Genomic DNA, 57,671 nt, shown 5'->3' with positions numbered 1-57,671 from the left:
GAGGCTGGGGTTTTCCTCCCATTTCACCATCTATGATACCGACGACAGCCGCCGCATGATGAAAACCGTTATGGCCGACCTGGGCATTTCGGAAAAGGCCCTTTCCCACAAGGCGATCCTTCATGAGATCTCCCGGGCCAAGGACAGCCTGATCTCCCCCCGGGAATATGAGGAAACCGCGGGAAACGATTTCCGCCTGAAGCAGGTGGCCAGGGCTTACGCGGTCTATCAGCGGCGTATGGAGGATTCCGACGCCATGGATTTTGACGACCTGATCGTGAACACGGTGCGGCTGTTTCAGAAATGCCCCGATGTGCTGGAATATTATCAGGATCGTTTCCGGTATATTATGGTGGACGAGTACCAGGATACCAACCACGCTCAGTATGAGTTTATCAATTTGCTGGCGCAGAAAAGCCAAAATCTCTGCGTCGTGGGCGACGACGACCAGAGCATCTACAAATTCCGGGGGGCCACCATTGAAAACATTATGAATTTCGAGCAGGATTTTTCCGGCGCCAAGGTGATCCGCCTGGAGCAGAACTATCGCTCCACCCAGAATATTCTGGACGCCGCCAACGCCGTGATCTCCAACAATACCGAACGAAAGGGGAAAACCCTGTGGACAGCGGCGGGAGAGGGGAAGCTCCTTTCGCTTCACACGGCGGAAAATGAGATCGACGAGGCCGACCGGGTGGCGAAGGTTATTCTGGAAGGAGTGGCCCAGGGCAGAAGCTTTTCCGACTATGCCGTGCTGTACCGCATGAATTCCCAGTCCGTCACCTTTGAAAGAATGTTTGCCAAGCAGGGGATTCCCCACAGGATCATCGGCGGCACCCGGTTCTTTGACCGGAAAGAGGTGCGGGATATGATCTCCTATCTCAGCGTGGTCAACAATCCCGGCGACGAAATACGGCTGCGCAGGATCCTCAACGTGCCCCGGCGGGGCATCGGCGAAAAAACCGTGGATACCGCCGTGCAGATCGGCCAGCAGGTGGGGGAAAGCCTGTTTGAGGTGATCTCCCGGGCGGAGGAATACCCCGCCATTTCCAGGGCCGCCAAAAAGCTCAAGGAATTTTCCGCCATGATGCAGGGCTTCATCGAGAAAAACCAGGAGGAAGAGCTTTCCCCCAGCGAGCTATATAGTGAGCTGCTGGAGGCTACCGGATATCTGGATTTTCTGCGCATAGACGAGCCGGAGAAAGCGGAGGAGCGGGCGGAAAACGTGCAGGAATTATCCAGTATGCTTCGCCGGTATGAGGAGGAAGCGGGAGAAGAGGCCAGCCTTTCCGGGTTTTTGGAGGAGGTCTCCCTGTTTACCGATATCGATAATTACGACAGCGGCACAGATTCCGTGGTGCTGATGACGATCCATTCCGCCAAGGGCCTGGAATTCCCGGTGGTGTTCCTGCCCGGTTGGGAGGAAGGGGTGTTTCCCGGCAGCGCGGTCATTTACGATCCCTCACAGGTAGAAGAGGAACGCAGGCTTGCCTATGTGGCCATCACCCGGGCCAGGGAGGAGCTGTACCTCTTAAACGCCGATTCCCGCATGATCTTCGGCTCCACCAACCGAAACAGGATCTCCCGGTTTGCGGAGGAAATTCCGGAGGAGCTTTTAGAGCGCACCCGTTCCCGGGAATACGGCTATCGCTTCACACAGCTTTTGCCTTCCTTCGGCGGCTCCGGCGAACACGCTCCATCGGCGGGCCGGACGGGAAATGCCGCCGTAGGGGGCTATCAGCCCAACAGGGTAAAGCCCGCCCCCGTGGGAACCTACCAGGCCGGAGACAGCGTGAAGCACAAAACCTTCGGCGTTGGGCTGATCCTTACCGCCACCCCCATGGCAAACGATACCCTGCTGGAGATCGCCTTTGAAAAGGTAGGCACGAAAAAGTTGTTCGCCAATTTTGCCCGGCTGGAAAAGGTCAGTTGTTAGTCGTTAGCTGTTAGTTGTTAGAAAGGGCGTTCTGGATTCTGGACGGTAGTGATGCCGCATAGTGGCGTATGGAAAAAAGACAGGGAAGAGCAAAAAATTACGGTTTAGCACGCACCCCTTGGCTCCCCTGAAAGGGGAGCAGTCACGGCTTTGCCGTGACTGAGGGGTTCTACTCGGGAAGCCGATAAAACGTAGGTTTTACACGGATTTCAACTGAGCTGGAACCCCTCCGACGGCCTATGGCCGCCACCTCCCCTTTCAGGGGAGGCAAGGGTTTTCTACTATTCGCTAGTTTGCTAAATTACGATTTGTTGTACTAACTTACCCTCTTTGTCATCCTGAGCAAAAAGCGAAGTAAACTCCGCTTTCCCGGCGAAGAATCTCGTCCTTAATTCCAGAAAAGGGCAAAGGACGAGATTCTTCACCGAGAAAGTAAGGGCTCCTTGCTTTCTGTTCAGTAATGACAGGCGGAGAGCGAGTGAGCAACCGCCAATTCCTTATCAAACCAGTCTCTTATCCATAATTGCTCATTAAGACAGTCGTAATACATGCCTGATCTCTGAAAGGGAAGCGCTATGAAAAAGTATTTTTTATTTGACCTGGACGGCACCATTACGGACACGGGCAAGGGCATTATGAAAAGCGCCCAGTATGCCCTGGACGAGTTTGGGTTTTTCCATGAGCCGAAGGAAAAGCTGCGGCGGTTTGTAGGGCCGCCGCTGGATCAGTCCTTTCGGGAGTTTTACGGCCTTTCTCAGGAGCAGGCCCTTGCGGCGGTGGAGAAATACCGGGAGCGCTATCGGGAGAAGGGCGTATTTGAAAGCCCGCTGTACCCCGGCATGAAGGAGCTTTTGGAAGAGCTTTCCGACAAGGCCGCCCTTTGCCTTGCCACCTCAAAGCCCCTGTATTTTGCCCGGCAGATTTTGGAAATGCGGGGAATTACTTCTTACTTTACCCTGACGGCAGGGGCCAATTTGGACGGCACCATGACAGACAAAGCTCAGGTGGTCGGTGAGGCGCTGCGGCAGTTGGGGAATCCGCCCCGGGAAGAGGCCGTAATGATCGGCGACCGCCGCCAGGATATTGTGGGCGCGAAGGCCCAGGGCCTGGAAACTATCGGGGTACGGTACGGATATTCCGAAGCGGGCGAACTGGAAAGCGCGGGTGCTTCCCGCATTGTTCCCACGGTGGAAGCTCTGCGGGAACTGTGCCTGATGCTGTGCGGATAAAAGAAACGGATTTGATGGAAAAAAGACAAGCTGAAGCGCTTCAGCTTGTCTTTTTTTCTTTGGGGACGATTTGAAAAGCGCCGTTTTGGCAGGCGGTCATAATAAAGACCTCGGAAAGGGAGAGGCCTGCCGCCGCCACCTTTTCCCGCACCCAGCCGATGTCCCTGCCGCAAAGCTTCAGGGAGCTTTCAGAAATTTCCCCGTCGCTTACCACCACCAGCTCCAGATACTCCTTTTTCACCTTGATACCGGCCTGCCAGGGGGTGAGGGGGTCGTCCTTTGCGTGGCGGGACACGCTCATCATGCCGTTGGTCTCGATAACGGCGTAGGCCACCTCCTCCAGAGAAAACACGCCGTTTTGCCGGAGCTGCTCAAAAAGGTCCTCGGTGCTCATGCGGAGCTTTCGCATCTGCTCCTGCAGGATCCTTCCGTTTTCAATGACGAGAATGGGCTTGCCACAGATCAGCTTTCGGAATTTTCCGATCTTCAGCATCAAAAGGGACACCACGATCTCACAGAAGATCAGGGCCAGCATGGGCACGATCCCGTTCCACAGGGGTTCGTCGTGCTCCTGAATGGGCATTACGGCAAGCTCTGAGATCAGCAGCGTTACCACCAGCTCCGAGGTTTGCAGCTGGCTGATCTGCCTTTTTCCCATAATGCGCACGCCCAGAAGAATGATCCCGTACATGATCAGAGTGCGAAACAGTGAAACGACCATAGCGATCTCCTTTCCCACAGCATTCCATTGGCTTTAGTATAATACGTTCCCGCCTTTTTATCCCGGCGGATATTTTGAAGCTCATGGGAAAAAATAGTTCGGAAGTAAAAAAGCTTGCGCGGCGCAGCGTTGGTTACAACGCTTGTGCCGCGGCCGCTCGTGTCCCTACTTGGTGCAGGAGAACAATTTCTGACCCGACCGGGGGTAACTGGTAATTATAGTTTGCAAGCGGGAAAGGAAAGGGCCGTACTCTATGGAAAAGGAAGCGGAGTTGACAAAGGTTTCTTCTTATGTTGGAGTCAATCAAAAGTTTTTCCAGGAAAAATTCAAAAACGCCATGGATTTTATGGCAAGAGAAATGGAGCTTTCCGGCGTGAAGGCTGTGCTGTTCGCTCTGGACGGCCTGGTGAGCAAGCAGGTGATCACCCTGAGTATTCTGAACCCCCTGATGGAAAGCGAGCTGCCGAAGCACGCGGAGGACCGCTTAGGTCTCATTGAAAAGACGGTGCTGGGCACCATGGAGCAGAAACGGGAGTCTGATCTGGAGACTCTTTTGGTGCTTTTGATGAGCGGCTTTGCCGTGCTGTGTGTGGACGGCTGCCAGGAGGCCATTGTATTCGGTGTGCAGGGCTTTGACAGCCGGGGGCCGGAGGAGCCCCAAAACGAGGTGATGCAGCGGGGCGCCAAGGACGGCTTTACGGAAAGCTACCAGAACAATATCGCCATGATCCGCCGCAGAATGAAAACGCCCGCCTTGAAATTTGAAAAGGCGGAGGTAGGCGCCCAAAGCCATACCCCGGTGGCCCTCTGTTATCTGGAAGGGATCGCGTCGGAAAAAATTCTGGCGCAGGTACGGAAAAAGCTGCAAAGCTGCGACCTGCAAACCGCACTGGGAGCCGGGTATCTCACCAGCTTTCTGGAGCGGGGCGGATTGTTCAGCGGCGTGGGGCTTACGGAACGGCCCGATGTGGTCTGCGGAAAAATCGAGGAAGGGCGGGTGGCCATTTTGGTGGAGGGCACCCCCAGCGTGCTGCTGATCCCATTCCTGTTTATAGAGAACTTTCAAACCCTGGACGATTATTTGACCAGGCCCTTTTACGCGGCCTTTGTCCGGTGGCTGAAATATATCGCCTTTTTTGTCAGCGCCTTGCTTTCCGGGCTGTATGTGGCCATCGCCGCCCATCACCCGGAGCTTTTGCCCGAAAGCCTGATGCTGAAGATCGCCCAGGCCGAAGCGGAAACGCCCTTCCCGGTGCTGGCGGAAACGCTGCTGTTGTATTTCCTTTATGAAATGCTGCGGGAAGCGGGCCTGCGGGCGCCCCGCTCCTTAAGCGCCACAGTAAGCATCGTGGGCGGCCTGGTGATCGGAGACACGGCGGTTTCCGCTGGGCTTGTCAGCGCCCCCTCCCTGATGGTGGTGGCCCTTACCGCCATTGCGGGCTATGCCATTCCCAGGCTCTATGAACCCCTGTCCCTGCTGCGGCTGGGGTTTCTGCTGGCGGGGGGCTTTTTCGGCGTGTGGGGCGTGATGATCGGTTTTGTCCTGCTGCTGATGGACCTGTGCGGTTCCGCGAGCTTCGGGGTGCCGCTGCTTACCCCCATCTCTCCCTTCAGAAGTCTGCTGGTGCACCGGGACGTGGCGGGGAGAAAGAGCTGGAGAAAGCTGGCCCGATGGGACGCAAAGGTGCAGGATATGCCCGGCAGCCGGGAAAAAGGCCAATAAATTCCGGGGAAACCGGGCAAAGTGTTTTGCCGGGCGGAAAAAGAAAGCAGGAGAGCTATGGAAACAGTAAAGCACAGGATCAGCGCAGGTCAGTTCTTTCTCATGATGTTTGTATCCCGGGTGGTGGTCACCATTGCCCTGAGCGCCCGGTATCTGGGCGGGGAAAATATGCTGGAGGCCATTTTTTCCTATGGCCTTGCCATGGCGCTGGGGCTTCTGCTGGCCCTGCCCGTGTGGGGGCTTGCCCGGCTGTACCCGGAGCTCAGTATCGGCGACGCGGCCCAGGCCGCCTGGGGAAAATCAGGGAAAGCGGTGCCTTTTTTCTATCTGCTCTATTTTATTTTGGTAAACGGCTCTTCCCTGGGGCTGTTTCAGATCTTTTTGCTGGACACGGTGAACCCGGAGTTTTCCGCCGCCCTCACCATAGCGGCGCTTTTGGGGGTAGCGCTGTACGGGGCTTTCCGGGGGATCGAAACGGTGGCCCGCTGCGCGGTGTGCGTGTTCGCCGTGCTGCTGGTGGGCGCAGGGCTGGTATTTGCCATTGTGGCATTCCGCTTTGACCCGGAAAACCTGGAGCCCCTGTTTTACCACGGTTTTTCCCAAACCCTTCAGGGCACGGAGCTTTTTCTGGCGCGCACCTCTGTCTTTGCGGATATGGCGGTGCTGCTGCCCATGGTAAATGGCAAAAGAAAAGCAGGCTTTTTCGGCTGGGCGGGGGGCACCTTCCTGTTTACCGGCATTCTGCTTCTGTTGTTGGCAGGATGCCTCGGCCCCTATGCCGCCACCCAGAATTTTCCGGTCTATTCTCTTTCCTCCATTACGGAGATCCGCTCCATGCAGCGGCTGGACGCGGTATTCGTGGGGGTGTGGATGACGGGAATGATCGTAAAGCTGGCCTGCGACCTGTATGCCTGCCGGGTGTGCTTTGCTTCTCTGGCAGGGAAGAAATGCCCGAAAACAGCCCTGCTTCTTTCCGGAGCCGCGATCCTGATTCTGGCCTATGCCGCTGCGGGAAGTATCGCCGCGCAGAGAGTACTGCTGAATACCCGGCTTCTGCTTTTCTGCACCGTGGGGGTAGGCAGCGTACTGCCCTTTCTGGTGTGGGGGATCGGCTGGCTGAAACGGAGGAAAGAAAGATGAAGGCGAGAGAAAACAGAGGGAAAAAACTTCTGCTCCGGGTGTTGAGCTTGCTGCTGTGTACGGCGCTGATCACGGGCCTGTGGGGCTGCGGGGGAAGAGAGCTTTATGAACGGCTTTTGATCCATGGCATCGGCGTGGACACGGAAGGAGAGGACTTTATCGTTACGGTGCGTTCCTCCACCTCCTCCGAGGACGAAGGAGAGGAATATTTCAAGTGCCGGGGCAGCTCTGTGCTGGAAGCCCTGAACAGCCTGTCCCTTTCCACGGGCCGCAAGCCCTTTTACGCCCACAATTACCTGGTGGTGTTCGGCAAAAGCTGTGGGGAGCAGGGGCTGGATCACTGCCTGGATTTTTTTGTGCGGTATTATAACACCCGCCCGGCAGTACAGATCTATCTGGCGGAGGAAAAGGCAGAGGATATTTTAAGCTTCCAGAAGGACGGTAAATACCTGAAAATGGGAGAGCTCCAGCAGCTGGGAGACAGCAGCCGGGACACCGGGCGCACGGTGGGAGTGGAGCTGCTGGACTTTGTAAACGGTGTAAAGCGGCAGGGCTCTTCCCCGGTGCTTCCGGTACTGCGGGCGGAGGAGGACGGCGTGAAGATCGTTTCCACCGCTTATTTTGACGGCTACAGGCTTCAGGGCTTTCTATCGCTGGACGAAACCAGAGGATACCTTGCCGTGAAGGAGCGGCTGGAAAACGGAGAAGTGGTCCTGCGGGAAGAGGAGCTGGGAACGGTCACCCTGTCTCTCACCGGAGGAACGGGAGAAATTTCCTGGGAAATAGGGAAAGACGCACCCAAATTCCTCTTGCGGGTGCGGGCCCGGGGTGACGTCAGCGCCATTTCCGGCGGAAGAAACCGGCTGGAGCCGGAGGATTATAGCACGTTGGAGCGCTGCTTCGCGGAAAAACTGCGGGAAGAGATCGAAGAAGCGGTCAAGAAAGCGGTGCTGGAGGATCACTGCGATATTTTCGGCTTCGGCGCACTGCTTTACCGGGAAGCGCCGGAGCGCTGGCGAGATCTTTCCGAACGCTGGAAGGAAGAAATGGCCCGCTGCAAGTACAGGGTAGAGGTCAGCGCCAAGGTGAGCCGATTGGAAGACTAGGGCTTTTCAAAAGCGCCGCGGACCTGTATAATAAAAGTAGTTAGTTGTGAGTGGTTAGTTGTTAGAGAAGGGCATTCTGGATGCTGGATTCTAGACGGTGGTAGCGCCTTCGGCGCAATAAAGGAAGGACAAGAGCCCAGCTTGATGAATTGGAATTTAGTGCCCTTAGCCTCCCTTTGCTTGCAAGGGGAGGTGGCATGCGTAAGCATGACGGAAGGGATCGGGCTTGCGGGGGAAGCCGCATAAAATCGCCAGCTTTCAATCCCCTCAGTCAGCCTTCGGCTGACAGCGTTCTCCGCTTCGCTCCGGTCAGTGCTGGACGTGCCCCGCCGGGGCACAGCACCCCTTGCAAGCAAGGGGTGCCTAAGGGCATCAAACTATCATTTACCACTTTTGTATTCTGAAAAACTTCTTGGAACGGGGCACCAAACCGGGGGAAGCTCCGTCTAATGGACGATAGGGAAAAGGGAGAAAGGCGCATGGGAAAGGAAGCTCTGGTGCGAAGGGCGCAAAATGGCGAAAAAGACGCCTTTATCCGGCTGATGCGGGAGCATGAGCTGGTGATGTACCGAACGGCGAAGGCGGTGCTGAAAACGGAGGCGGACGTGGAGGACGCGGTGCAGGAGACCATCTGCAAGGCCTTTTCCCGGCTGGCGGATCTCCGGCAGCCCAGGTATTTCAAAACGTGGCTGACCAGGATCCTCTTAAACTGCTGCTATGATCTGCTCCGGCAGAAAAAAGGGGAGGTTCCTCTGGAACTGCTGCCGGAAGCCTTTCCCGCCGGGGGCTGGAGCGGCGGCGAAAGCGACCGTGCCTTAGATGTGCAGGCGGCCCTTGACGCTATGGACCCGGAGGACAGGCTGCTGCTGACGCTCTATTACTTAAACGACCTTCCCATCAGGGAGATCTCCCATATCCTGTCTCTCAATGAAAACATCATCAAAAAACGCCTGGCGCGGGGACGAAAACGCTTTCAGGCAGTCTACCGGGAAAACGAAGCCGAGGAGGAAGCTGTGTATGAAAACTGAAAAAGCTCCACAGAAAAAAGAAAAGCTCCCTCAGAAGGAGCTGCGGCGGGACCCCGCCTTTCGCAGGGAGCTTTCCAGGGCCTGGGGCGTGGAAGAGCCCCCGGAAGCATACCGCAAGGCGCTGGAGGAAACCTATACCCGGCTGCCGGACGGCCCCATTGCCCGAAGCCGCCCGCTGCATACGGTGCTTCGGGGGCTTTGTACGGCCGCGGCGGCCTGCATTGCGCTGGGCATTATTTTGATCGGCTTAAACGCCACAGAGCCGCAGCTGACGGAGGGTCTGCCGGGGCTGGGCACGCTTTTCCAGCAGGTCAATGAAGGCTGGCGGCAGAGAAACGGCGGAGAAATTGACCTTTTTCACGATGTGGAACAAGAAACGGAGCTTTTCCAGCTGCCCGTGGAGGATAACGGCACGGTCCTGAAGGAGATCAAGCTGCTGGACGGTAATATCGTACAGATCACGGCCCAGGTGCCTTACATGGGAAGGAAAAGCTATATCCCCATGTACTATGAGGACCTGACTCCCTTTGGCGCATATGCGGAGCTTCAGGGAAAAACCGCCTCCTCATTTACAGCGGAGGAGCTTCAGGCGGAGGGTGCTTTGACTCTGAAAATGACAGAATCCTCTCCGCTTCCCGCGGACCGTACCGATATTCAGGGCCAGCCGAACCAAACGTTTCGCTCCTCCTCCGCCACCACCACCATAAAGCTTTCCGACAGCCCCTTTACCGTTACCTGGACCTTTTCCGGTGTGCAGGAGCTGGGGCAAAGCTGCATTCTCACCCTGTATGATTGGGACGGGAAGCTTGCGGAAGGGGAAACTGTGGAAAAGCACGTGACCGCCGAATTCACCTTAAATCTTCAAAGCGCCGCTGCCGCGCCTTCGGAAAGCTATTTGAGCCGCGGCTTGCGAAAGATCACACCGGAGGAATGCCTGGAAACGGACAGAGCGCCGGAAAAGCTCTCCCAAGGCTGGTGCGTGGGAAAGATCGAAAGTGTCTCCGTAAAAATGAGCGACAGGGTCTCGGGAAATTCCTTTTATCGGATCGACCTGTTCGGCGAGCCTGGTCAAACTGCCCCTGGAGTTCAGGAACTGGCGCTGGAATATTGGCTGAACGGTTCCTTGCTGGGAACGCGGTCTCTGCAAAAAAGCGATACGTATGAGATAAGCGAGAAAGAGCGCACGCTTCTGAGAAAAGCCATCGGAAACCTTGACTGGTACGTTTCGGGGCTCGGCATTTACGCCGCGGAGGAGATCACAGAGGCTTCCCGTACAGGCCGGGCACGCCGCCATTTGATCGTGATATTCCCGATTTCGGAGGCCGACCTGGAATCCGGCGTGTTTCTGAAAAACGGAGTCCTCCGTTTTTCCCTGCGGGACAGCGCCGCCGACAAGCTGCTAATCGAGGATCTGGCAGAGGATCTGCGGCAGAATTACGAAACGCTGAAGGATGCTTATTCCGAAAATTAAATGCGTTCTGGTATAAGATGGGGAATGCAAAAAATCTGCTTGTAAACACGGAAAGCGTTTTATTCTCCCGTGTTGCGATTCTGCTGCAAAATAGGATATTTTTATGGGCCTATTCATGATTTTTTCTAACTTCCTAAAAATCGGCCTTGGCATTTAATGAAAAGTGAAGAATCAAACTCCTAGAAGGGGGAAATACTGACTTCACCCTTAAAGGGGCATGGAAGGTTTGACATTGCATTACGAGCAGGGGCCGCTGAAGCGGCCCCTGCTTATGCCTTGTCATTCTTGCGACCCGTAAATGGGTCGATATACTCCTTGAGTGTTATTTGATCTTTGGTATAATCTTCCTCCAACTGACTTTTGATGTATTCCCGAATCGCCTTTTCGTTCTTTCTCACCGTGTCTGCGTAGTACCCTCTACACCAGAAGCTCCGGCTTCCATACTTGTACTTTAGGTTTTTGCGTGCCTGTCAAATATCATTAGCGCACTCGGTGCGTCATGGATGCCAAGCGCACCAATGGGCAGATTTCCTTCAATGAGATCCTCAAGTTCCAAAAGAGCCTGTGAGCACTCAAGACCTGCGCCGCTAAAAGCAATGAAAAAGCCAAAAAGTTTCAATAGCTATTTGCGGCAAGGTGTGGTGATAGGGGACTGCTCGCCCTGCCAAACGGAGAAACAAAAATCAAACCGCAACCCGCTCTGAGGTGACAGTTGTTCCGGATCCGGTAATTGAATTGATCGTGACACCGCCCCCGGAGATCAAAAGTGCAAGTACAGAAATAAAAGAACCTGTTGTCGAGGTGGTGAAACCAACACCTGCCCCGGAGGCAGCACCCACGCCTGTACCAACCCCAGCATCGCTGCCAACACCTGTGCAGACGCCGATACCCGCACCGATTCCCGCTCCTACCACAGTTCCGGTGTCAGCACCCGCCACTCTGCAGCTCGTGCAAGCCGGTGACATGGTGTATGTTCCCGGCTTTGGCAGGCTGGAGAGCCAGGGGGAAGGCACTGCGATCCACGATGATAGGATATACGAAAACGGCAACAAGGTCGGCATTACGGACTGAGGAGGGAGAAACGCATGGCAAAACGCAGACCCTCCGGGGACGGCATAGTGCGAAAGCGGGAGGACGGCCGCCGGGAAGGCCGAGAATTGAAAAAATCAACCCTGTTGATTTGACAGACTTCTTAGCTTCGACTGCGGGATTGCATAATACGGTAGCTTTCCCCGAAGGTTATCCGTCTGCAGGAAAATGGTATATTGTAGTGACCCCAGTTTGGGGCCTTGCTTTCGAAAAAGACTTCGGAATCGGGAATGTACTGTTTTGTACGGCGTCCAGCGAAGAAATTATGCGTATTTGTGAATTTAGCCCCCAATTATCTGAATATGGTTCTTTTGCTCTCGTAAATGTAAATAGCGATACACTATATCATGCATTTGTCCAGGCAAAAAAACAAATTGAGCAAGCGGTAGATTTATTGGTTAACATTTTAAAAGATGACAGCTTATACAGCATTCACTCCATGGGTCAGCACCTGTTGAGCCGCAATAATGCAGTATTCGAACAAAAGGTTTCTATTCCTTCTTGAGATGTATTGTATAAAGGGTGGTTTCACCAGACCACTACATTACATTGACTGCGGTTCATTTGTGGCAAAATGGCACAGGCTGAAGGGGCGGTGATCGACCAGCAGAAGGGAACCGAAGCGGGAGCGTCCGGGGATGACCTGGGCGCTCCGTTCTCTTTGTCGGCCCTCTGCTAAAAGCGCACTTGCTCACCACTAGCCGATGGCTTGTGGTGGTACTGCCTACGGCAGCCGTGCGCCCTCCGGGGGCGGCTCCACTGGTGCAGTTTTTCCCTGCCCAGTATATACCAGCAGACGCCAACGGCGGCTTGTGCATCGGACGCAACTGCGTCGATGGGATGGGGGCTTGGGGGCCATCGGCCACCAACAAGCTGTGCCAGGTATATACCGGTGCATTGCTTGCCACTACTATCAGCGACTATAGGTGGGGTTGAATGTCATTCCCATTGGTGGTATACTTGGCTCGTGACAAATCGACAAATCCGTATTTGCAGAGGTGAAACTATGCGGGAAGATATTTTTGAGAATTTGCAGCATGAAATATATGATAGATGCCAAAAACCAACGAATAAGTTTGGATTGGGCTGCTATTATCACATTATTGCAGTCGTTAAAAATGCAGAAATTCTGGCAGAAAAATATGGGGCAGATAAGGAAATTGTCGTGATTGCGGCTTGGTTGCATGATATTGCTTCGATTACAGATTATAGTCTCTATGAACTTCACCATATCCATGGGGCAGAAATAGCGTATCGTATTCTAAAAGAATATGGTTATGATGACAGAAAGATTTCATTGGTACAAAAATGTATCAGAAATCACAGAGGCAGTGTCAGTTCGGAAAAAATCAGCCTTGAAGAATTATGTATTGCCGACGCCGATGCAATCTCACACTTTGACAGTGTGCCGAGTCTTTTATATTTAGCATACGTTCAAAAAGGTATGGGAATTGAAGAGGGCAAGACATTCGTAAAAGACAAGTTGACGAGAAGTTTTCAAAAACTATCTGCTGAAAGCAAAAAACGCTATCAGGATAAATTTAAAAAAGTGATGGAAGTTTTAGGTTGACAACTTCCAGTTTATCGGGGGCTTTCATCTTTTGGGTGAAAGCCTCCTTGACAAATGTTCTCTTGGGTATATATAGAAGAACCTTTTACTGGCGGAAAGCTTGTTTGTGATTATACAGAAATCGTTAAGCAGGAAAGATTACTTGTTCCGGAATCGTTTAGGAAAATTCAACATGAACTGAACAAAACAGAGTTGCTTTTGCTAAAAGCAAATGGAACAAATGATAAAGAATTAACCCCTTTGTTTAATTCACTGAAATGGATTAGGAGGGCATGGGATGCGGAGGATTTTGATGACAAGGTAATCTATTCAATTATTGCTTTGGAGTTTATTGTTTCAAAAGAACCAAACTCTCCCATGATGGAAAAAGCAATACGAAAAAAATGTAAAGGCGAGATTAGAAAAATTATTGGTGCAATGAAAAATCCTCCTATGGACAAAATTTTATATTCACAAAAGGTGTGCGACAAATTTGATCGGACATATACAGAAACGCCCTTTATGGAAAAACTCCGGAATCTGATTAATAGATTAGGAATTCCTGTGTCATTCGCTGAGATGGAATTGATTGCAAAGTGCAGAAAGCAGCGTAATGAAATTGTACATGGAGAAAATGATTCCAAACTTCCGACTGATGATATTTATAGGCTTTGTGAATGTATTGGGAGAATTGCCTTTTATAAACTGGTATCTTTGGGGGATCAATTATGAGTATCTTAGAAAAGAGTGAGCGAATAGGTCAAGAACTAAAAAATACTGTAGAGGGTCAACGCGCACTTGAACTTCATAAAGCCATTTTGCAATATCCTCAAGAAACCACTTTTGAGTTTTTTCGGTTAATTAATCGATATTATATTCAAGGACATTTTTTCTCCGCACAACACTCACTGGATATACTTAAGGGCAATGTAGACAACGAAGTGTTAGGTGCTCTCGTGAAGAATATTCTATCTATTAGCGAGATACACGATTTTGCTGTGGCGAATATCCCGATTGGGAAATTTGTCGAGGAAATAAGCAAGGTTGCTTTTGGTAACGAAGTTAAATATGAACTACCGAAGGATGTTTCTTTTACCCCAGAACTTATGAGGTTATCTAATTCTTTAACCGTTGAGTGTTTGAGAACAAATATCTTGCAGCGTTTTTTGACAGAGTATCACACTAAACCGGAGTTTATTGCAGCAATTCGAAGATTTGATGAGTTGAGAGGCGCGAAGCCGATAGTGCCTTACAGCAAAGAAGATAGGAAAATCCTCTGTGTTTTGAGAAAAGAATTTTGCGGAAAATGTGAGGTTGACCTCTTATATTCATTGGTTTCTATGATGTCGTATATCAAGGGTATGATTTTCGATGCTTTCTATGATAACATATTTGAAATACACGAAGAAACCGATATTATATCTCGGAAACATAAAGCTTTGACGAATTGTGTTTATAATAGACTTATTTTACACCCAGGCAAACGAACTATTGGCCCAAAGACAGGATGGATTCTGAAACTGCATAATTTAGACGGTAGTGTTACATACGGTCAAATATTTAAGAAAACCATGCATTGGACGAAAGAAGAATGTGCGGTGACAGTTTGCTCATTAACATACAACATACTATGAGACGAGATCGCAAATTCTGCGCCGCAATAAACAAAGAAAAAGCCCTCTGAAATCGTTGATTTCAGAGGGCTTTTGGTCCGAGTGACAGGATTTGAACCTGCGGCATCCTGCTCCCAAAGCAGGCGCGCTACCAGCTGCGCTACACCCGGATATTGAATTTTTCTGTTCTGCTGACTGTGGTCATTCCTGTGGTCAAAGTGATTTTCCTGTTCGGCTTCACTGTGGGAAGAGACTCCGCAAACATCGCCGTATCAAGGACTTCCGGGCTTCACCTGCGCCCCTCGTGGATAGCTCTACCCACGCTCCCAAATGTCGCGTGCTACCAGCTGCGCAACACCCGGATATTTTTTGCTTCAAAAAAGCGATTTGGCAGCGGGCAGGTTTTTGCCGCTTCGGCTTTTCTGAATATTCCTTGGGTATTATAGCGCACTTTCCCGCCGGGTGTCAACGGTAAAGTACGGGGGAATTCCTCTTCCCGCAAGCCAAAGCAAAACCCTCAACCGCTTTCCGGCGGCTGGGGGATTCTCCGCTCAACTTATCACTGCGCTTTATTTACAACAGATTACTTCTATTTCGCACAGCGCGTTTTTGGGCAGCTGTTTTACCGCCACACAGCTTCTGGCGGGCTTTCCGGTAAAATATTTCTCGTACACCGCGTTGAAAGCGGCAAAATCCGCCATGTCGCTGAGAAAGCAAAGGGTTTTGACCGCGTCGGTAAACTGATATCCGGCCTCCGCCAAAACTGCCCCCACGTTTTTGATGGACTGCTCCGCCTGGGCCGTAATGGACTCTCCCGCAAGCTCTCCTGTGGCGGGGTCTACCGGCAGTTGCCCGGAGGTGTAGAGAAAATTCCCCGCCTGAATCGCCTGGGAATAGGGGCCGATGGCCGCAGGCGCTTGCTCTGTTTGGATCACCTTGTTCATATTGATCTCTCCTTGTTTTGAAATTTTTCCAGCCTGGAGCGTGCCGCCTAAAATTCCTGTTTGGCGGCGTTTCATTGTTTTATAGCTTTATGATACACCGGAAAGAGGCCCTCCGTCAAGATTTCCATAGCTAGACGGCGCCTGGGATCACTTCAGCGTCTTCGTTTTCGGCACGAAGCTTTTCACATTGCCATAGCCCAGCTTACCGTAAAAATGCTCGTGCTGCTCATCGTTTACCGCGTCCAGCGAGATCATCGCCCCGCCCAACTCTCTGACCCGGCGCTCCAGCTCCCGCATCAGTTCTGTTCCCAGGCCCATGCCCTGCCTGCCATGGGCAATGACGATCTCCTCCAGATGATACAGCTTCAAATCGTCAAACTGCTTGAAATATCCCATGAGAAAACCCGCGACCGTCCCGTTCTCCTCCGCCAGAAGGCAGTAGGAACCCTCTATGGCCCATATCTGATGAATGCGCCGGTATGCGGTTTCCTCGGTCCAGCAGCCATCGTCATACACATTGTATTGCTCCAGATACATCGGAATAATTTTTCCGATATCCTCCTCTGTCATAACTTGATACAGCATACTATGATTTGCCTCCTTATGCTCTTCTGTTCGGAAGAAAAATTACTCCAGCTTTTCCAGCTCGTACCCTTCGGCGACCATGGAAAAATCCTCCCACAGCCCCTTCGTCACATACACCTGCCGGTCTGTCACAAAAATCGCCTCCGCCTGAAACTCCGCCAGCACCGGCAGGCTTTTTTTCAGGCCCAGCACAAAGCAGGCGGTGGAAAGCCCATCGCTCAGAACGCCCTCAGCGCTTTTCACCGTTACGCTGACAAGGCCGCTTTCGGCGGGATAGCCCGTGGCCGGGTCCAGCAGGTGGTGATAGGTTTTTCCCTGCTCCGTAAAGCATTTTTCATAGCTGCCGGAGGTGGAAACAAAGCCCTGCTGAAGCTTCAGCGTTCCCAAAGAGCCTCCGGCAGGATCCCGCACGGCAATGACCCAATCGGCGCCGAAGGGCTTTTCCCCGTATACGCCCACACTGCCCCCTACCGCCACAACGGCCCTGTCTACGCCGCTTTCCCGGTAGGCCTCCACCGCAGCGTCACAGGCCGCACCCTTTCCCACCGCGCCCAGATCCAGCGCCATTTCGTGATACCGCAGGGCTGCCATGCCGTCTCCCGGCAGAGCCACTCCGGAAAAGTCCACCTTGTCCCGAAATTTTTCGATCAGTGTGCTGTCCGGCAAATGGGGATTTTCATCGAAATCCCACAGGCGGCTGACCGGCGCGATGGTGATATCAAAGGCCCCGCCGCTTGCCCCACACACGGCAAGGGCAGAGGAAAGCACCTGCTCTGTACGGGGGTCTATTTTGATCAATTCCCTGCCCGCTTCCTCGTTCAGCCGGGCCGTATCGCTGTTCCCCACCCGCCAGGAGATCAGATTTTCCAGCTCTGCCACAGCGCTGGCGGCGGCTCGCGCCCCCTCTTCCCGATTCCCGCCATATACAGTCTGCTGTACATAGGAGCCCATGGAAAAGGTGGTCACAGTGTACCCCGAGTCCCCGGTCAGCACAAAAATTACGATCCCCGCCACAAGCGCAAGCGCCCCTGCCGCCAGCAGGCACCAAAACAGCCGCCTGCTCACCCGGTCAGAAATTCCCTTAAAAAAACTCATTGCGCTCTCCCGTCCTGTAAATGTTGGTATCATATGCGGGACAAATATAATTCTATAATATCATGCGCTCGTCTGAGCAGGACAATTTAATTTGTATAATATCCGCACGCTCTTTGCGGATATTATACCATAAGCACCGAAGGTGCGTTGGTATAATGTGTCCATCGCTCGTTTGAGCGAAGCGAAGAACTGAGCGGGACAATTTAATTTGTATAATATCCGCACGCTCTTTGCGGATATTATACCACAGAACATTTTGCATGTAAATGTCTGCGGTAAAATGGTTAGCCATATCATCGAATGCGCAAAAATGTATTTTTCTTGATTTTGCGAATTAGGCTGTTAAAGCCTGATTGACCGTTATGAGCAGGAATTAGATTCTGCAAACCTGCTGTGCGTATAGCTATCGCCAGAACCTTATTTTTCTTTGCGAATCTGCGAAATGAAAAAGTGCATCGTCTCAGAAAACCAAGGCAGTGCATCTTCTTTTGGCGTCAGAGCGGGAATTTCACGGAGAAGCCGCCTCTGAAAAAATGGTGTTCGTTCAATGCATGGTTATAAGAGGCACGTAAAAAATATTTTTGGTATTTTAGCGAATGGATTCGAACCTTTGACCTTCAGATTGCGAACCTGGCGCTCTACCAAGTGGTCCGTTAAGCATCTCCTTTGCCGGAGATATGAACCATCTGCGGTTAAGTTTCCGTCTCCTCCTGCGCAGCGGCGATCAGCTTATCAAAATCACTCTGATCGCCTTTTGGGTCAGCCAAACATTGTTGTCCTGCACACGGACTTCGATTCCTTCCTCACGGGCATCTTTCGTAAAGACGAGGAAATCCACCGTCTGTTACGGATCTGCAGCTTGTTTTCCAGCATTACGTGTCACCTTCTTTTTTCGTTATAGCATAGCGGGTGTTGAAATGGAATACTTTCTCCTGGTTGATATAAAAACGCCGTGAAATCAACGATTTCACGGCGTTTTGGGTGCTGAACCTGAAGGAGATCGACTAAAGACCGCGCTGTCAAGCGTTTTCGCCCTTGCCGGGCGCCAGCCCCGCCTGCGGATTACAGCCTTTACTCTGAAACGTTATCCGAGGAATCCATATCTTCATCGGAACCGGAAGTAAACATTTCCTCCGTGGTCTGCTGCGCCAGCTTCAGCTTTTCGGTAATTTCAGACAACGCATTGGTGGTCGCTTCCAGCGCATCGATCGCAGTTGCCATGCGCCCTGCCAAGTGATAATACATAGCTTTGTAATCTGGCATACAGATCCCTCCTAAGCAAATTTTTAATGATCGGCACTGTTCCATAAAACAGTGCCGATCATTGTTTGGTGGACCCGAAGGGGATCGAACCCTCGACCTCCAGATTGCGAACCTGGCGCTCTCCCAGTTGAGCTACGGGCCCATATGAAATTGAAAAACGAGCACGAACCCGAAAAGCTAACTAACTTCCCCGGAAAGCGCTTGCGCTCATTCCAGTTGAGTTAAGGGCCTATAGGTGCTGTCTTCTTTTGAAACAGCACCGTTATTTTATCACAAACCGGACAGGTTGTAAAGCCTTTTTATGAGTTTTTTGGTTCCGGTTTTTTAGAGGTTCTGAAAAGGTCGATATTCAGCCAGCGGCCGCGGTAGAGACGGACCATGAAAACAAGACCCCGGGCAGAAAGCTCGGCGGCCATTGCCAGCCACACGCCGGCAAGGCCCAGGGGGCCCACCAGCAGCAGGGAAAGGGCCACGCGTACGCCCCACATGGTGCCCAAGCTCAGAAGGAAGGGCACCTTGGAATCCCCAGCGCCCCGCAGTGCACCGGAGGCCACAATGGAAGCGCCGAATAGGGGCTCGGCAAAGGCCACGATACGAAGCACCTGGGTGCCAAGGGCAATGACCTCTGGATCAGAGGTAAATATGGTGATAAGCTGAGGGGCGAACACAAACAGCACCAGCCCGCCGATGGTCATAAGGCCCACACCCAGCCAGGAAATGAGCCTGGCAAACCGTTTTGCCAGTTCTTTTCGCCCGGCGCCCACGGACTGTCCCACCAAGGTGGTGGCCGCTGTGGCGATACCGTAAGCGGGCATATAGCTCAGGGATTCAGCAGTGACAGCCAAATGGTTTGCCGCCACCGCCACAGTGTTGATACCGGCGATCAGGGAAGTGATGATCACTTGGGCAAGGCTTGTCAGCGTGCGCTCCAGCGCCACAGGCAGGCCCAGCCGCCAAACAGTCAAAAGGCAGGACTTTTCAAAGGAATACCGGCGCTTCATGGTGATGCGCACCGGGGAGTTTTTCAAAAAAATCGTCAGCGTAAAGAGAATGCACACCGTCACATTGGAACAGGCGGAGGCAAAGGCCGCGCCGCCCACGCCCCAGCCCGCGCCCCACATGGGAAAGGAAGCGCCCAACAGGGAAACTGTTCTGGCGGGGTAGATGAACAGCGTGTTCAGGATCACATTCAACACATTGGTGAGAAGGTTCAGAAGCATGGGAGTTTTGGTATCTCCCGCACAGCGAAGAATGGAGCTGAACATGTTGGAGCCAAAGGTAAAGGGCATGGCGCAGGCCATAATGCGGAAATACAAAGAGGCGTCTCCCCGAATTTCCTTCTGGGCCCGGAGCATGGCGGGCAGGGGAAAGGAAAGCGCCACACCGATAGCGCCGATGAGCAGGCCGAAAAGGACCACAAACCGCAGCGCCTGCCAGGTGACGCTTTTGGCGTCCTCCTCCCGGCCGGCGCCTAAATGCTGAGCCACCTGCACGGAAAAGCCCACTGCCGCCGCGCCGAACAGACCGCCAAACAGCCAGGTGGTGCTGGCGGTAAGACCCACGGCGGCGGTGGCGGCGGAGCCTAAGGAGCCCACCATGGCCGTATCTACATATTGCACCAGCGTGATCATGATCTGCTCTAAAATAGCGGGCCAGGATAAGATCAGGATCGCGGCCAGTGTGTCCCTTGTACGGGGCATTCCATCAGAGGTCAGCAGTGAAGAAATTCTGTCGTTCATAGCTCGATATCAACGCAGGCCCGGCCGCCCGGCTCCCGCAGCTCCTTTACAAAGGCCCCGAACGCCACGTGAAGCGGGTGCTTTTGGTAAGCCTCCAGCTCCTCAAGAGAGCGGAAGGTGGAATCCAGAATATAATCATAATTGGAAGGAACGGAGCCGGAAGCTCCGAAGGAAACCGTCATTTCCAAAATCTCAGGGATCTTTCCCCGCATGGCCAGCATGCGTTCCTTTGCTTCCCGCAGGTTTTCCTCTTTCGTTTTTCCGTTGGCTGTTTCCTTAAATTTGAACAACACGATATGGCGTATCATTTTTCTTTCCTCCTCAAAAGGCACTGGCTCGACTATACTACTTTTCCCGCTTTTTTGCAAGTCGCGATCAAGATTTCACATTTCTCCAGGAAATGAGCTTTCCGGGAATTTCTTTGTCTTTATCAGTTTTCCGAGGCGCTTCTTCCTTCAAAAAACGCTTTATTGTAGAGATAGGCCGGGCTGGTGGGTTTATATTTCCCCGCCCTTCGGTTGTATTCCTCCGCCCCCGCAAAATCGCCCAACTGATACAGGCATAGACAGAGCTGCAAACAGGGCAGGTACCCATAGCAATCGGGAATGACAAAACCTCCGGCAGTATCGTTACGGGTGCAGTTCAGCGCCTGTTTGTACCAATAGGCGGCTGTGGAAAAATCGGAGCGCTCACAGAAAAACGCGCCCAGGTCACAGCAGACCTCCGCCCGGGGCGGGCCAAACCGCAGACTGCGAAGCAGGGCGGAAAAAGATTTTTCCGGCTGCCCTAACCGGCTGAAGCAGGCGGAAAGATCCCGGCAGGCCTCGATCTCGTTTTCCACCCAGCCTTTTCCGGAATCCAGAAACTCTTTGAGTACTACCGCCGCCTCGGGATCTCTGCCGTGGGCGGCCAGTTCTCTGGCATAATAAAACTGATCTCTGGGCCCGAGCACCCCCTTTTCCCGAAGCAGGCGCTCAAAAATGCGCAGGTTTCTGTCCGGATCGCCGGGGCCGGTTTTCCGGTGGGACACCGCTGTTTCATTGTAGATCACCTTTCCCGCCGGAACAATGGCCTCGTGGATCGCGCCCTGCCAGGCAAAGCCCGTTTCTCTCCGGATCAGCCTCTCCCGATAGTAAGTGAAGCTGGGGCTGCCGGTTTCATCAAAGGCAGTGTGATACCGCAGCATCACGATGTCCGTATCGGGGGAAAGGCTTTCCTTCAGGCGGCGGAACTTTTCCCGGTCCTCCGGCTCGATCACGTCGTCCGCGTCCAGCCACAGGCAGTACTCCATGGAAGCCTTGGAAAAGGAAAAATTCCGGGCGGCGGCAAAATCGTCCCGCCAGGGAAAACCGTACACCTGCTCCGTATAGCGCCGGGCGATCTCCACGGTGCGGTCCGTGCTGCCCGTATCCGCAATGACGATCTCGTCCACCAGATCCCGCACAGAATCCAAACAGCGGGGCAGATGTTTTTCTTCATTTTTTACGATCATACATAAGCTGACAGTGACCATAAGAGCCCTTCTTTCAGTGGATAAGAACCTGTATTCATAACCGAAGATGCCGGATGAGCGAGAATTTTTCGTGTTGTTCTAGGCGAATTTGGGCAGGCATACTGTCCGTATGGCAAGCAAATTTAACGATGAGCAACACGAAAAAGGCCGCTCAGACGGCGTTTGCAGGTTGTGAATACAGGTTCTAAGTACCGTGCGGTCTTGTATGACCGCACTTTTTTACTTCCGCTCCGGAAGGAGCCTTTTTCCGGTTTTCCTTTGCCATAGCCTAAATCAGGAAATTGCCAGGCCGCCGCTGGCATAGCCTGCCACAGTGTTTACCAGTGTCAGACCGGAGGCGGTAGCGGTAAACACCAGCATCAGTCGGGTTTCGGGTGTTACGGGAATGTTCAGTCCATCTGTAACGCCGGAGGACAGTGTGCCGGCGGAAATGACGCCTGTCAGGGCAGGAGTCAAGCTGACTGCTGCGCCGGGAACGGCGGTAAACACGTTGTCCGGTGTGACAGATCGATAAAGCTGGGCGGTAATCTGGATTGTAGAGCCTACCAGTGAAAGAGCGGCCGTTGTGCTGAAAAATGCACTTAGGCTGGTAATTATACCGTCTCTCGGCATGGAGAACGCAAAGTTGGTCAGTGTTCCCGCCGGATTTGTCAGGTTGATGGTGCCTCCGCTGATGGTAAGGCCGGGTGCGGAGCTGCCGAAGCCTACAAAGGCCGGTGTGCCCACCAGGCCGCCTGCAACGGTAGTCAGAGAAACAGGCAGTCCGGAAGCGAAGGGGATAATAGCAGCGCTTCCTGCTATGCCGGTGGGTCCAGTGGGTCCGGTCACGCCGTCAGCGCCTGTTGCGCCGGTGGGCCCGGTGGGTCCGGTCACGCCGTCAGCGCCTGTTGCGCCGGTGGGCCCGGTGGGTCCGGTCACGCCGTCAGCGCCTGTTGCGCCGGTAGGTCCAGTGGGTCCGGTCACGCCGTCAGCGCCTGTTGCGCCGGTGGGCCCGGTGGGTCCGGTCACGCCGTTTGTGCCCGCAGCGCCGGTAGGGCCGGTGGGTCCGGTCACGCCGTTTGTGCCCGCAGCGCCGGTGGGCCCGGTGGGTCCGGTCACGCCGTCAGCGCCCGTTGCGCCGGTGGGCCCGGTGGGTCCGGTCACGCCGTTTGTGCCCGCAGCGCCGGTGGGCCCGGTGGGTCCGGTCACGCCGTTTGTGCCCGCAGCGCCGGTGGGCCCGGTGGGTCCGGTCACGCCGTCAGCGCCTGTTGCGCCGGTAGGGCCGGTGGGTCCGGTCACGCCGTTTGTGCCCGCAGCGCCGGTAGGGCCGGGCTGGCCTTGAATACCTTGAACACCTTGAGGCCCGGTCGCGCCGGTATTACCGGGAACACCCTGAGGCCCCTGAAGGCCCTGCACCCCCTGAGGCCCGGCAGGGCCGGTATCACCCGGAATCCCCTGAGGGCCTTGAGGCCCCTGGGGCCCCGGCACAGGGCAGAATTGAGGGCAAGGGCAGGACGGGCAGCAAGGGTCTTCATGGCTGTCGCAGCACCCGCTGCCGCGATAGATCTTCATAGATAATGATCTCCTTCCATTTTATTCTGAAAAACTGTGGGAAAAAATTCTCACAGTCCAGAATATGCGGACAGGCTGGAAAAGTGAAAAGTACCGCGGCAAAATGGACCATTTTGCCGCGGTACTTTTCAGAGATCAGACGTCAGATGCTGGATCATGGTGGCGCCTTCGGCGCAATAAAGGAAGGGCAAGACAATGAGCAATGAAGGACAGAGTGATAAATTGTAGTTTAGCGAACTAGTTGTTAGCAGTCGTTAGAGAAGGACAAGCCCCCTCCTCTGTCATTCTGAGCCGTAGGCGAAGAATCTCGTCCTTAACCCCAGGGCAAAAGGGCAAAGAACGAGATTCTTCGCTTCGCTCAGAATGACAAGAGGGTGGTGTGCAGATAACCGCTAAATTCCAATTTACCTGCCCTTGCCCTTAAATTGCTCATTCCTCATTCCTAATTCCTAATTGCTCATTAATTATGCGCTCTTCTCTAACAACTAACAAGCTATTGAAATTGAGAATTGTACAAGCTGGCGTAAAAGCCGTTTTTTGCCATCAGCGCCGCATGGTTTCCCTGCTCCACGATATCGCCGTCTTTTACCACCAGAATGTGGTTGGCGTTTTGAATGGTGGAAAGCCGGTGGGCGATGACAAAGCAGGTTTTATCCTTCATCAGCTCCCGCATGGCGGCCTGAATGCGCATTTCCGTGCGGGTATCCACATTGGAGGTGGCCTCGTCCAGAATCAGCATTTTCGCGTCCAGCAGCATGGCCCTGGCAATGGTCAAAAGCTGTTTCTGGCCCTGGGAAATGTTCATACCGTTTTCGTCCAGCACCGTGTCATAGCCCTGGGGCAGGCCCATAATGTAGCGGTGGATATGGGCGGCCCTGGCGGCGGCCTCCACGTCCTCCCGGCGGGCGTTCTTTTTTCCGTAGGCCAGGTTCTCAAAGATGGTGCCGGTAAACAGCCAGGTGTCCTGCAGCACCATGGCGTAGGAAAGCCGCAGGCTTTTGCGGGTGATGCCTCGGATCTCTCTGCCGTCCAGGGAAATGGAGCCGGAATCCGGGTCGTAAAACCGCATCAGGAGATTGATGAGGGTGGTTTTTCCTGCCCCGGTAGGCCCTACAATGGCGATCAGTTCGCCGGGCGGGGCGTGTAGGCTCAGATCGTGAATGATGGTTTTCCCCGGCACATAGCCGAATTGCACATGCTTCATGGAAACGTCTCCCGTCACCTGGGAAAGAACCTGGGCGTCCGGGACATCGGCGGGCTCGGGCTCCTCGTCGATCAGCCGGAACACCCGCTCCGCCGCGGCGCAGGCGGACTGCAGCTCGCTGATGATATTGGCGATCTCGTTGATGGGCCCGGAAAATTTGCGGGAATACAGCACGAAGGAGGAAAGGTTTCCGATGGTGATGCGCTCCAGCAGGAACAGCACCGCCCCCAAAATGCTGACAAAGGCCAGGGAAAGGTTGTTGATCAGGTTCACGGAGGGGCCCATCATGCCGCCGTAATAATCGGCGTTGTAGTAGGCGTCCACCGCTTCCTTGTTCCGTTTGTCAAACCGGGAGATCATCACTTCCTCCCGGTGGTAGGCCTTTGTGGTTTTCTGCCCGGAGATCACCTCCTCCACAAAGCCGTTGAGCTCTCCCAGCATCATGGAGCGCTTGCGGAACAGCGGGCGCACCCGCTTTGTCATATACCGGGTAAATAAAATGGACATGGGAATGGTCACGGCAAAGACCAGCACCAGCAGGGGAGAAATGGCGATCATCATCACAAGAGAACCCAGCACGGTAATGACGCTGGCGGCAATTTGCAGCAGGTCGTTGGAAAGAGAGGCGTTTACCGTGTCGATATCATAGGAGATCCGGCTGACGATATCTCCGGTCTGGTGGGTGTCAAAATACCCTACCGGCAGTTCGGTGAGCCGGTCAAATACCTGCTTTCGCATTTGATAGACGATCTTCTGGCTCAGGTGGATCATCAAAATGGAGAGCAGGTAGGAAAGAGCGGAGGACAAGGCGTAAAAGCCGATCATCAGCGCGCAGAAAAGGAATACTGCGGGAAAATCGGCCTCCCCCGGCCCCATGCCGATGGCGTCGATAGCCCGGCCGGACAGATACGGCCCCAAAAGGGCCAGAAGATTGCTGGATATGGTGAGCAGGATCGCCCCCAGCGCCATCCATTTATGGGCATAAAGATAAGTCCAAAGGCGCAAAAGCACTTTTTTTCGATCCTTGGGCTTTTCGGAAAGTCCCCGGGGGCCTCTTCCGCTGCCCGGTCCTCTCGGCGGCATTACGCTCCCTCCTTTGCCATCTGAATTTTGGCGATCTCCCGGTAGATCTCACAGGAATCTATCAGTTCCTGGTGGGAGCCGTAGCCCAGGGCCCTTCCTTCCTCCAGCACCAAAATGTGGTCGGCATGGAGAAGGGAGCTGACCCGCTGGGCCACGATCACGGTGGTAACGCCGCCGTATTCTTCCCGCAGAGCCTGCCGGAGCGCGGCGTCCGTTTTATAGTCCAGAGCGGAGGAGGAATCGTCCAAAATCAAAATCTCGGGGGTTCCCGCCAGGGCCCTGGCAATGAGCAGCCGCTGTTTCTGGCCGCCGCTTAAATTGGTGCCCTTGGCGGTGAGCATATGCTGAAAGCCATCGGGCAGGGCGGAGATAAATTCCATAGCCTGGGCGCAGCGGGCGGCCTTTTCCACCTGCTCCCGGGGCAGTCCCCGCCCGAAATCGATATTTTCATAAATGGTGTCCGCAAAGAGCACATCGTTTTGAAAGGTCACGCCGAATTTGGTGTGAAGCTCCTCCGGGGGAATGGAAAAGACCGGCCGGCCGGAGAGGGAGATCAGGCCGCTGTCCGGGTCATAAAGCCGCATGAGCAGCGCCGCCAGGGTGGATTTTCCGCTGCCGGTGGCCCCAATGATTCCCAGGGTTTCCCCGGGCTTCAGGGCAAAGCTGATATCTTCTACGCTGGGCTCTTTTTTGGCATAGGAGAAGGTCACATGCTGAAATTCCACATGATATTCCGTTTTCGTCCGTTCGGCCTGAGAGGTGACCAGATCCGCCGGGGTGCTCAGCACCTCGGCAATGCGGTTTCCGGAGGCGATGCCCTTGGAGCCCATGACGAAAATGCGGGTAATGCCCATCATGGCGTTTAAGATAATGGTGAAATAGGTGAGAAACGCAATAATCTTTCCCGGCTGGGTCAGCCCCGCGTTGACCCGGAAGGCGCCGGTCAGAATCACGGCGGTCAGGCCGATGTTCAGAAAGAGGTTGACCAGGGGATTTGTGAGGGCCATGGTGATTCCGGCCTTTTTTTCCTGCTCCACTACCGCCTCATTCACCCCGGCAAAGCGCTCCTTTTCGTATTCGGTTTTCGACAGCGCCTTGATCACCCGAATGCCGGAAATATTTTCCCGCACCGTGCGCACCATGGAATCCACCTTTTTCTGCAATTCCTGATAGAGCGGGATCCCCCTTTTCGACACGCCGAACATCAGCCCGCCCAGAAAAGGCAGGGTGCAGATCAGTACCAGCGCCAGCACGGGATCCAGCGTCAGTGTAATGAGAACGCCGCCCAAAAGCAGAATGGGGGCGCGCACGCCCATGCGCTGAGACATGCCGATCATCTGGTGCACATTGTAAGTATCGCTGGTGAGGCGGGATTCCAGAGAGGGAATGGAATAGGCGTCTACCTGAGCGCAGGAAAGCAGGGAGATCTTTGAGAAGAGATCGTGCCGAATGACTTCGGTGGTGTGCTGGGCCACCCAGGCCGCCATACGGTTGGCGGCAATATTGGTGATCCAGGCCAGCAGTGCGGCCAGCACCATGCCGCCGCCCCACAGGGCGATCAGCCCCAGATCCTTTTGGGGCACCACCTCATCGATGATGCGGGAAAGCATCCAGGGCAGCAGCAGATCCATGACAGAGCCGATAAATTTAATGGTAAGCCCCAGGCTCATTCTGGGAACAAAGGGCTTTAAGTAGCGCAAAATCATTTTCATGTATGGCATCTCCCCACCTTTCAACCAATTCCGCATTCTACTCTATCATAAATTAGTTGAAAGTGCAACTATTTTTGCAAATCCGGGTATTTTGGCCTAAAAAAGCGAAGACAGAAAAATTTTTTCAGAAAGGTTGCGCAAAGGAAAAAAGAATTGTAAAATAAAACCAAACGGAAAAATGATTTGGGAGATCTTCCTCCGGTTTGACCGGAAGGAAGCGGATTTCTCCAAAGAAAGGCGGAAAAAACGATGGCAAGAACATTTCTCTGCACGAAAACGGAACCGGTGGTACAGACAAAGGCGGGAAAGCTGCGGGGCTTCCGGCTGGACAGCACCTACATCTTCCAGGGCGTGGAGTACGCCTGGGCGGAGCGCTTCCAGCCGCCGCAACCGGTAACGCCCTGGGAAGGGATCAAGGACGCCCTTTCCTATGGGTATGTCTGTCCGCTGCTGCACCAGGAAACACCCAACGGCGAGGTGATGGTGCCCCACCGCTACTGGCCCATGGACGAGCATTGCCAGAACCTGAATATCTGGACCCAGTCGCTTGATCCCAAAGCGAAAAGGCCCGTGCTGGTCTGGCTTCATGGCGGCGGCTTTTCCGCCGGCTCCGCCATTGAGCATATCGCCTATGACGGGGAAAACATGAGCCGCCGGGGCGACGTGGTGGTGGTCTCCGTAAACCACAGGCTGAACCTGCTGGGATATCTGGATCTGGAGCCCTTTGGAGAAAAATATAAGAATTCCTGCAACGCCGGCAATGCCGACCTGGTGGCCTCTTTGCGGTGGATCCGGGAAAATATTGAAAGCTTCGGCGGCGATCCCGACAACGTCACCCTGTTTGGGCAGTCCGGCGGCGGCATGAAGGTGTGGACCCTGATGCAGACCCCTTCCGCAGACGGTCTGTTCCACAAGGGCATTGTGCAAAGCGGCGTGATCGAGGGCTTCGGGGACGAGCAAAAGCCGGACGGCAGAAAAATCGTCACCGCCATGCTGCACGAGCTGGGGCTTACCGAGCAGGACGCCGCCCAGCTAGAAACGCTGCCCTACGCCTGCCTGGCGGAAGCCTATGAAAAGGTGGCTCCCGGCTTGCAGCGGCAGGGCGTCTATGTGGGAAACACCCCCGCCCCCAATGATTTTTATGTGGGAGACCCCAGAACCGTGGGCTTCACCGAGCATGCCAAAACCATTCCGGTCATGGTGGGGACCGTATTCGGCGAGTTTGCCTTCGCGCCGGGAATTCCTACTAAAAACGATTTGACGGAGGAGGAAAAGACCGCGCTGGTGGAAAAAAAATACAGCGATGGCGGCGGAGAGCTGATAAAGCTGTTCCGGCAGGCCTGGCCGGAAAAGGACCTTACCACCCTATTGACGCTGGATTCCATGTTCCGCGCTCCCTCTCAGGATTTTATCGAGAAAAAGGCTGCCCATCGGGAAAGCCCCACCTACTCTTATCTCTTCGCGTACGAGCCGCCCTATGACGGCGGAAAAACGGCCTGGCACTGTGCGGAGATCCCCTTTGTGTTCCACAACACCTGCCTGACGCCTGTGTTCAACGAGCCCGGCGTTACCGACAGGCTGGAGGACCAAATGTGCGACGCATGGCTCGCCTTCGCGAAAACCGGCGCTCCCGGCTGCCCCGCCTTACCGGATTGGCCCGCCTGCGAGCCCGGAAAAGAACAGGTCATGGTATTTGACCGGGAATGCTCCCTGCGGGAAAATTTCGATAAGGAGCTCGTGGCGCTTCACAAAAAGCTGGCGCCGCCCTTCTTCCTGATGGCGGAGGACGAGCCGATCCAGCATTGAACTTTTCGGGCCTTAGCGGTGCTTTGCACGGTGTTTTTTGTACAAAAAAGGGTGGAAGGCCTCTGCTTGAAATTGCGCTGCCCAGCTATGGACTTTTTGAAAAATAGTTGGTATAATAGGCATAAATTACCAGACACTTGAAAAGCGAGGAGCTTCAGGAGAAACATGGGGCGCATGTTTTTAGCGGTCCCAAGTGTTTCATGGAAGTGAAAGAAAGGGAAGTGTTCTACTATGGTGAAGCTGTTATTGAGCCTGCTGATGGTTTTGTGCCTGATCCTTCCGGTTTTTTCCGGCTGCGGCGGGAAAGATAACAAAAAAGAGAATTCCTCCAGCCCGGCTTCCTCTTCCTCTGTGGTTCGCGCCACGCCGTCTCCTGTACCGGTGCAGAAGGCGAAGGCGGTACGGGTCAAGGCGGACGATGGCCTGAATATCCGCTCCACTCCTTCTACAGATGGGGAAATTTTGGGCCTGGCGGAGAATAACAGCTTTCTTCCCTTGCTGGTGGATACCGCTTCAGACGGCTGGTATCAGGTGGAGTATGAAGGAAAAGCCGCCTATGTGTCTGCGGAATTCGCTGAGATCAAGGAAGTCACCTTAAGTGAGTACAACAAGCTGAAATCCGGCGGAGGGCTGTCCTCTGAAAGCTCGTCAAAGCCTGTGGACGATGATCCGGGCAAGCCTGTTTCCTCCCCCTCTTCGCAGGCGTCCTCTCAGGAGCCCTCCGGGAAAACGGAGTCTTCCAAGGGCGCGGGAGCGCATAATGAGGACGGCGAATAGAACAAAATAAAAACGGCGCCGCCTGGCTATGCGGGCGCTGTTTCCAAAGGTTTCCGGGCCGGAGCGGGCTTTCCGCTTTCGGCCTTTTCCTTGGCACAGAGTTACGGAAAGGAACGGAGAGGTTTATGAATATTTTAATAATAGGCGGCGGCCAGCTGGGCAGAAAAACGGCGGAAATTTTAGACGCGGCAGGGCACACGGTAGAGGTGCTGGACGAAAGCGGAGACAATCTGCCCCTGCTCAGCCCGGAATTCGGCGGCGTGACCTCCGTGGGCTTTCCGCTGGACATCAAAAATTTGCGGGAAACCGGCATTGAGGGCTGCGATGCGGTGGCGGTAGTCACGGCGGACGACAATTTGAATATCACGGTGGGTCAGATCGTCAAGGACTTTTTCAAAGTGCCACGGGTGATCGCCAGAATTTCCGATCCCCAGCGGGAAACCGTATTTGAAAGTTTTGGTCTGCAGACCGTATGCCCTACCAACATGGCTGGGGACAAGCTGGTGGCAGCGCTGACCGGCTCTCAACAGGGCGGACAGCTTACCTTCGGCACGGCCACGGTGTCCCTTCAGACGCGCAGGGTGGAGAAAAGGCTGTTTGGGCATACTACCGCGGAGCTGGAAGCACAGCCTGGGGAAGGCGTGTTCGGCGTGGTGAAGGAGGACGGCTCATTCCTGCTGCTGGAGCACGGCGGACAGCTTCCTCTGGACGCGGGAGATTCCGTGGTGTATAGCTGCAAGATCGATTGACGCCATTTGGCTCAGGGGAAAGGAGCTTCCTAATGAGAATGATCGTAATGGGTGGGGGAAAGATCGGCTGGAACCTGGCCCGCACTCTTTTGGAAAAAAGGTATGAGGTCAGCGTGATCGAAAAGGACAGAGCCCGCTGCCGAAAGCTGGCGGACGACCTGGACGCCACTATTTGCCGGGGAGACGGCACAAATATTTCCGTTCTGGAAGCGGCGGGGACCATGAAAGCTGATTGTTTCATGGCGGTAACCGGAGCGGATCAGGATAACCTGGTGGCTGCTCAGCTGGCCCGGAAATATTTTCACACGAAAAAGGTCATTGCCAGGGTAAATGATCCCCGGAACGTGGACACCTTTCGGCTTTTAGGTGTGGAAAATATCGTTTGCAGCGCGGAGATCCTGACCAGAATGATCGAGCAGGAGGCGGATCAGGCCCACATGCACCTGATCGCCACCTTAAACCAGGGAAAGGCCGGGATCTGCTCGATCACTCTTCCGGAAAATTCCGCCCTGGACGGCATTGCCCTGCGGGACATCAAATTCCCCGTGGGCTCGCTGGTCATTTCCCTCATCAGAAACGAAGAGTTGACGATCCCCAACGGCTCCACGGTGCTGCAAAAGGGAGACGAGCTGGTAGCTGTTGCCGGGGAAAAGGTTCAAAAGGCACTGGTAAAAGCGCTTTCTGCGGAAAGATAGAGAAAGCCGGAGAAACGCCCGCCGTCCAAGCCGTTTTTGCCCTGCGACAGGGAGAGCTTGCACGCGTATCTTATCGGTGCAGCTCTGAAATTTGCGCTTTGAGCTGTTTTGTAAAAAGAAAATTTTGGCGATAACACGGAATTTTCAAAAAACAACAAAAATAGTAATGATTCCTACTTTACAAACGGAAAACCCTGTGTTATACTTGGCCTTGTAAGGCAAAGAAAACACAAAGGAGGGGAAGCCGTGGCAAAGCGGGAAAATTTCAGCCAAAAGCGGGTAGCTATCTTGAACACGCTGCGGGGAACCACGGTGCATCCTACCGCGGAGTGGGTTTATACCACGCTGCAGCCCCAGTACCCGGACCTGAGTCTGGGTACTGTGTATCGGAATCTGAAGCGCTTCTGCGCGGAAGGACGGGCTGTCAGCGTAGGAGTCATCAACGGCCAGGAGCATTTTGACGGCACCGTGATGCCCCATGCCCATTTTATCTGTACGAAATGCGGCGCTGTACTGGACGTGCAGAAGGATTTCTTCGGCCCGGAGAAGCTGAGGCAGCTTTCCCAGCATACCGGACAGAGGATAGAAAGCGCCTGCGTGACCTTCCGGGGCGTTTGTGAAAGCTGTCAGAAAAAAGAGTCAGGCGAAATGCAGGCCGGGTTTCCGGCCCAATAAAAATATTTGGAGGTACTAAGTTATGAAAAAGTTTGTCTGCACCATTTGCGGCTATGTGTATGAAGGGGACGCCGCTCCCGAAAAGTGCCCTGTCTGCGGCGCCGCCGCGGAGAAGTTCAACGAGCAGTCCGGCGATATGAGCTGGGCCGCGGAGCATGTAGTGGGCGTTGCCAAGGGCGTGGACGAGAAGATCCTGCAGGGTCTGCGGGAAAACTTCCAGGGCGAGTGCACCGAGGTTGGTATGTATCTTGCCATGGCCCGTGTAGCCCATCGCGAGGGCTATCCTGAAATCGGCCTGTACTGGGAGAAGGCCGCCTGGGAAGAGGCCGAGCATGCCGCCAAGTTTGCCGAGCTTCTGGGCGAGGTGGTCACCGATTCCACCAAGAAGAACCTGGAGATGCGCGTAGAGGCCGAAAACGGCGCTACCATGGGCAAAACCGAGCTGGCCAAGCTGGCCAAGGCCCAGAATCTGGACGCGATCCATGATACCGTCCACGAGATGGCCCGGGACGAGGCTCGCCACGGCAAGGCCTTCAAGGGCCTGCTGGAGCGGTACTTTAAGTAAGAGATCCTCTGCTGATCCAGTGCTTTTTGAGAGGGAACAGGAAAGCCTGTTCTCTCTTTTTTTATGTTTGCTTGGAAATATACGGACGGAAACAATGGTTTGATAGTGGAAGCATTTGCAAACTTGATCATCAGCCCAAACTCTCTCCATAGGAAGTGAATTCATCATTTTACAATGATTCCTCTCTCTTTACCCGCTCGGTCAATGACGATTTTGTCACTATGCGATAGGAAAGCTCAGCCGCCACAGCACCTAGAACAAAAAGCAGAAGCAGGATCCCCACCGCTGGCATAGATATCGCAGAAAATTTCACGTCGAATACCTGCGCCAGCAGCGTGTTGGATAAAGCAGACCCAACTGCAAAGGCTGCAAGTCCAAACACCCCGCCCACGCTGTTTTCATACAGCAGCATCAAACGAAGCTGTGTGTGGGTCATACCCACCGTTTCCAGCATGGCGAACTCCCGCCGCCGCTGGACGGTAGAGGTAAGGGCGCTATTGACCATGTTCATCAGCCCAATCAAAAAGATGATCCCGCACAGGCTGTACCCTGTAAGTTGAATGGCACCAAGCCGTTCCTGCAATTCTATCATGCCGGTGAGTTTGCCTCCAACAAGATACTCGAACCTTGTGTCGCCAGAGCCCACGCCGCGCCTCTCCGTCAAGGCCTGTACCTCTTCCAGAAGTGCGTCCGACCTGCCCTCTTTTGCGTTCACAAGCACCTTGAATACCGCCGCGTCCGGGAACTCCCTCTCAAAGACGTTCTCGGGCAGCAGGAAAAACACTTGCTCCTCGCCGGCGGTATTCACCATGGGACTACTCTCGCAAATCTCCGCCAGCGCTGTCCAAAGGCCGGCAGACAGATCAGCGGGGGCAACTTCATATTTTCCTTTTAAGCTATCTGAGGAAAGCACCTCCCCGGAGGAAAACTGAAAATCCGGAAAGATCTGCTCCTCCTCTTTCGTGTAAACGCACAGCACGTGTCTGCCGTCGTACAGTTCCTCTCCGTCATAGCAAACCGGCTTGCGTCCGTTCTCCCGGGACACGACAATGTACTGGCAGAGCTCGTCGGGAATGGAGAGAACGGCGGTTTTTATTCTGCCGCTGTCAAGAATACTCTGGTATGCCTCCCGCACCTGCGCCCACTCATATTCTGTCTCTTGCGCCAGAAACGAGCGAAGCCTCTCTTCCAGGCTGGGAGAAATATCTGCCTCTACCTGTCCAAAACGCAGAAACTGCATTTCCTCCACGTTTTCAGAGTTGGCAAGGCTCTCAATCATATCCGGCTCCACCGCAATGAATTTTGAGATATGGGTCAGCGCCTCGGGGATAAGGCCAGTGTGGTTCCCGTCCGACAGCCCCAGCTCCACATCGAACATTCCAACTGGTTCGATGTTAGCAATAGCGTCCGTGAACCCGCCTACTATCACAAAAAGCAGCACGGACACCATCGCCGAAAGCGAAGTCACCAGCATTCGCCCCCGGCTTCGGCGCAGCCCCGCCATAGCAAGGCTCCTGGGGGAGGCAGGGGCCTCCCGGCGCTTTTCCTTTTTGGGCGCTTTGTTCTCCGGCTCAGCCGATACCGACTGTATGGGCGTCATTTTCTTGATACGCGTAAGGGGCCGCAGCGCCGAGAAGAACAGGGTAAACAGAGTAAGCCCCCCGCTGAGCAGAGCGATTATCGGGCTGAACCGGTAGGGCAGCACCTCCCCGCTCATGCTCATAAAGATAGGGGAGAGAAGCTTGAATCCGATAAAATACCCCGCTACCAGACCCACCGGCAGCGCCCCGCAGGCGATAAGCCCAGTCTGCGCGAGAGTCAGCTTTTTCATCTGCCAATGCGTCATTCCAATCACTTTCAGCAGCCCAAAGGCGCGCATATCCTGGGTCAGCGCGATGGAATAGATGTTGTAGATGAGCAGGAACGCCGCGAAAAACAGCACCCCTATCACCAGGAGTATCAGCAGGACGGTGCCCGGCTGGAGGAAGATGCCCAAATCCGCCCCTACATAGGCGTTGTTGATTTGCGTGCGCTGCTCCTCACCGGGGACCTCCCACGGGGACAACCGCTCCATGACCGCGTTCAATCGCTGGTCTATTCCAAAGCTGCTGTGAAAGTTCATCATGACGCTCAGTTCCAATTCCTCCGCCACGTGCTCTCCATACAGCGCCACCGCCGGGGACGGCCTATCTGCATAGCCGCGATAGAAACCGGAGACAATGTAGATTCTCTCCCTTGCCATCGGCTCCGCAGACTCCGCGCCCATAATGAAAAACCTGACCTTGTCGCCAATGGAAAGCGTAGGAAACGCTTCCCGGCAGAGCAGGATCTGATCCGCCGCTTGGGGAAACCGCCCCTCGGTCATTGTCATAAAAAGGTGCGGCAGAGCTTTCTCCCTGTCCACAAAAGCCACCCCAAACCCTTGCTCTGCGCTATTCGCCTCTGCCGGTTCCTCCCAAAGCACAGGAGCAAAGGATACCGAAAATGTCTCTGAAACCTCGGGGGCGCTTTGAATTTCCTCCCGTAAGGCTTCCCCGGAGATAGAATATCCGGTATCAACAATTAACGCATGGCAATCGGAGGTAAACGCCAACATTTTAGAAAGCTGTATGGAATCCAAAGTGCAGTGGACAAAGCTGATCACCGTCATGTACAGCACCGTGGTGAGCACCACCGCCACAGCCACGAAGCTGGCGCGAAGCCGGTGGGAGCTTATCTGCAAGCGTGCAAGTCGAAAAATCATATAGACCCCTCCCCGCTGTCAGACACGATGCGTCCGTCCTCAATACGGATGCGCCGGGAGGTCATTTGCGCCAGCTCCTCGTTATGAGTGATCATCACGATAGTCTGTGAGAGCTCCCTGTTTAGTTTCTCAAGAAGGAGCATAACTTCCAGGCTGGTTTTGCTGTCGAGGTTTCCGGTAGGCTCGTCCGCCAGGACAATGTGGGGCTTTGTAGCCAGCGCCCGGGCAATCGCCACCCGCTGCTGCTGTCCGCCGGAGAGCTGGGAGGGCATGGAGTAGCGCTTTTCGTAGATACCCAGGGTGGAAAGAAGCTGAGATATTCCCTCCAGGTCGGCTTTCATTTTGTCTAACCCCAGGGGAAGCACCACGTTTTCCCAGACATTCAGGCCGGGGATAAGGTTGTAGTTCTGGAACACGAAGCCAATATAGCGCCGCCTAAAGACTGTCAGCTTATCGGGCTTCAGGGAGTAGAGATCCGTGCCGTCGATGGTAACTTTGCCCTCGGTGGGGATATCGATGCCGCCAAGCAGATGCAGAAGCGTACTCTTGCCGCTGCCGCTGGAACCTACCACAGAGACGAACTCACCGCGCTCCACGGACAGGGTTACCCCGTCCAGGGCGCGCAGCGTGTTTTCACCGCTCCCATAAATCTTTGTCAGTCGATCCGTTTGTATCAGCATAATTTGTGCCCTTTCTTTGATTTTTGCCTATTATAGCAAACGAATCTTTCAGAGACGTAACGAAATCTTTCAGTTTTGAAAGATTCTCTATTCAGCGGGCAGAAAAATGCTGAACCGGCACCCTCCGCCCTCCCGGTTTTCGCAGAATACCCGGCCCCCTTGTGCCTGCACGATCATACGGCAGAGGGTAAGGCCGATTCCAACGCCGGAAGCATTCCGAGTCGTCTTACCACGATAAAACCGTTTCCAAATTTCTGGCAGTTCTTCCTCCGGTATGCCGGGGCCCTCGTCGAGAATATCCAGCCGGATATACCTGTCATACCGCTGGGCCGCAATCTCTATCTTCGAGCCCCCCGGCGCATATTTGACGGCGTTGTCAAGAATCGCGCCCATTGCTTCGGCGGTCCAGCGCGGGTCGAATACGGCGGTCAGGTCCTGAGGGATTTCCGCGGAGAGCGCTATGCTTTTGCTTCCAGCTTCGGGCACAACGGCTGATAGTGCCTGGGCCGCCAGAGTCTCTACAGAATTCTCAACTGGGTGCACGTTTTCCTCAATGAGCCCGCCCTCACAGCGGGAGAGTTTTACAAGCGCGTCCAGAAGAAAAACCAGCTTGTTCGTCTGCTGAACGATTGCCGTGGATTCGGGGGAGTCCGGCAACAGCTCGGCGTACATTTTAGCGGCAGTTAGGGGAGTTTTGCACTGGTGAGCAATGTCGGAGACCAGCGCCGCCAGGTTGCGGTAGCTCTCGGTAACGCGCCGGTCCCGCGTTTCCTCCTCACCGCGTTTCAGCCTGAGCTGCCGCGCAAGCGGTGCAATCTCCCTTTCTGAAACCGTGAAATTATCTTTACCCTCCAATGTCTTTTGCACATCGCCCAGCAGCCTTTGCCTCCGCATTTTTTCATACAGCGCAAAGGCCACGGCAATAAAGCCTGAAAGTGCCGCATAGCAGACAGTTGGCCAGATGCTGCCCACGTAAAGACCATTCACAATGCAAAACACCACGGTCAGAATGAGCCAAATAACGATGAAAAGCAATGTCATGTTCTGTCACCTACCCACATATATCCCAGTCCGTAAATGGTACTGATGCTTTTCTCACCCAGCCGCCTCCGCAAACGGCTGACTGTAACGGACAGCGCATTCTCGTTGAGCTCCTCACCGCCCTCCCAGAGAGCGTCGGTGAGCACCGCCCGAGACAGCACATTGCCCGCGTTTTTCACCAGTACCGCCAGCAGCTTGTATTCCGTGGAACCAAGAGATACTCTTGTGCCGTCTACAAAAAAATCCAACGATGTAAAATCGAACCGGTACCGCCGGTCTACATACAAATCGCTTCGCTTTTCTGTGCGCTCCAGCAGGGCGGCAATGCGTTCCCGAAGCACCATCAGGGAAAAGGGCTTTTTCACATAATCACAGGCACCGGCACGAAACGCTGCTACTTCGTCAATTTCCGAATCACGCACGGTAAGGAACATGACCGGGATTGATGTCCCCTGCATAAGCTTCCGGCAGAAGTCAATTCCATTTCCGTCGGGAAGATTACAGTCAAGAAGCATTAAATCAAAATGTTCTGCCTGTAAGTATCGTTTCGCAGATGCTAAATCTCCTGCACCTACTGTGCCCAAGATATCCGAAGAAAGCGACCTGCATAGACCTGCGCGGATAGTTTCGTCATCTTCAACGATTAGAATTCTTTTCATGTGCATTCTCTCCTTGCTCTGCGGCATCTTTTTCGTCCTTGTTTGTAGTTGGTTTGTGGTTTTTATATCTTTTGTCCATGGGTTTTTTCGCGTTCTTTGGTGTTAGCCAAACCCGGCTTAAATGCACAACACTCTCCATGCGGCTTTCCGAACAAAGAATTTGAATCCGGCGCTGGGAAATCCCCCATAGCTTTGCCGCTTCCTGTACCGTTATGTAGTCAAATATTTTCCGTTTCTCCATATAGCAGCCTATAGAGCATTATAATCGTTCAACCGAATAAAATCAACAAATTATCAGTGAGTATTGTAAATCAGTTGAAAAACCTTTGAATCCCATGGAAAGGTAACGAGTGAATAAAATATCCACGTGGATTTTACACAACAATGGAGGAACTAAATATAACTATCAATGCTGTCCATGAGAATACATCTGTGCCTATTCTATAGATTCTCTCTCTGGTGATGCAAGTTATGTGCTTTATTTTGTTGGTGACAGGCGAAGGGTTTTCTGATACAATGCTTATAGCGTTATTTGACAAGAGCAAATGGGTGTTACGGGAGGAAAGTGATGAACATGAAGCTGAGACAAAAATTTTGCGCGATTACATTGATGCTGTTGTTTCTTATGGCGGTGCCCAATGCCGCCTATGGAGAAACGGCCCCTCAGAATACGGTGGGGAAGCAGGAGGTTTACACCGAGGCGACAAAGTCAAATTCCGATACCTCAGGCGATGGCAGCCGGGAAAACCCCTACAACCGTTTTGAGGATGCCGTGGCCAATGTGGCGGACGGCGGAACGATCTATATCCTCAGCGGGGGGGCGTTTATCAATGTCCGGGAAGAGGCGGGGATCAGCCCTTATGTCATAGATAAGAATGTGACGGTGCGCTCTGCGGGAAGCGGCCAGGCGGCACTGACTGTCCGTGCCGCGGGTCTTGTGATGGGCGCTAACGTGACCTTTGAAAATGTCACCCTGGGCTTTGCCAACAAGTACCACAGCGGTATTTTCGCCAACGGCCATGCCCTTACGCTGAAAAATGTCGCACGTTCCGGTGGGAGCCGGCTCGTACATGTGTTTGCGGGCGGAGTAAAACTTCCCGGCGGCTGGGTGGGCGCTGCTCCCATAAGCGGCGGCTCTATCACGATTTCAGGGGAAAAAACGCATCTTGGAAATATTTATGCCGGGGGCATGAACGCGGGGCAGAATGGCAGCGTTGCCATCGGCATTACCGGCTCAAAAAATATAGAACTTGGAGATGTGTATGCTTGCGGCGCACAGGAGCCCGACCTGGATCTGGATAATATGTTTGACTTGACCGAACCGCCCGATCCCCAGTATGATCTCAGCCTTGCCGTAACTGGAGAGGTGGCGGTAAAGCTCAATAACGCTTTTGTGCGCGGAGTGGTAGGGCTTGGGGCAATGGGGGGCACTTCTGTGGAATTTTCCTCAGAATTTCCCAATACGTATCTTTCCCTGCTCGGAATAAAAAATCTTGCCGTGAAGTCCGGCGTGCTGGAGCCCATGCAGCTTACAAGCGAGAATAACGCCGGCTTTAGTGAAATTGCCGTCAGCCAGGGCGCGGCGCTGAATATTGCCGCCAACGAGGAGCCTGTTGTCACAGAGAAATTTTACGGCGGCGGCAAGCTTATTCTGGGAAGCAGTGAAAAGCTTACGGTTACAAAAGAGCTGACGGGCGCCACCGCTTTTGAGACCTCCGGCGGCTATAACGGGCATTCGGGCCGTGTGCAGACAGACCATGTCTATATCGAGGGGCCAGAAACCAGCTCGGGGACCTTTACCTTTGTTCCCGACCCTTCTCAGGCGGGTTGTACGATCACAAGCGAGCTTTCCGAAGGCAAAAAGCTTTGGAGCATCAAGGCGGGAGAGTCTTCTGTGCCCTATCTCACAAAGCTGGAATGTGTTTCGCCTGAAAAAACTGTTCGCCGCAATGACCTGAACAATGGAGTATCCTTTGATATGATCGCGCAAAGCGAGTCTGACGGTTTTCCGATCTTCACCTACCAGGTCAAGCTGGACGGCAAGCCGCAGGCATTTCAGGAGGATCCGGACAGCAATTCGGTGGAATCTGAAGAACTGAATCTCAGAATTTTTATGAGCTACCAAATGGGAAGTGCCGATGGATATGATCTCTGTATCGAATCCATCGATCTGTTTGGTGAGATCAAAAGCGGCGTTTACGAGATCACGGTTTCAGCGCCCTCCAAAGATGGAGAGCTTTCCGCTACCGCACGGCTGACCGTGCTTTCCGATTCCGGATCGTCCGGAGAGGGCGGCTCCAGCGGTGGTGATAACACCGGCGGAACAGGCGGCGGTTCTACCGGAGGCCCTTCCGGGGAGCAGCCCGGTGTTCCGGTTCCTCCCACCGAGCCGGAGCAACCGCCCGCGTCTCAGCAGTTTATCGATGTGAAGGCGGGCAGCTGGTATGAAGGCTCTGTGAGCTTTGTGGTCCAGCGCGGCCTTTTTGTAGGCGTGGGAGGCAATCGCTTTGACCCCCACGGCAAAACCAGCAGGGCCATGGTGATGGTAGTGATCGCGAAAATGGCTGGTCAGAATGTCAAAAACTATGATGAAGCCGTAAAGTGGGCCGTCAGCACGGGGGTTTCCGATGGGACCAACCGTCATAACAATGTTACGAGGGAGCAGTTGGTTGCCATGCTGTACCGTTATGCGGGCTCCCCTGAAGTAACGGGCAGCTCCGTCCGGCTGGAAGCCTTTGCCGACCATAAGCAGATCTCACGCTGGGCGGAAACAGCCATGGAATGGGCGGTGTCCACAGGTATTCTGCAGGGCCAGGGCGATATGCGCCTCACGCCCCGCGCCACCGCCACCCGCGCCGAAACAGCCGCGATCATGGAGCGCTTTGTAAAGCTTCAGAAACAGTAACTTAGGGCCAGGATGTGTTTTCTCACATCTGCGCCCCGGTAAGATCTAATTCCCATACAAAATCAGAACCACCGGCTCAAATAGAGCTGGTGGTTCTGATTTTTTGAGCTTTTTTAGAAAACCGCGTTTCTTTACAGCTTGATATAGATATTATAGTGCAAAAGCCAGTAATTCACCTGAATGAGGTAGGCAAGCAGCTGGGGGCCGGCCATCAACTGACCGAACCAGGGCTTGCCGTAGTCAAAATGCTCTGTCAGCAGAGAAGCGGCGGCTTCTTCGGACAGCAGCTTGTGAATGGGTTGAGAGCTGTCCCGGAGAATATAGCCCAGCCGCCGTTTGAGATCCTGCTCATAAGCGGGGTCATAGGTTTTGGGGTAGGGGCTTTTCCTGCGCTCCAGTACGTCCTCCGGCAGCAGGCCTCTGGCGGCGTCCCGCAGCAGACCCTTGGTTCTTCCCTCCGGGCATTTGAATTCCCAGGGCGTGTTGAACACATACTGGGCCAGGCGGTGATCCGCATAAGGCACCCGCACCTCCAGGCCGCTCCACATGCTGCAGCGGTCCTTTCTGTCCAGCAGGGTGGCCATGAACCACTTGATGTTCAAATAGGAGATCTGCCGCATTCTTCTCTGCTCCTCGGTTTCCCCGGGAACCACCGGCACGGCGTCCAGCGTTTCCTGAAGCCTTGCGCCCACGTATTCTTCCAATCCGGCGGCGGCCAGTACCTCCGGCTTTAAGAGGGAGGAACGGGTGGAAAGGTTATTGGACCAGGGGAAATGGGCGCCGTCAAACATCTCCCGGCGGTGGAACCAGGGATAGCCGCCGAAGATCTCATCGGCGCATTCCCCGCACAGGGCTACCACATGGCGTTTTTTGACCTGGCGGCAGAAATGCAGCAGAGAGCCGTCAATATCCGACATACCCGGCAGATCCTTGGCGATCACCCCTTCAAAAAGGGAATCCTCCAGCTGTTCGTTGGCGCAGAGCAGCGTGGTATGCCGGGTACCCAGCGCGGCGCTGACCTTCCGAGCCCAGCTTTCGTCCCGATCCGGCTGAAAAGAGGAGGGACGGAAGTTTTCCTCATTTCCCTCAAATTCAAAGGAATAGGTGGAAAGCTTTTCTCCCCGGCGCTCCAAAGCCCGGGCGGCAATGGCCGTCACCACGCTGGAATCCAGCCCGCCGGACAGGAAGGTGCACAAGGGTACATCGGAAATCATCTGCCGCTCTACCGTGTCGATCAAAAGCTCCCGCACCTTTTGCACGGTAGTATCGTAATCATCGGTGTGGGGAGAGGCCTGCAGGTCAAAGTACCGGCGGTCCCGGAAGCCTTCCCGGTCAAAAATTGCCGTGTGGCCGGGCTTTAATTCGGAAATGCCCTCAAATACTCCGCAGCCGGGAGTTCTGGCGGGGCCAAGGCCGAAGATCTCGCAGATCCCGCTTTTTCCCAGCACAGGGTTGACTCCCGGAAATTCAAAAAGCGCCTTCAGCTCCGAGCCGAAGGCCAGGCGGTCTCCCTGTATCGTATAGAACAGGGGCTTTACGCCGAAGCGGTCCCGGCAGAGAAAGGTGCGGCCGCGGGGAACGTCGTCCACGGCAAAAGCAAAGATGCCGTTCAGCTTTTCCGCACAGTCCTCCCCATAGCAAAGGTAGGCGTTCAGTACTACCTCGGTATCGCAGTTTGTCTGGAACGTATAACCACGGCCCAACAGGTCGTTCCGAAGCTCGGCGGCGTTATAGAGCTCTCCGTTATAGGCAATAGTAAATTCCCCGCCGTCCCGGTACACCGTCATAGGCTGGGCGCCGTTTTCCGGGTCGATGATCGCAAGCCTGGCGTGGCCCAGAGCACAGTGGGGCGACACGTGAGCGCCGCTGTCGTCCGGCCCCCGGTGGGAAACGCGCCGGGCCATTCGCCGGGCCAAGGCCATCCATAAGTACTTTTCTTCCATCAAGCTGTCGCTGTAATCGCTGAACCCAGCGAAACCACACATAGGCGAAACCCCCTTCTTCACCCTTTATTCTATGCGAAATCACAGAAATGTTGCGGGGGAAGAAAAAGAAAAGCTTTCCCGGCAAAATTTTCAGAAAGGGAGCGGCGAGGCGCTGCGGCCACTCGGGAACCCTCTTGGTATAGAAGGGCAATTTTCGACCCGACCGGCGGCTGCGGCGCCTCGCCGCCAAATTCCAATTTATGGACTAGTCCTCCCCTGTCATTCTGAGGAACGCAGAAAGCTATAGCTTTCTTGACGAAGAATCTCGACCTTGATTCTGGGGAAAAGGCTAAAGAGCGAGATTCTTCACCGCCTTCGGCGGTTCAGAATGACAGGTGGGAGGTGAGCGGCTTACTAACGGTCGGGTCAGAAACCAATTTCCCGTACCAAGCAGCTTCACGAGTGCCTGCGGCACCACAAGCGTTGTGACCAACGCTGCAAATTCCAATTTAGCGGGCTCTGCGTTTGAAGTTAATTGCTCATTCCTTATTGCTAATGGATCATTGCTCCTTTCCCTGCCCGCTTTCCTCAAACGCATCATAGAAAAAGGGCAAGGCAAACCATGGGGTTCGCCTTGCCCTCACCTTCTTGGTGAAATTTTATGCTCCGTGAGCCCTTTTATATACCCACTTATTCAGCGGCAGGATCGGCTACGGTATCCGGTTCCAGAGGAACCTCTGCCGTTACTTCCGGCGTACCTGCCGGAACACTGACGATAATTTTCTTTTTCCAGCTGCCTCTGGCATAGGCAAAGGAAGTCAGTAAAGCGCCAACGACCCAGGAAATCAGAAGAGACAAGTACAACGGTGTAGGAGCTCCGGATCCCATAGCTTCTCCGGCGGGACGAGTGAAAAACTCCAATCCATAAGCTACCGGAACACGTACCACTACTGTGGTGATCAGGGAGATCCACATGGGCGTCATGGTATCGCCCGCGCCGCGCATGACGCCGGAAAGGATCTGCGTGACCGCCATGGCGATATATCCTACCGCCAAGGTGAACATCATTTGTTGCCCCAGGTCAATGACCTCCACTGTTTTGGTGAACATTCCCATTAAGTATCTGCCAAAGATCAGAATCAACGCTACCAGCACTACCGAAACGGAAAGGCCCAGCTTCAGCCCTTTCTTCGTACCCTGCTCCACACGGTCAAGCCTTTTCGCGCCGATATTTTGCCCGGCATAGGTCGTCATGGCAGTACCAAAGGTGAAGTTCGGCATCATGGCAAAGCCGTCTACACGCATTACCACAGTGTTTGCCGCGATCACCGCCGTGCCGAAGGAATTGGTCAGAGACTGGATAACAAGCATGGCAAGAGAAAAAATTGCCTGGGTAATTCCGCTGGGCAGGCCCAGGCGGATCAGCTGATACAGCAAATGCTTTTGAGGAATCAGCATTTTCGGCGTGATAACCAGAATATCCTTCATGCGAAGCAGCCGGATCACACACAGCACTCCGGAAACGGCTTGAGAAATGATGGTTGCCCAGGCCGCGCCGTCTACGCCCATTTTGAAGCCCGCGACGAACAGAATATCAAGAACAATATTTAACCCGCAGGCCACCAGCAGGAATACCAGCGGCATAATGGAATCTCCCAAGCCCCGCAGAACACCGGAAATAATATTGTAAAAGCCGCTTCCCATGAAGCCCAGGAAAATGATGATCATATAGATACAGGAAGCCTCGTAAATATCACCGGGTGTTTCCAGCGCTGTCATAATGGGGTGCGTAATCAGCGGGCCTACCACCATAATGACCAGGGAGGTCACAAAGGTAGCGGTAATGGTAGTGCCCATGGTCGCGGAAAGCTTTTCTTTCTCCTTTGCCCCGAAGTACTGGGAAACCATAATGCTGGCCCCAACAGAAATTCCCATAAACAGCACCAGCAGCAGATTGATGATCGGCATGCTGGCGCCGATGGCGGCCAGGGCTTTATCTCCCACGTAATTTCCCACCACAATGGAATCCACCGTGCTGTACAGCTGCTGTGCCATGTTGCCGATCAGCAGCGGTACGGAAAATTTTACCAGGTTTGCCATGGGGCTGCCCTGGGTCATGTCCTGCGCGCCAAAAAGCGCGGAAAGCTTGCCCGCCATACTTTTTTCAACCTTCCTTCCCAAAACCATATCAGAATTTGTAAAACAACAAAAAACTATAAAAAATTGTATTTCCTTGCCCTGCCTCTAAGTCCTGAAAGCTTTTTCAGGATATTATATCATAAATTTCGTACATACCGAAGAAGTCCGGTGCTTTTCCGAAGGAAAAGAGAAACGCTGCGCGTTTCAGGGCTTCTTCTAGATAACGACGGCTTCTTGCCATCGTTATTATATCATATCCACTTGGCAATTTCTTTTGTGGGAAATCACAAAGTTCCCGGAAAAATTTTTGAATATATTTTCTAGTTTTTTGACTTTTGTTCTCAATGCTGTTTCTGGCTGTATCCAATAAAAAAGCTTCGGGAAAGCAGGGCATCCCGAAGCTTTTCTTTCATTTTGTATTCCGAAACACTCAGTTGATTCGAAGATAAAGGGCAAACATCTGCGCCATATCCGCTCTTGTGACCAGCCCGGCAGGGTCCAGAAGCCCGCCTTTTACCTTCAGATAACCGTTGGTGGCCGCCCAGAGCATGGCGTGGCGGGACTCTGCCGCCAGCATGTTGGAATCCCGGTAGGCATGGTGCCTTCCGGCATCGATCACCGTATCGTACCCCCTGGCGTGGGTGTAACGGTACAGGCACAGGGCGGCTTCCTCCCTGGTGATCAGCCGCCCGGGATCAAAGATCCCCTGCTGCAGCGGGAAAATATTCGTTCCCGCCGCCCAGGCCGCCGAATCAGCATACCAGGCTCCTTCTACGGCGTCAACGGGATACACGGGCTTTTTGCATTCCAAATGGAAATCGGAGCCATAGATCTCCAGCCGTTTTAATACGGAAACAAACATGGCGCGATCCGCCTTTTGCTCCGGGGCAAATCTTGTTCTGCTTACCCCCTGCAAAATGCCGTTGTTTGCCAGGAAAGCCACCGCCTCGGCATAGGCCGCCCCGGCAGGAACATCGAGAAACTCGGCGGGATCGATGCTGGGCAAATTAGGGCCTACCGGGTTTTTGCCCTCGGCAAAGGTGACTGCCACTGTGTTCTGTTCGCTGGCAGCCTCAAATTCATACCTTGTAATACCGCCCATGGACAGGCCGTTTATCACGACCTCTTCCACGTGATAGCCGCTGAAGGCGGTGATCAAAACCACCTTGCCCTGCTCCTCTATGGTAACAGAGCCGCCGTAATTGGTGGTGATCTTCGGGCGAAGGACCTCATCGGGAACAACGGGACGATCGTTGGGATCGTTCTGCTCGGCGCCGGAGAAGATCTGCCCGGGCTGCACAGTTACCGCTCTTCCCTGAGCGTTTAATACCGTAACGGGGGACGAGCTGTGGTTGACCAGCTGAGAGAGAGGGCCGGTCAAACGGATAGAACCGTTATAGCCCACAGGAGAGGCCTCCAGAGTCAAAGAAGAATCGTTTCTTACCTCAATGACGCCGGTACCGGAAAGAGGGCCCCGTAAAGCAAGGGAAGCGCCGGTTTGAATGGTAATACCCGTATTGGACATTACCGTGGCGCCGGGAACAGAGATCTGCCCCGCGATCGTCAGAGGCGCGGAAACGGTAAGATCCGTAAACTGGATCGGCAGGGTGATCGGCAGGGTCGCTCCGCTGGAAGTATAGGAGGTATCGCTGAGCAATGTAGTGCTCACAGCCGCGTTCAGAGTCAGCCGCTGCAGGGCAACTCCGTTGAAGGCGTTGGAAGCAAGGTCCGTCACTGTGGTGGGGAAGGTCATTTCCGTCAGGCTGGTACAGCCGGAAAAGGCCCTGGCGCCGATGGTTTTGATGGTTTTCGGCAGAGCGATCCCCCGCAGGGGAACTCCTTCCAGAGCGCCGGGAACAGAGTCTCCCACCGCGCCGCCGATCTCCGTTACGGTATAAAACCGCATATCGTCCGCGTCAAAGGCACGCTCCGGAATGGTGTATACATCGGTATACCCCTCATAGGACTGCATATTTTCATTTTGATACAACTTGACCATGTTGTCGCCGTCTTCCGGCCTGAGCCCGGTGATCACATAGGCAAAGGGCGGATTTCCGCTGGTAAAAAAGGCGCCCTTCATTCCGGCGGCGAAAGCCGAAAGCCCTGTCATAGGCAAGGCGGAAACCAGCAGCACGGCTGACAAAGCCATGCCGGCAAGCCTTGTAAAGCGCCCACGATTTGTCCGTTTCATAAAACAATTTCCTCCCATAGTGGTTTTAACGCGTTACGCAAAAGCAATTATCAGTTCATAGATAGATTTTAGTATAGCATAAAACTCCGTCGGGCACAATCCATTTTCCCATATTTTTCGACAAAATTTCAAAAAGGGCCTGTACTCATTGCCGTGTCCCTGTTTGGCATGGGAGAGTGGTTTCTGACCTGACCGCAGGGAAGCCGCGAAATTATAGTTTAGCGAACTGGTTGTTAGCTGTTAGTTGTTAGGAAGGGCGAGCCACCTCCTTTGCCATTTTGAGGAACGAAGTGGCGAAGAATCTCGTCCGTCATTCCCTGAGTAGAAGGGAAAAGGGCGAGATTCTTCACAAAGAAAGCAAAGTTTGCTTTGCTTTTTGTTCAGTGATGACAGGTGGGTAGTGTGCGGGCAACCGCCCAACTAACATTTATCTGCCCTTTGCCCTGAACTGCTCCTTCCTCATTGCTAATTTCTAAATCACCCTTACGCCCTTCTCCAGCATCTAAAATCCAGAATCCAGCGTCCAGACTCAGAGCACCACCCCATCGCTGCCGGATCTGGCGAAAAGGCGGCGGGCCTCGGCGCAGAGGCCCCGGTATTCCTCAGAGGAGAGGGCGGGGCTTTCAAACAGATCTCTGGCACAGACCTGAGCCTGCTTCAACACCCGCATATCGGTGGACATATCCGCGATCTTCAGCTGCGGCAGGCCGTGCTGGCGCTGGCCGAAAAAATCGCCGGGCCCCCGCAGCTTCAGGTCGGCTTCGGCGATCTGGAAGCCGTCGGAGGTGTCCCGGAACAGCCGCAGACGCTTGAGGGTATCCTCGTTTTGCGCGTCTGTCACCAGAATACAGGAGGAGCGGTGCTTGCCCCTGCCTACGCGGCCCCGCAGCTGGTGCAGCTGGGAAAGGCCGTATCGCTCGGCGTTTTCAATGAGCATGATCACGGCGTTGGGTACGTCTACCCCCACCTCTACCACGGTGGTGGAGACCAGAAGCTGTGTTTTCCCCCGGGAAAAGGAATCCATAATGCTTTCTTTTTCTGCCGCCTTCAGCTTCCCGTGAAGCACGCCGATGGAAACGCCGGGGAAGGAGGCCTGTACCAGCTCCGTGTATTGGGCCACGCTCATCATGCCGCTTTCGTCTTCTTCGATGAGGGGGCAGATAAGATAGCCCTGCCGTCCCTCCTCCAAATGCTTTTTCACATAGCCGAAGGCCCGCTGCCGCTTGGGGGAATCGATGAGATAGGTCTCTATTTTCTGTCTGCCCGGCGGCAGCTCGTCCAGCACGGAAATATCCAGGTCGCCGTATACCATCAGCGCCAGGGTGCGGGGAATGGGGGTGGCGCTCATGACCAGCAGATGGGGAGAAGCGCCCTTCTTTGCCAGGGCGGAGCGCTGGTTTACGCCGAAGCGGTGCTGTTCGTCCGTGATGACCAGCCCCAGGTTTTGAAAGCCTACCTGTTCTCCCAGCAGGGCATGGGTACCGATCACAAGATCGATCTCTCCCGCCTCCAGGGCGGCCAGAAGCTTTTTCCTTTCCGCCGCCTTGCTGGAGCCGGTCAAAAGAGCACAGCGAAGCCCGGCAGGCTCCAGTAAGGCAGAAAGAGAAGAAAAGTGCTGGGCCGCCAAAATTTCCGTGGGGGCCATCAAAGCGGCCTGAGCTCCGGACCGGATCACAGACCAGCACAGGGCGGCGGCCACGGCGGTTTTGCCGCTGCCAACGTCTCCCTGGATCAGCCGGTTCATGGGGGAGGGGCCCGCCATATCCTCAATGGCCTCTGTAATGGCCCGGGTCTGCGCGCCGGTCAGAGAGAAGGGCAGAAGGCGGGTAAAGTCTTCCGGGAACTGACGGGGAACAGGGTGCAGGTTTTCCGCCCGCCGCCCGCTTTTGATTTGCATCAGGCCCAGCTGCAACACCAGAAATTCCTCAAAGATCAGCCGGTGCTTCGCGGTGGAAAGCTCCTCTTCCGATCGGGGAAAATGAATGTGCTCCAACGCGTACCCCAGGTGGCACAGCCGGTATTTCTCCCGCAGGGAAAGGGGAAGAGGGTCCTTCACAGTTTCCGGCAGAAGCTTCAGGGCTTCCCGCACGGCGTTGGAAATTTGCCGGGAGGAAAGGCCCTGGGTGGCAGGATAAACCGGAACAATGGCAAGGTTTTTCGCCTCCGGCAGAAATTCCGGCGAAAGCATTTCCCGCCGGAGCAGGGTGCCCGTCATTTTTCCCCGGAACACATATTCCTCCCCGGCCTTCAGCAGGTTGGGAATGTAGCGGTTGTTGAAAAAGGTAAGGGCCAAATCGGACACGCCGTCTGTAACGATAGCCTTATACAGCAGCTTTCCGCCCCGCACTCGGTGCTCCGTGGGCCTGTTTACCACCGTGCCCCGCACCACCGCCACCTCGTTTAAGGGGGCGGATTGAATGGGGAGGGGCCGGCTCCAGTCCTCATAGGCCCGGGGGTACAGGCGCAGCAGGTCTCCCACAGTGGGCGCGCCCAGCTTACAAAACAGCCGCGCCCGCTTTTCCCCTACTCCCTTCAGGGTTTTGATATCCTTGTCAAACAGAGAGGGCATCGCCGCGCCTCCTTTTGAGAGAAATAAGGAACCTTTCTTGTACGGGGCTTCCGAAGAAAGGTTCCTTGTTTGAATAAATCAGTCAGCCGCCGATACAGAACGGCATTATTCCACCGAAATGATGAAGTAGTAAACCGGCTGGCCGCCGTTTACCAGGGTGATCTCCACATCGGCATGAAGCTTGGAGATCAGCGTGCGCCGGGCCTCCTCGGCCTGCTCCTCCGTGATCCCCTCGCCGTACACCAGGGTGATAAAGGAGGTGTGCTTTGTCACAAAGGAACGGGCGACCTTGACGCAGGCGGCCACGGGATCCTTTTCAATGTACTCCAGCTTGCCGTTGGTCATGCCCAGAATATCGCCCCGGCGAATGGTGTGCCCGCCGAACTCGGAATCTCTGGCGGCAAAGGTGACAAGGCCGGTATCCACATGCTCAATAGCGGCAAGCATGGCTTCCTGATTCGCTTCGGCGTCGGAATCCGGGTCAAAGGCCAGCATGGCGGAAAGGCCCTGGGGAATGGTTTTGGTGGGAACCACGATGATCTCCCGGTCTGTGGCCAGAGAAACGGCCTGTTCCGCCGCCAGAATGATATTTTTATTGTTGGGGAGCACAAACACTTTTTTGGCGGGAGTGGCAAGGGCGGCTTCCAGAATATCCTCCGTACTGGGGTTCATGGTCTGCCCGCCGCTGACCACTACCGAGCAGCCCAGCTCCTGAAACAGGCCCTTCAGGCCCTCGCCTGCCGCCACGGAGATAAAGCCCAGCTGTTCTACCGGCTCCTGACGGGCAAGGGCGGCTTTTTCCGGCTCCGCTTTTTGGGCCGCCGCGGCCTTCGCGGTCTCGTTCTGCTCCGCCGCCTTCCGATGCTGCTCCTTCATGTTTTCGATCTTCACCGTGAGAAGCTGACCGAATTGCAGGGCCATCTGTAAAGCGTCTCCGGGGTTTTCCGTGTGGACATGTACCTTAATGATCTCCTCATCGTCCACCACTACAACGCAGTCGCCGATGGTCTCCAAAAACAACCGCAGCTCCAGGGGATCCTTCTGGATCTCAGGATCACGGCCCACAATAAATTCGGTACAATAGGTGAAGGTGATCTCGCTGTCGAACTCGGCGGCCACATTGCGGAAAAATTCCGCCGTTTCCTGGGCCTTTTCCTCCGGAGTAAGGCCGGATTCGATCATCACACCGTCCCGGAACACGCTGAGCATGCCCTCAAAGATCAGGCACAGCCCCTGCCCGCCGGCGTCCACTACCCCGGCTTTTTTCAAAACAGGCAGCAGGTTGGGGGTGTCTTCCAAAGCTTCTCCCGCGCCGGCGCAGGCGGCTTCCCAAATTTTTACGGGATCGGCCCCTTCCTCCTGGGCTTCCAAAGCCTTTCTGCCCTGCTCGGCGGCTACCCGGGCCACGGTAAGAATGGTGCCCTCCGTGGGTTTCATCACAGCCTTATAAGCGGCGTCCACGCCCAGCTCCAGCGAATGGATCAGCTCCTCCGCGCCGATCTCCTCTTTTCCCTCCAGACCCTGGGAGATCCCCCGGAACAACAGGGAAAGAATGACGCCGGAGTTTCCTCTCGCTCCCCGCAGCATGGAGGAAGCGGCTTTTTTGGCGGTTTCCCCGGCGGAAGCGGTATCGGAAAGGGCTTCCAGTTCCTCGGCAGCGGCGCCGATGGTCATGGACATATTGGAGCCGGTATCGCCGTCCGGTACCGGGAAAATGTTCAGCTCATTTACCTGCTTTTTGTATTTTGCGATGTTATTTGAGCCGGAAATGATAGCGTTCTTCAGCTGATTGCCTGAGATCACGGAAAACACATCCTTACATAAGAATACGCCTGCCAGGGCCTGGCGCGTGTGCTGACATAGTTTTTTCTATTTTATCACAGTTGTTCGTAAAATACAACGCCTTCCCGGACGGTATTTTTGCGAATATATCGGTTTTCTGCCCGCGACGGTGAAAAAACGAGAGCTCTGAAAACGGGGAAGGCCCCCCGCGAAAGGAAAAGCCGCTGCCGCCTTATTTTCTTACGCCCTTTGCTTTGCCCCGTCACGCGGGGTCTCCCTTGCCGAGCTTCGCACCTAAGCGGAAGGCCGCTTCAAGATCCTGCGGAAACCGGATTTCCCGGCTTTCCTTTTTGTGCTCCTCGCGGAAGCCGCCCATGCTGAATTTTGAATAATCATCGACCTGAAGGGTATCACAGCACGGATAGACCTCCACACTGCCGTTCAGGGCCAGAAAGCCCCGCAGGCGTTCCTCCAGCTTCGCCTTGTACCGGCTGTCGTATGTGGGGCGGTCGGCGTTCATCGTGAGAATAACGCCCACGTTTACCCTGCCTGTGAAGTAATTGGAATAATCGTCATAGGAAAGCGCGGAGAAATGCAGCCGTTCCATGAGGGCATGAAGCTGGCTAGTGATATCTCCCAGATAGATGGGCGAGCCAACGATCAAGGCGTCCGCGGCAAAGATGCGGTCAAGCACCGGAGAAAGCTCGTCGTTCCAAAAGCAGTGGCAGCGCCGCGCGCCGCTGCGCTTGCAGGCCAGGCAGCTGCGGCAGCCGGTGAAGTTGAGATCATACAGATCGATGTACTCGGTTTCAGCCCCCACGGATTCCGCGCCCTTCCGGGCCGATTTCAGCAGCATGGCAGTGTTCCATTGTTTTCTTGGGCTTCCGTTCAAAATGATTGTTTTCATGGCATATTCTCCGTGAATTAGAATTTGCAGCGTGCCGGTGCACCCGCTCGGCGGCTGCGCCGCGGGCACTCGAGAACCCTCCTGGTGCGGGGGAGTAGTTTTCGACCCGACCATTAGTAAGCCGCTAAATTGAAATTTATCTGCCCTTTGCCTTCCCTTATTTGTAGAGGGGAAACAGACTGCTTTGCAGTCTGCGGGGACCGTCGAACGGTGAGCGCGTCCCGGTGGAGGGAAGGTCTCCAGTGGAGAACTCAGCTGTCGCTTCAGACATTGCTGAACGTGCCCCACCGGGGCACAGCAACCGAGCCGACAGGCGAGAACGGTGAAAGGGATAGTCACACGCAGAAAGTGCCATAGAATCGCTAGTTTTGACCCCCTCAGTCAGCCTATTGGCTGACAGCTCCCCTTACTCGCGTAAGTGGAGCCTAAGGGCATTAAACTATAATTTAACGGCGAGTCGCATATTTCACTTCTGTCATTCTGAGCCGCCAAAGGCGGTAAAGAATCTCGCCCCTCTCTAACGACTAACAACTAACCGCTAACGACTAGTTCGCTATACTATACATTTACCAGCTTACTTATGGTCGGGTCAGAAAGTAGTATTCTCCCGTACCAAGCGGGGACACGAGTGCCCGCGGCGGCTCGCCGCCAAACTATCATTTACCGGCTTACTGACGGTGGGTTCGGGAACCTTGCGGTTCAGGTCAGAGAAAGCCGCTCCACACCGGTACACAGGCCGGTTTTTTCATCGGCGGTAAACAGCGCGCAATCCATGTGGCAGGGGCCCTTTGCCGTTTCAAAGCGGGTGGGAAGCTTGGTGGTGAGCTTATGGATAATGCAGTCCGGCCTGACTCCCAGCACAGAGGTGATGGGGCCCGTCATGCCCACATCGGTAAGATACCCGGTGTGCCGGGGCAAAAGGCATTCATCAGCGGTCTGTACATGGGTGTGGGTGCCGAACAGGGCGGTGACCTTTCCATCGGCAAAAAAGCCCATGGCCCGTTTTTCTCCGGTGGCCTCGGCATGGAAATCCACCACGCAGAGCCGGGGCAGCCCGGGAGTTTTCAGCAGCTCCTCCAGGGTCTCAAAAGGGCAGCGCAGGCTTTCCAGATACACGGTGCCCATCAGGTCGATCACAGCCACCTGCACCCGGCCCAGGTCTACGATGCACAGCCCCCTGCCCGGCGTGGCGCCGGTGGGAAAATTGGCGGGACGCAGCAGCGTTTCTTCAGCATCGTACAGCTCATAGGCCTCTCTTCGCCGAAAGCTGTGGTTCCCGGTGGTTACCACGTCTACGCCGCTGTCCAGCAGATGGCGGTAGGAAACAGGGGTGATACCGTTGCCATCGGCAGAGTTTTCCCCGTTGGCGATCACCAGGTCTACAGCCTTCAGCTTTTTCAGAGCGGGCAGACGTTCCCGCAGGAACTCACAGCCCACCGAGCCTACCACATCGCCGATACAGAGGATATTCACAAAGATCACGTTCCTTTCCGGTGAAAAGTTTGCTTTCCTGTTTCGATGGCCCGCTGGATCTCCTTCTCCCAGCTGGAAGAAGGGGGCAGGGCCGCCATGGCGGGCTGAACTTCTTTCAAAAAGCCCGACACCTCCCGGTCGAGCCTGCCGTCACAGGAAAAGCCCAGCTTTTGCGCGGCGAGGGACGTCAATTCTGAAAACAACCCACAGGCGGTGAATAAAGCCCCTCGGAGCGCTTCTGTTTGGCAGGGAACATAGGTTTCCAAATAGCGTTCCCAAAGAGAGGAGGAAAGATACGGTGCAAGGCCGTCCCCGCCCTTTCCCGGGAAAACGGGAAAGCCCTGCTCCGCGCCGATGAGCCAGGCGGCCATCAGCCGCAGCATGGGACGGGAGCATTCCTCCAGCAGATGCTGGGCCAGAAGCAGCCTTTCCCTGCACAGCGCCTTGGAAACGTAAGGGGCTGTCCACCAGAATTCCACCCGGCATTCCTCAAAGAGCCGCTGGGAGGGCTTTGCAACGCTATGGGTAACGGCAGAGGGAGGAGGCAGCTCCGGCAGGAAACCGTCCTTATCCAGAAGGACGATGCTGAGCCGGTCGTCAAAGCAGTAGCCCCGGTAATTTTCTTTTTTGGCCACTGTGAGGTCAATGCGGTTTCCGTCCCGAAACTGCATGAGATAGGCGGCCTCCTCCGGAAGATGATCTCCGAAAAGCTCCGATTCGTCCGGGCGCTGCATGACAAGGATTTCCCCGAAAGCGGAGGAAATATCTCCCTCCTTATAGGGCGTGATATCCGTGACAAGATAAACAATGTCAAAATCCCGCAGCTGATCCAGCGACGCCACCGGGTCAGCCCGAGAGCCGTTTAAGATCACCCCGCGCACCCGCTGGTCCCGCAAGGCGTACTCCAGGATCAAATCATACATTTCCCGCTCGCTTCGCATGCTGTCAGCTCCTTTCGCCGTGTTAGATTACTGGATTCCGGACTCTGGAACCAGGTGGTGGCGGCGCTGCTTTGCAGCGCAGAAAGTTATAGTTTTCTTGAAAAGGGGTTCATATGGAAGGCGCAATGAGCAATGAAGGGCAAGGGTCCAAGAATTGTAACTAACGCTGATGAATTATAGTTTAGCAAATTAGTCATTAGCTGTTAGTAGTTAGTCGTTAGAGAAGAACAAGCTCCCTCTTTTGTCATTCTGAGGAACGAAGTGACGAAGAATCTCGCCCTTAATTCCGGAAAAAGGGCAAAGGACGAGATCCTTCGCCACCTTCGGTGACTCAGGATGACAATTTGAGGTGGCCCTTTTCCTTATTCTAACAACTAATTACTAACAGCTAACAACTAACACGCCCAATTCCAATTCAGCGAACTTTGCCCTTAAATTGCTCATTCCTCATTGCTAATTGCTCATTGTACAAAACCCAATTTACGTTTTGCCCTTCTCTAACAACTAATAACGAACCCCTAACAACTAACAAGAGGGACCGCACGTGAAGTACGTCCCCCTTGAAGATACGCTGCGAAAGCTTTATTTCGCGTAATCCACCGCGCGGCTTTCCCGGATCATGTTTACCTTGATCTGACCGGGATAATCCAAGTCGGCTTCGATCTTTTTACAAATATCCCTGGCAAGCAGGGTCATTTGTTCATCGCTGACCGCCTCGGGCTTTACCATAACGCGGATCTCACGGCCGGCCTGAATGGCATAGCAGTTTTCCACACCGTGGAAGGAGGCGGCCACCTCTTCCAGCTTTTCCAGGCGCTTGATGTAGTTTTCCAGGTTCTCCCGGCGCGCTCCGGGCCTGGCGGCGGAAATGGCGTCGGCGGCCTGTACCAGGCAGGCGATAATGGTCTTCGCCTCCACATCGCCATGATGGGCGGCGATGGCGTGCACCACTGTTTCATTTTCCTTATACCGCTTGGCAACGTCCACACCGATCTGAACGTGAGAGCCTTCCATCTCGTGATCCAGCGATTTGCCGATATCGTGGAGCAGACCGGCGCGCTTGGCAACGGTGGGGTCAAGCCCCAGCTCCGAAGCCATCAGCCCGGCCAGGAACGCCACCTCAATGGAGTGGTTCAGCACGTTCTGGCCATAGCTGGTGCGGTAACGCAGCCGCCCCAGCAGCTTGATGAGCTCATGGTGAATGCCGTTGACGCCCACTTCCATTACAGCGTGCTCGCCTTCGGACTTGATGGTGGCCTCCACCTCCCGGCGGGCTTTTTCCACGGTTTCCTCAATACGAGTGGGGTGAATACGCCCATCGGAGATCAGCTTCTCCAGAGCAATGCGGGCTACCTCCCGGCGAACCGGCTCGAAGCTTGACAGGGTAATGGCCTCCGGCGTGTCGTCAATGATCAGATCCACGCCGGTCAGGGTTTCAATGGCCCGGATATTCCGGCCCTCTCTGCCGATAATGCGGCCCTTCATTTCATCGTTGGGAAGGGGAACCACGCTGATGGCAGCCTCAGAAACCTGATCCGCCGCACAGCGCTGAATGGCCAGGGCAATGATCTCTCTGGCGGCGCTGTCGCTTTCCTCCTTGGTCTGCTGCTGGAACTCCATGACCTTGACGGCCTTTTCGTGCACCAGCTCGCTTTCCAGATTCTGAAGCAGATATTCCTTTGCCTGCTCCACAGTAAACGAGGAAATTTTCTCCAGCATGTCAAACTGGCTTTTCTTGACGGCCTCGGCTTCCTTCAGGCGTTCCTCGGCCTTCTTGTTTTTCTGATCTACCTGATCTTCCTTGCGCTCTACGTTTTCCAGCTTTTTTTCCAGGCTTTCCTCTTTCTGAAGGATCCGCCTTTCCTGATGCTGGATCTCCTTGCGCCGGTCGGCAAGCTCTTTTTCAGAATCATTGCGCAGACGATGGATCTCGTCCTTGCCCTCCAGTACGATCTCTTTTTTCTTTGCTTCCGCGGTTTTCACGGCATCGCCGATAATGCGCTTGGCCTCCTGCTCAGCGGAGCCAATGGCGGATTCCGCCTTGTTTTTCCGATAGGACATTCCCAGAAAAAACGCCAGGGCTCCTACCAAAGCGGCGGCAGCCACCGCAATAACGATGCACAGCCATAGTGGGATCTGCAATCAGGCACCTCCTTTTCTCATTTCTTGTTTCAAAGTCTCAAATGATTAAAATAAGAATGCCGGAGCCAGGAGATGATCGATCTCCCTGCCCCGTGAATGCAGACGGCCCTTGCTCCGCTATTTTTCTATGTTCTTTTTTAAGGCTTACGCTATTTCCGGTAGCCGCCATACCCTGACAACTCGTGGGTACAGGCCTGCTGCAAGCCGGAAAATAAAAAATGTATCCTAGTAAAAAGTGGTAAGGCGGAAGCGGGCAGAAAGAAAACGTTTCCCGAAACGCCTTATAAAAATGAAAAACAGAAGAAATCTATAAAAAGCACGAAGTGCATTCTGTGTATCATTGTAGCTCTAAAGGGCACCCGTTGTCAAGAAATTTGTAACATTTTATTCAGAAGTTAGTTACAAATCAGTTACAGAATCAGCCGTTTTCAGCGGGCAGACTGGAGAAATTCCCCTCTTGACAAGGCTTTTTCCCGGTGTTATGATGGTTTCAATATAAGAATTTGTATCGGTCTGACCACGAAGCCTGCCGAGACAAATTCCCCAAAACGCTGAGAAAAGGAAGTTCCGCTTCTGAAAATTTTGCCGTGAAGGGCTTTTGCCCCCAGAGAGTGAGCGCCGTTGGCTGGAAGCGCTCGCGGCGGCGCGGGAAGGCTCCCGTGGGAAACGGAATACCACCTTTGAGCGGCTGCCGAACGCCGGTTTTCCGTATCGAACGGCTTAAGGACAGACGGGTAGCGCCGTTATGGGCTGAAACGAGGAAGCGCTTTTGAAACGGGCGCTTTGAATCCGGGTGGAACCGCGGACGCAGGGAAAATTTTGAAGCCTTGTCGCCTGCCCCAGAATTTGCTGGGGCAGGCGTTTTTCTGTTCCGGCGGAAAGGAGTTTTCCACATGATCAAGATCGACCTGAAAGGACAAAGGAAGGAGTTTGAAAGCGGCGTTACCCCCGCCGAGGTGGCAAAGTCCATCGGCATGGGGCTCTTTAAGGCCGCCTGTGCCGCCCGTGTTGAC

46 protein-coding genes, 2 tRNA genes and 1 pseudogene (2 of these 49 only partly in view) are annotated in these 57,671 nt (G+C 54.4%); 20 read left to right on the top strand and 29 right to left on the bottom strand.

Annotated elements, in window-relative coordinates:
• Together U8T64_RS06235 and U8T64_RS06230 are read left to right on the top strand one after the other, a co-directional pair.
• Positions 1–1,936, top strand: the 3' portion of a protein-coding gene (locus U8T64_RS06235; RefSeq protein ID WP_322181965.1) for an ATP-dependent helicase. It extends 470 nt beyond the left edge of the window; 1,936 of the gene's 2,406 nt are visible here — the last part of the coding sequence; the start codon falls outside the window, past its left edge; it ends in the stop codon at positions 1,934–1,936.
• Positions 1,937–2,511: 575 nt separating this feature from the next.
• Positions 2,512–3,165, top strand: a complete 654-nt coding sequence (locus U8T64_RS06230; RefSeq protein ID WP_322181963.1) for an HAD hydrolase-like protein — start codon at positions 2,512–2,514, stop codon at positions 3,163–3,165.
• 40 nt (positions 3,166–3,205) lie between these two features.
• On the opposite strand, the gene U8T64_RS06225 is transcribed toward U8T64_RS06230, so the two are convergent.
• On the bottom strand, positions 3,206–3,886 hold the full coding sequence (locus tag U8T64_RS06225) for a DUF421 domain-containing protein (protein ID WP_322181962.1): 681 nt from the start codon (positions 3,884–3,886) through the stop codon (positions 3,206–3,208).
• A 253-nt stretch (positions 3,887–4,139) separates the two neighbouring features.
• On the opposite strand from U8T64_RS06225, the gene U8T64_RS06220 reads away from it, so the two are divergent.
• The 5 genes from U8T64_RS06220 (at position 4,140) to U8T64_RS06200 (ending at position 10,354) form a co-directional block, all read left to right on the top strand.
• Positions 4,140–5,609: a spore germination protein gene (locus tag U8T64_RS06220; protein WP_322181960.1), complete on the top strand. Its 1,470-nt coding sequence runs from the start codon at positions 4,140–4,142 to the stop codon at positions 5,607–5,609.
• A gap of 57 nt (positions 5,610–5,666) precedes the next feature.
• The gene (locus U8T64_RS06215) at positions 5,667–6,749 is read left to right on the top strand and encodes a GerAB/ArcD/ProY family transporter (RefSeq protein ID WP_322181957.1); all 1,083 of its coding nucleotides are present in this window, start codon (positions 5,667–5,669) and stop codon (positions 6,747–6,749) included.
• Positions 6,746–7,855 (top strand): Ger(x)C family spore germination protein, encoded by a 1,110-nt coding sequence (locus U8T64_RS06210; RefSeq protein WP_322181955.1) that lies wholly within the window; start codon positions 6,746–6,748, stop codon positions 7,853–7,855. The genes U8T64_RS06215 and U8T64_RS06210 overlap by 4 nt, the downstream gene beginning before the upstream one ends.
• A gap of 479 nt (positions 7,856–8,334) precedes the next feature.
• Positions 8,335–8,883, top strand: coding sequence for a sigma-70 family RNA polymerase sigma factor (locus U8T64_RS06205; RefSeq protein ID WP_322181953.1), 549 nt, complete (start codon positions 8,335–8,337; stop codon positions 8,881–8,883).
• Entirely contained in the window at positions 8,873–10,354 is a 1,482-nt protein-coding gene (locus tag U8T64_RS06200; protein WP_322181951.1) for a DUF4179 domain-containing protein, read from the top strand. The genes U8T64_RS06205 and U8T64_RS06200 overlap by 11 nt, the downstream gene beginning before the upstream one ends.
• A 269-nt stretch (positions 10,355–10,623) precedes the next feature.
• Here U8T64_RS06200 and U8T64_RS06195 read toward each other — a convergent pair.
• Positions 10,624–10,844 (bottom strand): annotated as a pseudogene (locus U8T64_RS06195) (transposase); the annotation flags it as partial.
• Positions 10,845–11,059: 215 nt separating this feature from the next.
• Here U8T64_RS06195 and U8T64_RS13890 point away from each other — a divergent pair.
• The 5 genes from U8T64_RS13890 (at position 11,060) to U8T64_RS06170 (ending at position 14,626) form a co-directional block, all read left to right on the top strand.
• Positions 11,060–11,425 (top strand): DUF6550 family protein, encoded by a 366-nt coding sequence (locus tag U8T64_RS13890; protein ID WP_367575403.1) that lies wholly within the window; start codon positions 11,060–11,062, stop codon positions 11,423–11,425.
• Entirely contained in the window at positions 11,379–11,948 is a 570-nt protein-coding gene (locus U8T64_RS06185) for a hypothetical protein (RefSeq protein WP_322182060.1), read from the top strand. Before U8T64_RS13890 ends, U8T64_RS06185 begins: the two co-directional genes overlap by 47 nt.
• A 501-nt stretch (positions 11,949–12,449) precedes the next feature.
• On the top strand, positions 12,450–13,013 hold the full coding sequence (locus U8T64_RS06180; RefSeq protein WP_322181947.1) for an HD domain-containing protein: 564 nt from the start codon (positions 12,450–12,452) through the stop codon (positions 13,011–13,013).
• Positions 13,014–13,067: 54 nt separating this feature from the next.
• The gene (locus U8T64_RS06175; RefSeq protein WP_322181945.1) at positions 13,068–13,724 is read left to right on the top strand and encodes a HEPN domain-containing protein; all 657 of its coding nucleotides are present in this window, start codon (positions 13,068–13,070) and stop codon (positions 13,722–13,724) included.
• On the top strand, positions 13,721–14,626 hold the full coding sequence (locus U8T64_RS06170) for a hypothetical protein (protein ID WP_322181942.1): 906 nt from the start codon (positions 13,721–13,723) through the stop codon (positions 14,624–14,626). The genes U8T64_RS06175 and U8T64_RS06170 overlap by 4 nt, the downstream gene beginning before the upstream one ends.
• 73 nt (positions 14,627–14,699) lie before the next feature.
• Here U8T64_RS06170 and U8T64_RS06165 read toward each other — a convergent pair.
• The 12 genes from U8T64_RS06165 to U8T64_RS06105 form a co-directional block, all read right to left on the bottom strand.
• Positions 14,700–14,775: transfer RNA gene (locus tag U8T64_RS06165), tRNA-Pro, on the bottom strand.
• A gap of 399 nt (positions 14,776–15,174) precedes the next feature.
• A complete protein-coding gene (locus U8T64_RS06160) occupies positions 15,175–15,549 on the bottom strand; it encodes a RidA family protein (RefSeq protein ID WP_322182058.1) in 375 nt (124 codons plus the stop codon).
• Positions 15,550–15,696: 147 nt separating this feature from the next.
• The gene (locus U8T64_RS06155; RefSeq protein WP_322181940.1) at positions 15,697–16,134 is read right to left on the bottom strand and encodes a GNAT family N-acetyltransferase; all 438 of its coding nucleotides are present in this window, start codon (positions 16,132–16,134) and stop codon (positions 15,697–15,699) included.
• A gap of 42 nt (positions 16,135–16,176) precedes the next feature.
• Positions 16,177–17,229, bottom strand: a complete 1,053-nt coding sequence (locus tag U8T64_RS06150; protein WP_322181938.1) for an FAD:protein FMN transferase — start codon at positions 17,227–17,229, stop codon at positions 16,177–16,179.
• Positions 17,230–18,300: 1,071 nt separating this feature from the next.
• Positions 18,301–18,492: a hypothetical protein gene (locus U8T64_RS06140; RefSeq protein WP_322181936.1), complete on the bottom strand. Its 192-nt coding sequence runs from the start codon at positions 18,490–18,492 to the stop codon at positions 18,301–18,303.
• Between the two features lie 66 nt (positions 18,493–18,558).
• Positions 18,559–18,634: transfer RNA gene (locus U8T64_RS06135), tRNA-Ala, on the bottom strand.
• A 157-nt stretch (positions 18,635–18,791) separates the two neighbouring features.
• On the bottom strand, positions 18,792–20,231 hold the full coding sequence (locus U8T64_RS06130; protein ID WP_322181934.1) for an MATE family efflux transporter: 1,440 nt from the start codon (positions 20,229–20,231) through the stop codon (positions 18,792–18,794).
• Positions 20,228–20,539 carry a Dabb family protein gene (locus U8T64_RS06125; protein ID WP_322181932.1) on the bottom strand — a complete coding sequence of 104 codons (312 nt, stop codon included), beginning with the start codon at positions 20,537–20,539 and terminating at the stop codon, positions 20,228–20,230. Before U8T64_RS06125 ends, U8T64_RS06130 begins: the two co-directional genes overlap by 4 nt.
• 122 nt (positions 20,540–20,661) lie before the next feature.
• Positions 20,662–21,744, bottom strand: coding sequence for a tetratricopeptide repeat-containing glycosyltransferase family 2 protein (locus tag U8T64_RS06120; RefSeq protein WP_322181930.1), 1,083 nt, complete (start codon positions 21,742–21,744; stop codon positions 20,662–20,664).
• A gap of 273 nt (positions 21,745–22,017) precedes the next feature.
• The gene (locus tag U8T64_RS06115; protein WP_367575402.1) at positions 22,018–23,295 is read right to left on the bottom strand and encodes an exosporium glycoprotein BclB-related protein; all 1,278 of its coding nucleotides are present in this window, start codon (positions 23,293–23,295) and stop codon (positions 22,018–22,020) included.
• Between the two features lie 493 nt (positions 23,296–23,788).
• Positions 23,789–25,582, bottom strand: coding sequence for an ABC transporter ATP-binding protein (locus U8T64_RS06110; protein WP_322181928.1), 1,794 nt, complete (start codon positions 25,580–25,582; stop codon positions 23,789–23,791).
• Entirely contained in the window at positions 25,582–27,303 is a 1,722-nt protein-coding gene (locus tag U8T64_RS06105; RefSeq protein WP_322181926.1) for an ABC transporter ATP-binding protein, read from the bottom strand. Before U8T64_RS06105 ends, U8T64_RS06110 begins: the two co-directional genes overlap by 1 nt.
• A gap of 240 nt (positions 27,304–27,543) precedes the next feature.
• On the opposite strand from U8T64_RS06105, the gene U8T64_RS06100 reads away from it, so the two are divergent.
• From U8T64_RS06100 to U8T64_RS06075, 6 genes are all read left to right on the top strand, one after another.
• Positions 27,544–29,100 (top strand): carboxylesterase/lipase family protein, encoded by a 1,557-nt coding sequence (locus U8T64_RS06100; RefSeq protein ID WP_322181924.1) that lies wholly within the window; start codon positions 27,544–27,546, stop codon positions 29,098–29,100.
• A 231-nt stretch (positions 29,101–29,331) separates the two neighbouring features.
• Positions 29,332–29,877, top strand: a complete 546-nt coding sequence (locus tag U8T64_RS06095; protein ID WP_322181922.1) for an SH3 domain-containing protein — start codon at positions 29,332–29,334, stop codon at positions 29,875–29,877.
• A 125-nt stretch (positions 29,878–30,002) separates the two neighbouring features.
• Positions 30,003–30,626, top strand: coding sequence for a potassium channel family protein (locus U8T64_RS06090; RefSeq protein WP_322181920.1), 624 nt, complete (start codon positions 30,003–30,005; stop codon positions 30,624–30,626).
• A gap of 32 nt (positions 30,627–30,658) precedes the next feature.
• Positions 30,659–31,321, top strand: a complete 663-nt coding sequence (locus tag U8T64_RS06085) for a potassium channel family protein (RefSeq protein WP_322181918.1) — start codon at positions 30,659–30,661, stop codon at positions 31,319–31,321.
• A 246-nt stretch (positions 31,322–31,567) separates the two neighbouring features.
• Positions 31,568–31,996 (top strand): Fur family transcriptional regulator, encoded by a 429-nt coding sequence (locus tag U8T64_RS06080; RefSeq protein ID WP_322181917.1) that lies wholly within the window; start codon positions 31,568–31,570, stop codon positions 31,994–31,996.
• Between the two features lie 22 nt (positions 31,997–32,018).
• Positions 32,019–32,561 carry an NADH peroxidase gene (locus U8T64_RS06075; RefSeq protein WP_322181916.1) on the top strand — a complete coding sequence of 181 codons (543 nt, stop codon included), beginning with the start codon at positions 32,019–32,021 and terminating at the stop codon, positions 32,559–32,561.
• 169 nt (positions 32,562–32,730) lie between these two features.
• On the opposite strand, the gene U8T64_RS06070 is transcribed toward U8T64_RS06075, so the two are convergent.
• The 5 genes from U8T64_RS06070 to U8T64_RS06050 all read right to left on the bottom strand — a co-directional run bounded on the left by U8T64_RS06070 (position 32,731) and on the right by U8T64_RS06050 (position 37,925).
• Complete coding sequence (locus U8T64_RS06070) at positions 32,731–35,304, bottom strand: ABC transporter permease (protein ID WP_322181915.1); 2,574 nt, start codon at positions 35,302–35,304, stop codon at positions 32,731–32,733.
• Positions 35,301–35,987, bottom strand: a complete 687-nt coding sequence (locus U8T64_RS06065; RefSeq protein WP_322182056.1) for an ABC transporter ATP-binding protein — start codon at positions 35,985–35,987, stop codon at positions 35,301–35,303. Before U8T64_RS06065 ends, U8T64_RS06070 begins: the two co-directional genes overlap by 4 nt.
• Positions 35,988–36,071: 84 nt before the next feature.
• Positions 36,072–37,025, bottom strand: a complete 954-nt coding sequence (locus U8T64_RS06060) for a sensor histidine kinase (RefSeq protein WP_322181914.1) — start codon at positions 37,023–37,025, stop codon at positions 36,072–36,074.
• Positions 37,022–37,684 carry a response regulator transcription factor gene (locus tag U8T64_RS06055; RefSeq protein WP_322181911.1) on the bottom strand — a complete coding sequence of 221 codons (663 nt, stop codon included), beginning with the start codon at positions 37,682–37,684 and terminating at the stop codon, positions 37,022–37,024. The genes U8T64_RS06060 and U8T64_RS06055 overlap by 4 nt, the downstream gene beginning before the upstream one ends.
• Positions 37,662–37,925 carry a helix-turn-helix domain-containing protein gene (locus tag U8T64_RS06050; protein ID WP_322181909.1) on the bottom strand — a complete coding sequence of 88 codons (264 nt, stop codon included), beginning with the start codon at positions 37,923–37,925 and terminating at the stop codon, positions 37,662–37,664. Before U8T64_RS06050 ends, U8T64_RS06055 begins: the two co-directional genes overlap by 23 nt.
• 333 nt (positions 37,926–38,258) lie before the next feature.
• On the opposite strand from U8T64_RS06050, the gene U8T64_RS06045 reads away from it, so the two are divergent.
• A complete protein-coding gene (locus tag U8T64_RS06045) occupies positions 38,259–40,589 on the top strand; it encodes an S-layer homology domain-containing protein (RefSeq protein ID WP_322181907.1) in 2,331 nt (776 codons plus the stop codon).
• A gap of 131 nt (positions 40,590–40,720) precedes the next feature.
• On the opposite strand, the gene asnB is transcribed toward U8T64_RS06045, so the two are convergent.
• From asnB to rny, 10 genes are all read right to left on the bottom strand, one after another.
• Positions 40,721–42,574, bottom strand: a complete 1,854-nt coding sequence (asnB, locus tag U8T64_RS06040; RefSeq protein WP_322181905.1) for an asparagine synthase (glutamine-hydrolyzing) — start codon at positions 42,572–42,574, stop codon at positions 40,721–40,723.
• 630 nt (positions 42,575–43,204) lie between these two features.
• On the bottom strand, positions 43,205–44,671 hold the full coding sequence (locus U8T64_RS06035) for an MATE family efflux transporter (RefSeq protein WP_322181903.1): 1,467 nt from the start codon (positions 44,669–44,671) through the stop codon (positions 43,205–43,207).
• A gap of 106 nt (positions 44,672–44,777) precedes the next feature.
• Positions 44,778–45,047 carry a hypothetical protein gene (locus U8T64_RS06030; protein WP_322181901.1) on the bottom strand — a complete coding sequence of 90 codons (270 nt, stop codon included), beginning with the start codon at positions 45,045–45,047 and terminating at the stop codon, positions 44,778–44,780.
• A 36-nt stretch (positions 45,048–45,083) separates the two neighbouring features.
• On the bottom strand, positions 45,084–46,844 hold the full coding sequence (locus U8T64_RS06025) for a leucine-rich repeat domain-containing protein (RefSeq protein WP_322181900.1): 1,761 nt from the start codon (positions 46,842–46,844) through the stop codon (positions 45,084–45,086).
• A gap of 529 nt (positions 46,845–47,373) precedes the next feature.
• Positions 47,374–49,413: an ATP-dependent DNA helicase RecG gene (recG, locus tag U8T64_RS06020; protein WP_322181898.1), complete on the bottom strand. Its 2,040-nt coding sequence runs from the start codon at positions 49,411–49,413 to the stop codon at positions 47,374–47,376.
• Between the two features lie 105 nt (positions 49,414–49,518).
• Positions 49,519–51,216, bottom strand: a complete 1,698-nt coding sequence (locus U8T64_RS06015) for a DAK2 domain-containing protein (protein ID WP_322181896.1) — start codon at positions 51,214–51,216, stop codon at positions 49,519–49,521.
• Positions 51,217–51,457: 241 nt separating this feature from the next.
• A complete protein-coding gene (locus U8T64_RS06010; RefSeq protein WP_322181894.1) occupies positions 51,458–52,102 on the bottom strand; it encodes a flavodoxin family protein in 645 nt (214 codons plus the stop codon).
• Positions 52,103–52,801: 699 nt separating this feature from the next.
• Positions 52,802–53,575 carry a TIGR00282 family metallophosphoesterase gene (locus U8T64_RS06005; protein WP_322182054.1) on the bottom strand — a complete coding sequence of 258 codons (774 nt, stop codon included), beginning with the start codon at positions 53,573–53,575 and terminating at the stop codon, positions 52,802–52,804.
• 5 nt (positions 53,576–53,580) lie between these two features.
• Entirely contained in the window at positions 53,581–54,516 is a 936-nt protein-coding gene (locus tag U8T64_RS06000) for an aminoglycoside 6-adenylyltransferase (RefSeq protein WP_322181891.1), read from the bottom strand.
• A 582-nt stretch (positions 54,517–55,098) separates the two neighbouring features.
• Positions 55,099–56,652, bottom strand: a complete 1,554-nt coding sequence (gene rny / locus U8T64_RS05995; protein WP_322182052.1) for a ribonuclease Y — start codon at positions 56,650–56,652, stop codon at positions 55,099–55,101.
• Between the two features lie 899 nt (positions 56,653–57,551).
• Between rny and thrS the strand changes: the two genes are divergently transcribed.
• A protein-coding gene (gene thrS / locus U8T64_RS05990) for a threonine--tRNA ligase (protein ID WP_322181889.1) crosses the window boundary here: on the top strand, positions 57,552–57,671 show its start. The gene runs 1,785 nt beyond the window's last position; the window shows 120 of its 1,905 coding nt (coding positions 1–120); it begins with the start codon at positions 57,552–57,554; its stop codon lies off the right edge, out of view.

The organism is Neglectibacter caecimuris (assembly GCF_034335015.1).
Lineage (GTDB): Bacteria > Bacillota > Clostridia > Oscillospirales > Acutalibacteraceae > Acutalibacter > Acutalibacter caecimuris_A.
Note: the sequence above shows the minus strand (reverse complement) of the source record. Positions and strands in the feature narration are given on the sequence as shown.

Excerpts from the sequence above, each read along its gene's own strand:
- U8T64_RS06230 (WP_322181963.1), top strand. The coding sequence starts at position 2,512 with ATGAAAAAGTATTTTTTATTTGACCTGGACGGCACCATTACGGACACG.
- U8T64_RS06225 (WP_322181962.1), bottom strand. The coding sequence starts at position 3,886 with ATGGTCGTTTCACTGTTTCGCACTCTGATCATGTACGGGATCATTCTT.
- U8T64_RS06220 (WP_322181960.1), top strand. The coding sequence starts at position 4,140 with ATGGAAAAGGAAGCGGAGTTGACAAAGGTTTCTTCTTATGTTGGAGTC.
- U8T64_RS06215 (WP_322181957.1), top strand. The coding sequence starts at position 5,667 with ATGGAAACAGTAAAGCACAGGATCAGCGCAGGTCAGTTCTTTCTCATG.
- U8T64_RS06210 (WP_322181955.1), top strand. The coding sequence starts at position 6,746 with ATGAAGGCGAGAGAAAACAGAGGGAAAAAACTTCTGCTCCGGGTGTTG.
- U8T64_RS06205 (WP_322181953.1), top strand. The coding sequence starts at position 8,335 with ATGGGAAAGGAAGCTCTGGTGCGAAGGGCGCAAAATGGCGAAAAAGAC.
- U8T64_RS06200 (WP_322181951.1), top strand. The coding sequence starts at position 8,873 with ATGAAAACTGAAAAAGCTCCACAGAAAAAAGAAAAGCTCCCTCAGAAG.
- U8T64_RS06185 (WP_322182060.1), top strand. The coding sequence starts at position 11,379 with ATGATAGGATATACGAAAACGGCAACAAGGTCGGCATTACGGACTGAG.
- U8T64_RS06180 (WP_322181947.1), top strand. The coding sequence starts at position 12,450 with ATGCGGGAAGATATTTTTGAGAATTTGCAGCATGAAATATATGATAGA.
- U8T64_RS06175 (WP_322181945.1), top strand. The coding sequence starts at position 13,068 with ATGTTCTCTTGGGTATATATAGAAGAACCTTTTACTGGCGGAAAGCTT.
- U8T64_RS06170 (WP_322181942.1), top strand. The coding sequence starts at position 13,721 with ATGAGTATCTTAGAAAAGAGTGAGCGAATAGGTCAAGAACTAAAAAAT.
- U8T64_RS06160 (WP_322182058.1), bottom strand. The coding sequence starts at position 15,549 with ATGAACAAGGTGATCCAAACAGAGCAAGCGCCTGCGGCCATCGGCCCC.
- U8T64_RS06155 (WP_322181940.1), bottom strand. The coding sequence starts at position 16,134 with ATGCTGTATCAAGTTATGACAGAGGAGGATATCGGAAAAATTATTCCG.
- U8T64_RS06150 (WP_322181938.1), bottom strand. The coding sequence starts at position 17,229 with ATGAGTTTTTTTAAGGGAATTTCTGACCGGGTGAGCAGGCGGCTGTTT.
- U8T64_RS06140 (WP_322181936.1), bottom strand. The coding sequence starts at position 18,492 with ATGCCAGATTACAAAGCTATGTATTATCACTTGGCAGGGCGCATGGCA.
- U8T64_RS06130 (WP_322181934.1), bottom strand. The coding sequence starts at position 20,231 with ATGAACGACAGAATTTCTTCACTGCTGACCTCTGATGGAATGCCCCGT.
- U8T64_RS06125 (WP_322181932.1), bottom strand. The coding sequence starts at position 20,539 with ATGATACGCCATATCGTGTTGTTCAAATTTAAGGAAACAGCCAACGGA.
- U8T64_RS06120 (WP_322181930.1), bottom strand. The coding sequence starts at position 21,744 with ATGGTCACTGTCAGCTTATGTATGATCGTAAAAAATGAAGAAAAACAT.
- U8T64_RS06115 (WP_367575402.1), bottom strand. The coding sequence starts at position 23,295 with ATGAAGATCTATCGCGGCAGCGGGTGCTGCGACAGCCATGAAGACCCT.
- U8T64_RS06110 (WP_322181928.1), bottom strand. The coding sequence starts at position 25,582 with ATGCCGCCGAGAGGACCGGGCAGCGGAAGAGGCCCCCGGGGACTTTCC.
- U8T64_RS06105 (WP_322181926.1), bottom strand. The coding sequence starts at position 27,303 with ATGCCATACATGAAAATGATTTTGCGCTACTTAAAGCCCTTTGTTCCC.
- U8T64_RS06100 (WP_322181924.1), top strand. The coding sequence starts at position 27,544 with ATGGCAAGAACATTTCTCTGCACGAAAACGGAACCGGTGGTACAGACA.
- U8T64_RS06095 (WP_322181922.1), top strand. The coding sequence starts at position 29,332 with ATGGTGAAGCTGTTATTGAGCCTGCTGATGGTTTTGTGCCTGATCCTT.
- U8T64_RS06090 (WP_322181920.1), top strand. The coding sequence starts at position 30,003 with ATGAATATTTTAATAATAGGCGGCGGCCAGCTGGGCAGAAAAACGGCG.
- U8T64_RS06085 (WP_322181918.1), top strand. The coding sequence starts at position 30,659 with ATGAGAATGATCGTAATGGGTGGGGGAAAGATCGGCTGGAACCTGGCC.
- U8T64_RS06075 (WP_322181916.1), top strand. The coding sequence starts at position 32,019 with ATGAAAAAGTTTGTCTGCACCATTTGCGGCTATGTGTATGAAGGGGAC.
- U8T64_RS06070 (WP_322181915.1), bottom strand. The coding sequence starts at position 35,304 with ATGATTTTTCGACTTGCACGCTTGCAGATAAGCTCCCACCGGCTTCGC.
- U8T64_RS06060 (WP_322181914.1), bottom strand. The coding sequence starts at position 37,025 with ATGACATTGCTTTTCATCGTTATTTGGCTCATTCTGACCGTGGTGTTT.
- U8T64_RS06055 (WP_322181911.1), bottom strand. The coding sequence starts at position 37,684 with ATGAAAAGAATTCTAATCGTTGAAGATGACGAAACTATCCGCGCAGGT.
- U8T64_RS06050 (WP_322181909.1), bottom strand. The coding sequence starts at position 37,925 with ATGGAGAAACGGAAAATATTTGACTACATAACGGTACAGGAAGCGGCA.
- U8T64_RS06045 (WP_322181907.1), top strand. The coding sequence starts at position 38,259 with ATGAAGCTGAGACAAAAATTTTGCGCGATTACATTGATGCTGTTGTTT.
- asnB (WP_322181905.1), bottom strand. The coding sequence starts at position 42,574 with ATGTGTGGTTTCGCTGGGTTCAGCGATTACAGCGACAGCTTGATGGAA.
- U8T64_RS06035 (WP_322181903.1), bottom strand. The coding sequence starts at position 44,671 with ATGGCGGGCAAGCTTTCCGCGCTTTTTGGCGCGCAGGACATGACCCAG.
- U8T64_RS06030 (WP_322181901.1), bottom strand. The coding sequence starts at position 45,047 with ATGCCCTGCTTTCCCGAAGCTTTTTTATTGGATACAGCCAGAAACAGC.
- U8T64_RS06025 (WP_322181900.1), bottom strand. The coding sequence starts at position 46,844 with ATGAAACGGACAAATCGTGGGCGCTTTACAAGGCTTGCCGGCATGGCT.
- recG (WP_322181898.1), bottom strand. The coding sequence starts at position 49,413 with ATGCCCTCTCTGTTTGACAAGGATATCAAAACCCTGAAGGGAGTAGGG.
- U8T64_RS06010 (WP_322181894.1), bottom strand. The coding sequence starts at position 52,102 with ATGAAAACAATCATTTTGAACGGAAGCCCAAGAAAACAATGGAACACT.
- U8T64_RS06000 (WP_322181891.1), bottom strand. The coding sequence starts at position 54,516 with ATGCGAAGCGAGCGGGAAATGTATGATTTGATCCTGGAGTACGCCTTG.